Origin of the sequence: Halogeometricum pallidum JCM 14848, from assembly GCF_000337095.1 — an archaeon.
GTDB classification, from domain to species: Archaea; Halobacteriota; Halobacteria; order Halobacteriales; family Haloferacaceae; genus Halogeometricum; species Halogeometricum pallidum.
Genome location: NZ_AOIV01000044.1, coordinates 56,334 through 111,756 on the forward strand (window position 1 = coordinate 56,334; position 55,423 = coordinate 111,756).

At 68.8% G+C, this 55,423-nt stretch carries 56 protein-coding genes and 1 tRNA gene; 25 read left to right on the top strand and 32 right to left on the bottom strand.

What is annotated here, in order from left to right; genetic code table 11:
• Window positions 1-86: 86 nt before the first annotated feature.
• Entirely contained in the window at window positions 87-365 is a 279-nt protein-coding gene (locus tag C474_RS19410; RefSeq protein WP_008389855.1) for a UPF0058 family protein, read from the bottom strand.
• Window positions 366-423: 58 nt separating this feature from the next.
• Window positions 424-633 carry a ribbon-helix-helix domain-containing protein gene (locus C474_RS19415; RefSeq protein ID WP_008389858.1) on the bottom strand — a complete coding sequence of 70 codons (210 nt, stop codon included), beginning with the start codon at window positions 631-633 and terminating at the stop codon, window positions 424-426.
• Between the two features lie 203 nt (window positions 634-836).
• Here C474_RS19415 and C474_RS19420 point away from each other — a divergent pair, with 203 nt between their 5' ends.
• The 10 genes from C474_RS19420 (at window position 837) to C474_RS19460 (ending at window position 10,729) form a co-directional block, all read left to right on the top strand.
• The gene (locus tag C474_RS19420; RefSeq protein ID WP_008389860.1) at window positions 837-1,430 is read left to right on the top strand and encodes a sulfite oxidase-like oxidoreductase; all 594 of its coding nucleotides are present in this window, start codon (window positions 837-839) and stop codon (window positions 1,428-1,430) included.
• Between the two features lie 69 nt (window positions 1,431-1,499).
• On the top strand, window positions 1,500-2,846 hold the full coding sequence (locus C474_RS19425) for an isochorismate synthase (protein WP_008389861.1): 1,347 nt from the start codon (window positions 1,500-1,502) through the stop codon (window positions 2,844-2,846).
• Window positions 2,847-2,865: 19 nt separating this feature from the next.
• A complete protein-coding gene (gene menD, locus C474_RS19430; RefSeq protein ID WP_008389863.1) occupies window positions 2,866-4,623 on the top strand; it encodes a 2-succinyl-5-enolpyruvyl-6-hydroxy-3-cyclohexene-1-carboxylic-acid synthase in 1,758 nt (585 codons plus the stop codon).
• Between the two features lie 104 nt (window positions 4,624-4,727).
• Window positions 4,728-5,198 carry a hypothetical protein gene (locus C474_RS19435; protein WP_049917203.1) on the top strand — a complete coding sequence of 157 codons (471 nt, stop codon included), beginning with the start codon at window positions 4,728-4,730 and terminating at the stop codon, window positions 5,196-5,198.
• Between the two features lie 159 nt (window positions 5,199-5,357).
• The gene (locus C474_RS19440) at window positions 5,358-6,275 is read left to right on the top strand and encodes a 1,4-dihydroxy-2-naphthoyl-CoA synthase (RefSeq protein ID WP_008389868.1); all 918 of its coding nucleotides are present in this window, start codon (window positions 5,358-5,360) and stop codon (window positions 6,273-6,275) included.
• Window positions 6,276-6,772: 497 nt separating this feature from the next.
• Window positions 6,773-7,723 (top strand): 1,4-dihydroxy-2-naphthoate polyprenyltransferase, encoded by a 951-nt coding sequence (locus tag C474_RS19445; RefSeq protein WP_049917204.1) that lies wholly within the window; start codon window positions 6,773-6,775, stop codon window positions 7,721-7,723.
• On the top strand, window positions 7,723-8,775 hold the full coding sequence (locus C474_RS19450) for a mandelate racemase/muconate lactonizing enzyme family protein (RefSeq protein WP_008389871.1): 1,053 nt from the start codon (window positions 7,723-7,725) through the stop codon (window positions 8,773-8,775). The genes C474_RS19445 and C474_RS19450 overlap by 1 nt, the downstream gene beginning before the upstream one ends.
• Before the next feature lie 64 nt (window positions 8,776-8,839).
• Window positions 8,840-9,655, top strand: coding sequence for an enoyl-CoA hydratase/isomerase family protein (locus C474_RS19455; RefSeq protein ID WP_008389873.1), 816 nt, complete (start codon window positions 8,840-8,842; stop codon window positions 9,653-9,655).
• A gap of 61 nt (window positions 9,656-9,716) precedes the next feature.
• Window positions 9,717-9,887, top strand: a complete 171-nt coding sequence (locus C474_RS22445; RefSeq protein ID WP_160166852.1) for a hypothetical protein — start codon at window positions 9,717-9,719, stop codon at window positions 9,885-9,887.
• A gap of 119 nt (window positions 9,888-10,006) precedes the next feature.
• Window positions 10,007-10,729: a ThuA domain-containing protein gene (locus C474_RS19460; RefSeq protein ID WP_008389875.1), complete on the top strand. Its 723-nt coding sequence runs from the start codon at window positions 10,007-10,009 to the stop codon at window positions 10,727-10,729.
• Between the two features lie 15 nt (window positions 10,730-10,744).
• On the opposite strand, the gene C474_RS19465 is transcribed toward C474_RS19460, so the two are convergent.
• From C474_RS19465 to C474_RS19510, 10 genes are all read right to left on the bottom strand, one after another.
• A complete protein-coding gene (locus C474_RS19465; protein ID WP_008389876.1) occupies window positions 10,745-11,218 on the bottom strand; it encodes a nucleoside deaminase in 474 nt (157 codons plus the stop codon).
• Between the two features lie 315 nt (window positions 11,219-11,533).
• Window positions 11,534-12,412 (bottom strand): alpha-amylase family protein, encoded by an 879-nt coding sequence (locus C474_RS19470; protein ID WP_008389878.1) that lies wholly within the window; start codon window positions 12,410-12,412, stop codon window positions 11,534-11,536.
• A 317-nt stretch (window positions 12,413-12,729) separates the two neighbouring features.
• Complete coding sequence (pyrI, locus tag C474_RS19475) at window positions 12,730-13,194, bottom strand: aspartate carbamoyltransferase regulatory subunit (RefSeq protein ID WP_008389880.1); 465 nt, start codon at window positions 13,192-13,194, stop codon at window positions 12,730-12,732.
• A complete protein-coding gene (gene pyrB / locus C474_RS19480) occupies window positions 13,191-14,105 on the bottom strand; it encodes an aspartate carbamoyltransferase (protein ID WP_008389882.1) in 915 nt (304 codons plus the stop codon). The genes pyrI and pyrB overlap by 4 nt, the downstream gene beginning before the upstream one ends.
• Before the next feature lie 160 nt (window positions 14,106-14,265).
• Window positions 14,266-15,009: a DICT sensory domain-containing protein gene (locus C474_RS19485; RefSeq protein ID WP_008389883.1), complete on the bottom strand. Its 744-nt coding sequence runs from the start codon at window positions 15,007-15,009 to the stop codon at window positions 14,266-14,268.
• A 114-nt stretch (window positions 15,010-15,123) separates the two neighbouring features.
• Complete coding sequence (locus C474_RS19490) at window positions 15,124-16,380, bottom strand: Glu/Leu/Phe/Val family dehydrogenase (protein WP_008389884.1); 1,257 nt, start codon at window positions 16,378-16,380, stop codon at window positions 15,124-15,126.
• Between the two features lie 204 nt (window positions 16,381-16,584).
• Window positions 16,585-17,433, bottom strand: a complete 849-nt coding sequence (locus C474_RS19495; RefSeq protein WP_008389885.1) for an HpcH/HpaI aldolase/citrate lyase family protein — start codon at window positions 17,431-17,433, stop codon at window positions 16,585-16,587.
• A gap of 2 nt (window positions 17,434-17,435) precedes the next feature.
• Window positions 17,436-18,572 (bottom strand): YihY/virulence factor BrkB family protein, encoded by a 1,137-nt coding sequence (locus tag C474_RS19500; RefSeq protein WP_008389886.1) that lies wholly within the window; start codon window positions 18,570-18,572, stop codon window positions 17,436-17,438.
• A gap of 93 nt (window positions 18,573-18,665) precedes the next feature.
• A complete protein-coding gene (locus tag C474_RS22450) occupies window positions 18,666-20,312 on the bottom strand; it encodes a hypothetical protein (protein ID WP_008389887.1) in 1,647 nt (548 codons plus the stop codon).
• 61 nt (window positions 20,313-20,373) lie between these two features.
• Window positions 20,374-21,054 (bottom strand): hypothetical protein, encoded by a 681-nt coding sequence (locus C474_RS19510; RefSeq protein WP_008389888.1) that lies wholly within the window; start codon window positions 21,052-21,054, stop codon window positions 20,374-20,376.
• 115 nt (window positions 21,055-21,169) lie between these two features.
• Here C474_RS19510 and C474_RS19515 point away from each other — a divergent pair, with 115 nt between their 5' ends.
• The 4 genes from C474_RS19515 to C474_RS19530 are packed head-to-tail and all read left to right on the top strand — an operon-like array spanning window position 21,170 to window position 23,321.
• A complete protein-coding gene (locus tag C474_RS19515) occupies window positions 21,170-21,622 on the top strand; it encodes a MaoC family dehydratase (RefSeq protein WP_008389889.1) in 453 nt (150 codons plus the stop codon).
• A 5-nt stretch (window positions 21,623-21,627) separates the two neighbouring features.
• Window positions 21,628-22,065, top strand: coding sequence for a DoxX family membrane protein (locus C474_RS19520; RefSeq protein WP_008389890.1), 438 nt, complete (start codon window positions 21,628-21,630; stop codon window positions 22,063-22,065).
• 45 nt (window positions 22,066-22,110) lie between these two features.
• On the top strand, window positions 22,111-22,773 hold the full coding sequence (locus tag C474_RS19525) for a PH domain-containing protein (RefSeq protein ID WP_008389892.1): 663 nt from the start codon (window positions 22,111-22,113) through the stop codon (window positions 22,771-22,773).
• Window positions 22,770-23,321, top strand: a complete 552-nt coding sequence (locus C474_RS19530; RefSeq protein WP_008389894.1) for a PH domain-containing protein — start codon at window positions 22,770-22,772, stop codon at window positions 23,319-23,321. The genes C474_RS19525 and C474_RS19530 overlap by 4 nt, the downstream gene beginning before the upstream one ends.
• 34 nt (window positions 23,322-23,355) lie before the next feature.
• Here C474_RS19530 and C474_RS19535 read toward each other — a convergent pair whose 3' ends face one another.
• The 4 genes from C474_RS19535 to C474_RS19550 form a co-directional block, all read right to left on the bottom strand.
• A complete protein-coding gene (locus tag C474_RS19535) occupies window positions 23,356-23,709 on the bottom strand; it encodes a DUF5658 family protein (protein WP_049917205.1) in 354 nt (117 codons plus the stop codon).
• 129 nt (window positions 23,710-23,838) lie between these two features.
• A complete protein-coding gene (locus C474_RS19540) occupies window positions 23,839-25,641 on the bottom strand; it encodes an acyl-CoA carboxylase subunit beta (RefSeq protein WP_008389898.1) in 1,803 nt (600 codons plus the stop codon).
• Between the two features lie 96 nt (window positions 25,642-25,737).
• Entirely contained in the window at window positions 25,738-26,637 is a 900-nt protein-coding gene (locus tag C474_RS19545) for a class 1 fructose-bisphosphatase (protein WP_008389900.1), read from the bottom strand.
• 273 nt (window positions 26,638-26,910) lie between these two features.
• Window positions 26,911-27,996 (bottom strand): DUF7409 domain-containing protein, encoded by a 1,086-nt coding sequence (locus tag C474_RS19550; RefSeq protein WP_008389902.1) that lies wholly within the window; start codon window positions 27,994-27,996, stop codon window positions 26,911-26,913.
• A gap of 142 nt (window positions 27,997-28,138) precedes the next feature.
• Here C474_RS19550 and C474_RS19555 point away from each other — a divergent pair, with 142 nt between their 5' ends.
• Window positions 28,139-29,005 (top strand): 3-hydroxyacyl-CoA dehydrogenase family protein, encoded by an 867-nt coding sequence (locus C474_RS19555; protein ID WP_008389903.1) that lies wholly within the window; start codon window positions 28,139-28,141, stop codon window positions 29,003-29,005.
• 5 nt (window positions 29,006-29,010) lie between these two features.
• On the opposite strand, the gene C474_RS22755 is transcribed toward C474_RS19555, so the two are convergent.
• Together C474_RS22755 and C474_RS19560 are read right to left on the bottom strand one after the other, a co-directional pair.
• Window positions 29,011-29,163 carry a hypothetical protein gene (locus C474_RS22755; RefSeq protein WP_008389905.1) on the bottom strand — a complete coding sequence of 51 codons (153 nt, stop codon included), beginning with the start codon at window positions 29,161-29,163 and terminating at the stop codon, window positions 29,011-29,013.
• A gap of 53 nt (window positions 29,164-29,216) precedes the next feature.
• Window positions 29,217-29,429, bottom strand: a complete 213-nt coding sequence (locus C474_RS19560; protein ID WP_008389907.1) for a hypothetical protein — start codon at window positions 29,427-29,429, stop codon at window positions 29,217-29,219.
• 106 nt (window positions 29,430-29,535) lie between these two features.
• On the opposite strand from C474_RS19560, the gene C474_RS19565 reads away from it, so the two are divergent.
• From C474_RS19565 to C474_RS19575, 3 genes are read left to right on the top strand one after another with little or no spacing between them, the layout of a single operon-like run.
• Window positions 29,536-30,534: an ABC transporter ATP-binding protein gene (locus tag C474_RS19565; RefSeq protein WP_008389909.1), complete on the top strand. Its 999-nt coding sequence runs from the start codon at window positions 29,536-29,538 to the stop codon at window positions 30,532-30,534.
• The gene (locus C474_RS19570; RefSeq protein WP_008389910.1) at window positions 30,531-32,441 is read left to right on the top strand and encodes an ABC transporter permease; all 1,911 of its coding nucleotides are present in this window, start codon (window positions 30,531-30,533) and stop codon (window positions 32,439-32,441) included. The genes C474_RS19565 and C474_RS19570 overlap by 4 nt, the downstream gene beginning before the upstream one ends.
• Window positions 32,434-33,495, top strand: a complete 1,062-nt coding sequence (locus C474_RS19575; RefSeq protein ID WP_008389912.1) for an ABC transporter permease — start codon at window positions 32,434-32,436, stop codon at window positions 33,493-33,495. The genes C474_RS19570 and C474_RS19575 overlap by 8 nt, the downstream gene beginning before the upstream one ends.
• A 48-nt stretch (window positions 33,496-33,543) precedes the next feature.
• On the opposite strand, the gene C474_RS19580 is transcribed toward C474_RS19575, so the two are convergent.
• Window positions 33,544-35,229, bottom strand: a complete 1,686-nt coding sequence (locus C474_RS19580) for a Coenzyme F420 hydrogenase/dehydrogenase, beta subunit C-terminal domain (protein ID WP_008389914.1) — start codon at window positions 35,227-35,229, stop codon at window positions 33,544-33,546.
• Window positions 35,219-36,925 (bottom strand): nitrite/sulfite reductase, encoded by a 1,707-nt coding sequence (locus C474_RS19585; RefSeq protein ID WP_008389915.1) that lies wholly within the window; start codon window positions 36,923-36,925, stop codon window positions 35,219-35,221. Before C474_RS19585 ends, C474_RS19580 begins: the two co-directional genes overlap by 11 nt.
• Before the next feature lie 347 nt (window positions 36,926-37,272).
• Here C474_RS19585 and C474_RS19590 point away from each other — a divergent pair, with 347 nt between their 5' ends.
• Both C474_RS19590 and C474_RS19595 read left to right on the top strand, forming a co-directional pair.
• A complete protein-coding gene (locus C474_RS19590) occupies window positions 37,273-37,644 on the top strand; it encodes a DUF5798 family protein (RefSeq protein WP_008389917.1) in 372 nt (123 codons plus the stop codon).
• A gap of 114 nt (window positions 37,645-37,758) precedes the next feature.
• Window positions 37,759-38,739: a PLP-dependent cysteine synthase family protein gene (locus C474_RS19595; protein WP_008389919.1), complete on the top strand. Its 981-nt coding sequence runs from the start codon at window positions 37,759-37,761 to the stop codon at window positions 38,737-38,739.
• A 6-nt stretch (window positions 38,740-38,745) separates the two neighbouring features.
• On the opposite strand, the gene C474_RS19600 is transcribed toward C474_RS19595, so the two are convergent.
• The 3 genes from C474_RS19600 to C474_RS19610 all read right to left on the bottom strand — a co-directional run bounded on the left by C474_RS19600 (window position 38,746) and on the right by C474_RS19610 (window position 40,998).
• Complete coding sequence (locus C474_RS19600) at window positions 38,746-39,168, bottom strand: CoA-binding protein (RefSeq protein ID WP_008389923.1); 423 nt, start codon at window positions 39,166-39,168, stop codon at window positions 38,746-38,748.
• Window positions 39,169-39,237: 69 nt separating this feature from the next.
• Window positions 39,238-39,849 (bottom strand): RAD55 family ATPase, encoded by a 612-nt coding sequence (locus C474_RS19605; protein WP_008389924.1) that lies wholly within the window; start codon window positions 39,847-39,849, stop codon window positions 39,238-39,240.
• A gap of 201 nt (window positions 39,850-40,050) precedes the next feature.
• Window positions 40,051-40,998 (bottom strand): geranylgeranylglycerol-phosphate geranylgeranyltransferase, encoded by a 948-nt coding sequence (locus tag C474_RS19610; RefSeq protein ID WP_008389925.1) that lies wholly within the window; start codon window positions 40,996-40,998, stop codon window positions 40,051-40,053.
• Window positions 40,999-41,102: 104 nt separating this feature from the next.
• On the opposite strand from C474_RS19610, the gene C474_RS19615 reads away from it, so the two are divergent.
• Window positions 41,103-41,177 (top strand) — tRNA-Arg (locus C474_RS19615).
• Window positions 41,178-41,404: 227 nt separating this feature from the next.
• Here C474_RS19615 and C474_RS19620 read toward each other — a convergent pair.
• Together C474_RS19620 and C474_RS19625 are read right to left on the bottom strand one after the other, a co-directional pair.
• Window positions 41,405-41,740, bottom strand: a complete 336-nt coding sequence (locus C474_RS19620; RefSeq protein ID WP_008389926.1) for a hypothetical protein — start codon at window positions 41,738-41,740, stop codon at window positions 41,405-41,407.
• A complete protein-coding gene (locus tag C474_RS19625; protein ID WP_008389927.1) occupies window positions 41,737-42,741 on the bottom strand; it encodes an SDR family oxidoreductase in 1,005 nt (334 codons plus the stop codon). Before C474_RS19625 ends, C474_RS19620 begins: the two co-directional genes overlap by 4 nt.
• A 253-nt stretch (window positions 42,742-42,994) precedes the next feature.
• Here C474_RS19625 and C474_RS19630 point away from each other — a divergent pair, with 253 nt between their 5' ends.
• A complete protein-coding gene (locus tag C474_RS19630) occupies window positions 42,995-44,863 on the top strand; it encodes a glycoside hydrolase family 15 protein (protein WP_008389928.1) in 1,869 nt (622 codons plus the stop codon).
• Between the two features lie 34 nt (window positions 44,864-44,897).
• Here the strand turns inward: C474_RS19630 and C474_RS19635 are convergent, their stop codons facing one another.
• From C474_RS19635 to C474_RS19660, 6 genes are all read right to left on the bottom strand, one after another.
• On the bottom strand, window positions 44,898-45,884 hold the full coding sequence (locus C474_RS19635) for a bile acid:sodium symporter family protein (RefSeq protein WP_008389929.1): 987 nt from the start codon (window positions 45,882-45,884) through the stop codon (window positions 44,898-44,900).
• A 79-nt stretch (window positions 45,885-45,963) separates the two neighbouring features.
• A complete protein-coding gene (locus C474_RS19640; protein WP_008389930.1) occupies window positions 45,964-46,935 on the bottom strand; it encodes a phosphotransferase family protein in 972 nt (323 codons plus the stop codon).
• Entirely contained in the window at window positions 46,932-47,612 is a 681-nt protein-coding gene (locus tag C474_RS23230) for an HAD family hydrolase (protein WP_049917211.1), read from the bottom strand. The genes C474_RS19640 and C474_RS23230 overlap by 4 nt, the downstream gene beginning before the upstream one ends.
• A gap of 1,149 nt (window positions 47,613-48,761) precedes the next feature.
• Window positions 48,762-49,511, bottom strand: a complete 750-nt coding sequence (locus tag C474_RS19650; RefSeq protein ID WP_008389932.1) for an SAM hydrolase/SAM-dependent halogenase family protein — start codon at window positions 49,509-49,511, stop codon at window positions 48,762-48,764.
• 75 nt (window positions 49,512-49,586) lie between these two features.
• Window positions 49,587-50,639: an ABC transporter ATP-binding protein gene (locus tag C474_RS19655; protein WP_008389934.1), complete on the bottom strand. Its 1,053-nt coding sequence runs from the start codon at window positions 50,637-50,639 to the stop codon at window positions 49,587-49,589.
• 135 nt (window positions 50,640-50,774) lie between these two features.
• Window positions 50,775-51,635: a YihY/virulence factor BrkB family protein gene (locus C474_RS19660; protein ID WP_008389937.1), complete on the bottom strand. Its 861-nt coding sequence runs from the start codon at window positions 51,633-51,635 to the stop codon at window positions 50,775-50,777.
• Window positions 51,636-51,746: 111 nt separating this feature from the next.
• Between C474_RS19660 and C474_RS19665 the strand changes: the two genes are divergently transcribed.
• The 3 genes from C474_RS19665 (at window position 51,747) to C474_RS19675 (ending at window position 54,652) form a co-directional block, all read left to right on the top strand.
• A complete protein-coding gene (locus C474_RS19665; protein ID WP_008389939.1) occupies window positions 51,747-51,965 on the top strand; it encodes a DUF1328 domain-containing protein in 219 nt (72 codons plus the stop codon).
• Between the two features lie 132 nt (window positions 51,966-52,097).
• Entirely contained in the window at window positions 52,098-52,553 is a 456-nt protein-coding gene (locus C474_RS19670) for a DUF6789 family protein (RefSeq protein WP_008389941.1), read from the top strand.
• A gap of 125 nt (window positions 52,554-52,678) precedes the next feature.
• Complete coding sequence (locus C474_RS19675; RefSeq protein ID WP_008389943.1) at window positions 52,679-54,652, top strand: cbb3-type cytochrome c oxidase subunit I; 1,974 nt, start codon at window positions 52,679-52,681, stop codon at window positions 54,650-54,652.
• Between the two features lie 160 nt (window positions 54,653-54,812).
• Here C474_RS19675 and C474_RS19680 read toward each other — a convergent pair whose 3' ends face one another.
• The gene (locus C474_RS19680; RefSeq protein WP_008389944.1) at window positions 54,813-55,229 is read right to left on the bottom strand and encodes a hypothetical protein; all 417 of its coding nucleotides are present in this window, start codon (window positions 55,227-55,229) and stop codon (window positions 54,813-54,815) included.
• Between the last annotated feature and the right edge of the window lie 194 nt (window positions 55,230-55,423).

Below are 55,423 nucleotides of genomic sequence, written 5' to 3' on the forward strand. Positions count from 1 at the left end.
GCGGGAGCGCTCCCGGCGACGGCGCGGCGGCTACGCGGTGCTCTCGGTGACGGCGAGCCGACCGCGACACGTCAAAAAATCCGGACTCAGAGCTTCGATTCGGCGTCGTCGGCGAGTTCCTTCATCCGCTTGCCGACTCGTCCGGCGTTGGAGAACTCGTCCTCGCTCATCGCCGCCGCGAGGGCGTTGCCGAGGACGAAGACGGCGTGTTTGTGTTCGCTCTTGGATTTGTGGACGTGCGAGGGCTCTACGGCGAGCTGGTCGTACGGGTCGAACAACCCGTCAGCCACGTTCTCGCGAGCGGCGAAGTGGTTCTTGATGATCACCATCTGCTCGTGAAGTTCGAGAAGCTCGTCCTTGTGCATGGTCTCGGGTACGTGAGAGGTCGATTTAAGAGTTATTGGGTTTCGATGACACGCGGGGTCAGAAGACGTACTCGTCCTCGTGTCCCATCATCCCGTCGTCTTCGAGGTGGTCGTCTTCGTCCATCGGACCGCTCGTCTTGAACGCGCGGATGCCGGTGGAGAGGAGTTCCTCGATGGCCTCCTCCCGGCTCATGAACTCACCCTGTTCGACGAGTTGTGCAATCTGCATCTCGAGGTGTTCGGGTACGCTGATGTTGACTTTCGGCATCTGAACGCCCGGGGGTTTGAAGGCGGCTTATTTAACTCCTGCGCCCGGCTTTTCCTCGAACGCCAACATCTGTACCGACTTTCGTGGGAATACGTTCTTTCGCTCCCAAACGAAGTTTGCGACTCGACACGAGCGTTCGACGCCGTCACCGCCTCCCCCGCCGGAGTCGTCACCGTTAGGTGCGCCGCGGCGAACGCTTGGATATGAGTCAGGACGTTACGGGCCTCTACGAGGAGTTCGGCGGCGACAGACTCCCGCCGGGGCAGCGCGAGACCGCCCGTTTTCCGGTACTGTCGAAGAGCGGCACGCCGTCGTGGGACCGCGATGACTGGACGTTCGAGGTGTGGGGCGCCGTGGAAGAGGAACTCTCCCTCTCCTACGAGGGGTTCCGCGACCTCCCCTCTGAGACGCAGATACAGGATTTCCACTGCGTCACCGGGTGGTCGAAGTTCGACTGCGAGTTCACGGGCGTCACGTTCCCGACGCTGGCAGAGGCGGCGGGCGTCCGCGACGATGCGGAGCACGTCATGTTCCACGCCCTCGACGGCTACACGACGAACCTCCCTCTCGAAGACTGCGCGCGCGAGGAGGTCATGTTCGTCTACGACTACGACGGCGAACCCCTCCCCGCAGACCACGGCGGCCCCCTCCGCGTCGTCACCCCGCACAAGTACGCCTACAAGGGCGCCAAGTGGGTCTCCGGCGTCGAGTTCCTCACCGAGGCCGAACGCGGCTACTGGGAGAAGCGGGGCTACTCGAACACGGCGAATCCGTGGAACGAAGAGCGGTACAGCTAACCGCGGCGAAAACAGCGCGCCGCGCCGGGATAGTCAGGTAAAAGACTGTGGCCTCCTCAGTTTCAGGAAATGGCATCGCTGCGGACTGACGAGGCGGAGACGCACCTCGTCAGCAGGTCGGTCCGCGTGTCGGCACCGTCGTTTCGCGCCGTCCTCGACGCCGCCGAGGCGCCGCGGACCGTCTGGTCGGCGCCGGACGAGGCGACGGTAGTCGGCGAGGGCGCCGCCGCGACGGTGACCGCCGACGGGCCCAATCGGTTCGACCGCGTGCGCGAGGCCGCGGAGGAACTGTTCTCCTCGGGCGACGTGCACGCCGGCACCGAGGCGGCCCGCCCCCGCCTGTTCGGCGGGTTCGCGTTCCACGCCGACAGCGCCGGCGGGCCGCCGTGGGAGGAGTTCCCCGGCGCCCGCTTCGTCTTCCCGCGCGTGCAGGTGACGTACACCGACGACGGCGCGTGGCTCACGGTCAACGCCGTCGGCCCGGACGCCGACGTCGGGGCCGTCGAGAAACGCCTCGACCGCGAACGCGAGCGAATCGCGTCGCTCCCGGACGCCGGCCCCGTCGCCGGTCCGCCGGGCGTCGTCGGTAGGCGGCGAACCACGGCCAGAGACGACTGGAACGCGAGCGTCGAGGCCGCCGTCGACCGCATCCGCGCGGGCGACCTGGTGAAGGTGGTCCTCGCGCAGGCGCTCGAAGTCGACCTGGAGACGCCGCTGTCGGTTCCGGACGTGCTGGAGCGACTCGGCGACGCCTACCCCGAGTGCTACCGCTTTCTCGTCGAACCGAACCCGGGAGCGGACCGCCCGCAGGCGTCGTTCTTCGGCGCGACGCCGGAGCGACTCGTCAGCCTCCGCGGCCGGACCGTCGAGACGGACGCGCTGGCCGGCACGACCGGCCGCGGGGAGACGCCCGCCGAGGACGAGTGGCTGGCGCAGGAGCTGTTGAACGACGAGAAGAACGTCCACGAGCACGAACTCGTCGCCCAGACGGTCCGCGAGCAACTCGCCCCGTTCGCTTCGTCGGTGAACGCCCCCGACCGGCGGGTTAAACGCCTCGCGACCGTCCAGCACCTCTGGACGCCCGTGACGGCGACGCTGTCGACGAACGAGCACGTCCTCTCGCTCGTGGAGGCGCTGCACCCGACGCCCGCCGTCGGCGGCCTGCCGCCCGAGAAGGCGCTCGAAACCATCCGCGACACCGAACCGTTCGACCGGGGGTGGTACGCCTCTCCGGTCGGCTGGATAGACGCCGCCGGCTACGGCACGTTCGCCGTCGCCCTGCGCTCGGCCGTCGCCCGCGGCGACGTGGCGACGCTGTTCGCCGGCGTCGGCGTCGTGGAGGACTCCGACCCCGACCGGGAGTGGGACGAAGTGCAACTGAAGTACCGCGCCCTCCTCGACGAACTGGAACGCTGACTCTCGACTGTACACTATCATGACCGCACCCAACCGAAACGTCCTCTGGGCGCACGCCTTGGTCGACGAACTCGCCGCCGCGGGCGTCGACGCCGTCTGCATCACGCCCGGGAGCCGTTCGACCCCCCTGACCGAAGCGTTCGACGACCACGACGACGTCCACGTCTTCTCGCACCTCGACGAGCGTTCCTCGGCGTTCTTCGCTCTCGGGCGCGCGCGCCGCACGGGCGACGTGACGCCGCTCGTCTGCACGTCCGGCACCGCCGCGGCGAACTTCCACCCCGCCGTCATCGAGGCGTCGCAGTCGCGGGTGCCGCTGCTCGTCCTCACGGCCGACCGCCCGCCGGAGATACGCGACTCCGGCGCGAACCAGACCATCGATCAGGAGAAGCTGTACGGCGACGCCGTCCGCTGGTACAAGGACGTCGCCGAACCCGAGGCGACGCCCCGGAAACTCCGCTCGCTCCGGACGACGGCGGCCAGAGCGCTCGCGAAGGCGACGGGGACGCCCGCCGGACCGGTCCACCTCAACCTCCCGTTCAGAAAGCCGCTGGAACCCGTCGAGGTCGAGGGCGACGTGCCCGGTGACCTGCCCGAACTCGCCGAATCCGGGCGCGACGAGGCGTTCGTAACGACGACCGAGGGCGTCCCCGAACTCGACGACGACACGCTCCGCGACGTCGCGGACCGCCTCTCGGAACCCCGCGGCCTCGTCGTCGCCGGCCCCGCGGACGCGCCGGGCGTCGAACGCGAGGCGCTTGCGGCGTTCGCCCACGCCACCGGATTCCCGATACTTGCGGACCCGCTCTCGGGCGTCCGCTTCGGCGGGCACGTCCGCGTCGCGCCCGTCGTCGGCGGCTACGATGGCTTCCTCGACCCCTCGGTGACCGAGTCGTGGCCCGACCCGGACGTGGTGCTCCGCGTCGGCGCCTCGCCCACCTCGAAACCGCTCCGCAAGTACCTCGGCCGCGTCGACGCCGAGCAGTTGGTCGTCGACCCCGCCGCGGGGTGGCGCGAGGCGGAGTTCACCGCCACCGACCTCGTCGTCGCCGACCCCTCGCGCCTCATGGGTCGGCTCTCCCGACTGCTCGCCGGTCCCGGCTCCCCGGAGTGGCGGCGCCGCTGGGAGGACGCCGACGCGACGCACGAGTCCGTCGCCGCCGGCGCCGCGGAGTCGGAGGCGTTCGAGGGGCGCGTCCTCGCGGACGTCTTCGAACTCGCGCCGGACCCCGCCACGGTGTTCGTCTCGAACTCGATGCCCGTCCGCGACGCCGACCGCTTCGCCGCGCCGAGCACCAAGAGCCTCACCGTCCTCGGCAACCGCGGCGCCTCCGGCATCGACGGCATCGTCTCGACGGCGCTCGGCGCCGGGTCGGCGACGACGGACGAGTTGACGCTCGTCACCGGCGACATCGCCTACTACCACGACATGAACGGCCTCCTGGCGATCGGGCGCTCCGACGTCGACGCGACCATCGTCCTCGTCAACAACGACGGCGGCGGCATCTTCCACATGCTGCCCATCGAGGCGTTCGACCCGCCGTTCACCTCGCAGTTCAAGACGCCGCACGGCCTCGATTTCGAACCGAGCGCCGACCTCTACGGCCTCTCGTTCGCCCGCGTCGACGCCGACGACCGGGAGGGCTTCCGCGAGGCGTACGAGACGGCGACGCGGAGCGACGGGTCGCACGTGATAGCGGTGACCGTCGACGCCGAGGAGAGCCACGGGGTCCGCGAAGAGATACGCCAGCGAGTCGTCGACGGACTGCGCGGATAGGGCGAGTGGACGACGGCGCCAACACCGGTGTCGACACCGGTCGGCGGATCGCTCGATTCCGAGACGACGGTGCGCTTTTGACCCCCCACGCCCACCTACGGGATATGTCACGAGGCGCCACCGACCCCGAGACGGAGGCGAGACAGGTCCGCGCCCGCGAGGAGAACGACGAACTCGGCCGGTGGCTGGAGAACCTGTTCGACGGCACCGCCGAGGCGACGGTGCTCGGACTCCCGGCCCTCGTCGGCGTCCTCTTCTCCGGGGGCCTTCTCACGCCCTCGGCGGCGCTGGGGGCGGCCGTCACCCTCTCGTTCGGCGTCGCCGCCTTCCGGAACGGGAGCCTCGCGTTCGGCCCCGGGTGGCCGCCGTTCTCGCTGTTCTACGCCGCCGTCCGCACCGTGTGGTACAACCTCGCCTACGTCGCCGCCGTCTACGGCGTCATCGGCTCCGGCCTGTTCGAGTCGACGCCGTCCGGTCTCGCCCTCGCCATCGTCGCCGGCGGCGCCGTCGGCGCCGTCGCCGTCCTGACGTTCCCGTTCGTCGCGAACGGCGTCGAGTCGGCGCGTCGGCTCTGAGTCTCACGACGCCGCGAGCGACCGCAGTGCGCGAGCGGACCGAGAAGCGACCGACGGGAGCGATGAGGCTTCTGGTCCAGCTTTTGCCGAGGGCAGCCTCCGGCAGTCCGTAGCGCGAAAGGTGGGAATCTTTTTGCGCGCACCGGCCCCCTCGTCGGTATGGTCTCTGATATCTTCGACGCCGACCGCTGGGAACCGGTCGACGGCTCCTCGGAGTTCGACGACATCACCTACCACGAAGCGGCGGACGTTCCCGCCGTCCGCATCGCCTTCGACCGACCGGAGAAGCGCAACGCGTTCCGCCCGGGCACCGTCGACGAACTGTACGCGGCCCTCGACCACGCCCGCAAGCGGGCCGATATCGGGTGCGTCCTCCTCACCGGCAACGGCCCCTCCGAGAAGGACGGCGGGTGGGCGTTCTGCGCCGGCGGCGACCAGTCGGTCCGCGGCGGGTCCGGCTACGAGTACCGCGACGACGACGAGGCCGACGAGGGCGAGGACGAACTCGTCCGCGAGGCGAAGGCCGGCCGCCTGCACGTCCTCGAAGTCCAGCGTCTCATCCGGTTCATGCCGAAACCCGTCGTCGCCGTCGTCCCCGGGTGGGCCGTCGGCGGCGGCCACTCCCTGCACGTCGTCTGCGACCTGACGCTCGCCTCCGAGGAGCACGCGAAGTTCCTCCAGACGGACCCCGACGTGGCGTCCTTCGACGCCGGGTTCGGGTCGGCCTATCTCGCCAAGCAGGTCGGCCAGAAGAAGGCCCGCGAGGTGTTCTTCCGGGGGAAGACCTACTCCGCGGAGGAGGCCGTCGACATGGGCATGGCGAACGAGGCCATCCCGCACGACGACCTCGAAACCGTCGCCCTCGAGTGGGCCGAGGAGATGACGAACAAGTCGCCGATGGCGATGCGGATGCTGAAGTACGCCTTCAACATGACCGACGACGGCCTCGTGGGACAACAGGTGTTCGCGGGCGAGGCCACCCGGCTGGGCTACATGACCGAGGAGGCACAGGAGGGGCGGGACGCCTTCTTAGAGAAGCGCGACCCGGACTTCTCGGAGCATCCCTGGTTCTACTAACCGACCTTTTTGCAGATTCGGGTGCGCCTGCGGCGCACCACTCATCGCAAAAAGCTCGACCAAAAAGATGCCGCGACTCGCTCACTGCGTTCGCTCGTCGTGGTGGGGTGTGCTCGCCCTACTGCACTGCCATCTCTGACCCGCAGGGCCATTCGTCGGCTGTAGTCTGTCGTCAACTCTACGCTGTCGCTCAACGGTCAAATTTCGAGACTCGACGCCGCAGAACCAGTCGCTCTCGGTCGTTACGTGGTGGAAGGGTGTGCCGTCGCGGAGAGTGAGGCCGCGAGACTCACCTGGCGAACCACACCTGGGGTAACGGGTCCCATGAATAAGTAGTTTTTGGAGACTATCCTCTCTCGGAGCAACCCCATTTAATAAAGAACGTTGTTCGGATTGACAGGGCGCGTCCCCCCGCTCTTCACCCCCACTCGCCCCGGGCCGCCCGCGTCCGTCGGGAAACCGAACTTTGACGCCCGCGCCGCCCTCAGTTGAGAGAAATGAGTACGCAGGACATCTCGCGGACGAAGGCGTGGGTGATGGCCGCGCGCCCGCAGACGCTGCCCGCCGCCGCGGCGCCCATCCTCGTCGGCGTCGGTCTGGCGTTCCACGACGGCGTGTTCGCGGCGCTCCCGGCGCTCGCCGCCTTCCTCGGGTCGGCGCTCATCCAGGTCGGGACGAACTTCGCCAACGACTACTACGACGCCGCGCAGGGGGCCGACACCGAGAACCGGGAGGGGTTCACCCGCGTCACCGCGGGCGGCCTCATCGAACCCGCGGAGGTCAAGCGCGCGATGTATCTCACGTTCGCCGCCGCCGTCGCCCTCGGCACCTACCTCGTCTACGTCGGCGGCGTCCCCATCCTCGTCGTCGGCCTCGTCTCCGTCGCCTCCGGCATCGCCTACACCGGCGGGCCGTACCCCCTCGGCTACCACGGCCTCGGCGACGCGTTCGTCTTTCTGTTCTTCGGCGTCGTGGCCGTCACCGGCACGTACTACGTGCAGGCGGCCGCCGCCCTCGCGAACCCGCTGACCGTCGGCCTCCCGGCGAACACGGTCACCCTCGAGGCGTTCGTCGCCTCCCTCGCCGTCGCCGGCGTCTGCACGAACATCCTCGTCGTGAACAACGTCCGCGACAAAGAGGAGGACGCCACGACCGGAAAGCGGACGCTCGCCGTCCGCTTCGGCTACGGCTTCTCCCGCGCGGAGTACGCCGCCATGCTCGTCCTCGCGTACGCCGTCCCGCTCTGGTTCCTCGTGCGGGAGGGGTTCGGCGTCGCCGTCCTCCTCCCCCTGCTCACGCTCCCGTACGCGCTCTCGGTCGCGCGGACGGTGTTCACCGAGACGTCGGGCGCGGCGCTGAACCCGGCGCTCGAACGGACGGGGAAACTGCTGTTCGCGCACTCGCTGCTGTTCGGAATCGGCCTCTCGTTCGCGGAGTTCCCGCTCTGATGCGCCTCGAACAGTTCTCTCTTCGACTGACCGACCCGCTGGAGACCGCCAACGGCCCCATCGAGGCGCGCGAGGGGTTCCTCGTCCGCGTCAACGCCGAGAAGGACGATACCGACGACGACCGTGACGACCGCGACCGACCCGCGGCGGGACTGGGTGAAGCGACGCCGCTGCCGGGGTGGACCGAATCGATCGACGACTGCCGGGCCGCGCTCGACGGCGGGACTCCGGACGCGACGACGCCCGCCGCGAGGCACGGCGTCTCGCTCGCTCGCGCGGACGCCGACGCTCGCGCGGCGGACGAGCGACTCTGCGACCGCCTCGCGGCCGAGGGGCCGTTCGACTCCGACTCGGCGGCGGCCGACGCCGTCCCCGTGAACGCCACCGTCGGCGACGGGACGCCCGCGGAGACGGCGACGGCGACGCGCGACGCCGTCGAGGAGGGGTTCGACGCGGTGAAGATCAAGGTCGGCGCGCGGGACGCCGCCGAGGACGAGAGGCGCCTGCGCGCGGCCCGCGACGCCGCGCCGGACGCCGAACTCCGCGCGGACGCCAACGGCGCGTGGGACCGAGAGACGGCCGGAGCGATGCTCGATTCGGCCGCCGACCTCGGGTTCGCCTACGTCGAGCAACCGCTCCCCGCCGAGGACCTGTCGGGCCTCGCGTCCCTCCGCGGGCGCGGCGTCGGCGTCGGCGTCGACGAGTCGCTGGCGTCCCACTCGGCGCGCGAGGTGCTCGCGGCCGACGCTGCCGACGTGCTCGTTCTCAAACCGATGGCGCTGGGCGGCCCGGACCGGGCGCTGGCGTCGGCGCGGGCGGCCCGCGACGCCGGCGCGGACGCGGCGGTCACGACGACCCTCGACGGCGTCGTCGCCCGCCTCGGCGCCCTCCACGTCGCCGCCGCCGTCCCCGGCGTCCGGGCGTGCGGCCTCGCCACGGGGTCGCTGCTGGCGGAGGACCTCGCCCCCGACCCGGCGCCCGTCCGTGACGGCGCGATGGCGGTGCCGGACGGTCCGGGACTGGCGGGCGACTCGCTCGCCTCGCTGTACTGACCGCTGGCTCCGAACCCGTGCGGTCGACCGTGAGCTTTTGTGCGCCGCGCGCGTCCACCGTCGCATGGCGGAAGAAACTGACAACTCGGTGTCCGTGGTTCGGGAAGCGGGTGTGGTGACCGTGACGCTCGACAGGCCGGACGTGCGGAACGCGCTGACGGAGGACGTAACCGCCGGCCTCCGCGACGCGTTCGACTCGCTCGACGACGACACCCAGTGCGTCGTCCTCGAAGGCGCCGGCGGGGCGTTCTGCGCCGGCGGCGACATCAACGCGATGATGGAAGTGCGCGCGGGCGACCGGTCGATGGAGGAGACGGTCCGGCACATCATCGACGACACGGCCGGCGCGGTAAAATGCGTCCACGACTGCCAGTTCCCGACCGTCGCGAAGGTGGACGGACCGGCCATCGGCGCGGGCGGCGCACTCGCCCTCGCCTGCGACCTGCGCGTGTTCTCGCCGGAGGGACGAATCGGCTTCGGGTTCGAACAACTCGGTCTCGCCGTCGACTCGGGCGTCTCCTATCTCCTCCCCAGAGAGGTCGGAGCGGGCGTCGCCAAGGAACTCGTCTACACGGGGGAGGTGCTCGACGCCGAACGCGCCGCGGACCTCGGATTAGCGAACCGCGTGTTCGGTTCGGAGGACGAGGACGGGGAGGCGTTCGGGGACGCCTTCGACTCCTTCGTCGGCGAACTCGCCGCCGGACCGACGGCGGCCCTGCGGACCTCCAAACGCCTCCTCCGGCGCGGCTTCGAGGTATCGCTCGACACCGCTATCGAACACGAGGCGGCGGCGCAGGCGTCGCTGTTCGCCACCGACGACCACGAAGAGGGCGTCGACGCCTTCCTCGAACGCCGGGACCCCGAGTTCGACGAGCAGTAGACAAAATCAAATTTGATATTTTACGGGGGAGGCTTTTACCCCCCGACGTGATGTATCCGGTATGAGCATCCGAGAGTGGGCCGCGTTCGGCATCGACCTCGCACACATACTCCTCCTCAGCGTCGTTTACGTCGCCGGATTGACGGTGATGACCGCGAACGCCGGCGTCCGAAAGACGTATCTCGGGTTCCGGTCGTCCGCGAAGTTGCGGTCGAACGGACGCCCGAACTGAAGAAACGAGGGGAGGGACGGAATCGTTTCTGATACCCACACGGCAGTCGAAGGATCGGTTCGCGCGTGAGACTGACGCGGAGCGGTGACTACTTGGTCGGTCCGCGTGTCGGAGGCGCCGTGAGCGAGAACCTCTCCGTCACGGTCTGGAACGAGTACCGGCACGAACGCGACAGCGACGAGGTGGCCGAGGTGTACCCCGACGGCATCCACGCGGCCGTCGCCGAGGGCTTCGAAGAGCGCGGGTTCGAGACCCGGACGGCGACGCTCGACGACCCCGAGCACGGCCTCTCGGAGGGCGTATTGAAAGACACGGACGTGCTGACGTGGTGGGGACACCGCGCCCACGAGGAGGTGTCCGACCACGTCGTCGACCGGGTCGTCGAACGGGTCCGCGATGGAATGGGCCTCTTAGTCCTCCACTCGGGGCACTACTCCAAGCCGTTCAAGCGCCTCATGGGAACCTCCTGTGCGCTGAAGTGGCGCGAGGCGGACGAGAAAGAGCGCATCTGGGTCGTCGAACCGGGCCACCCCATCGCGTCCGGACTCCCCGAGCACATCGAGGTACCCGAGGCCGAGATGTACGGGGAGCGCTTCGACGTGCCCGCGCCGGACGAACTGGTCTTCACGAGTTGGTTCGAGGGCGGGGAGGTGTTCCGCTCCGGGTGCTGTTACAACCGCGGGTCGGGCAAGGTGTTCTACTTCCGCCCGGGCCACGAGACGTACCCCATCTACTACCGCGACGACATCCGCGACGTCCTCGCCAACGCCGCCGAGTGGGCCGCCCCCTCGGACGGTCCGGAGCCGTTCTTCGGCAACGCGGACCCGCTCGAAGACGTCTGAACGGGCGCGTCGGGTTCAGTCCCCGTCCCGAAACTCGCGGTGGACGGCGAGGCCCTCGGCTTCGAGGACGGGACCGACCACGTCGACGTCGCGCCCCCGTCGCTCGAACACCTCGCCGCACGGGACGCCCTCGCTCCCGCCGAACTCCTCGGCGGCGCGGGCCCCCGAGACGCTGTAGACGACGGCACCGAGGTTCGATATCGAGAGCCCGCCCGAACACATCGGGCAGGGCTCGGTACTCGTGTACAGCACCGCCCGTTCGCGCTCTTCGGGAGCGAGTTCGCGCGCCATCCGCCGGGCGACGGTGAGTTCCGGGTGGAGCGCCAGGTCGTCTTCCGTCCGTTCGCGGTTCGTCTCCTCCATCACGACGGCGTCGTCGACGACGAGCAGCGACCCGTACGGTCCGTCGCCGCGGGCGCCGGCCTCGCGCGCGAGGGCTATCGCCTCCTCGACGTAGCGCTCGTGGTCGAGCGAATCCAAGTCGGACATCGTCGGGGATTCGTCCCCGCGCGGCAAGAAGCGTCCCCATCGACGCCGCGCGACGGGGGGTTAGAGTGCGCGTCCGCGGCCGACCCTCACGGCGTCGGCGGGTAGTATAAATCGACCGCGCCCTACCGAACGACTATGGCAGACCCGACATCGGGGCAGCGGAGGTTCATGCTCGGCCTCTTCGTCGTCGCCTTCCTCGTGTTCGTCACCGGCTTCGTCGTCATCGCGTTCCTCTCGGGGGCAATCTGACGGCGTCGGGGCGGTCCCGCCGCCCTCCCCGTCGCCCGACGCTCAGTCCTCCCCGTCGCCCGACGCTCAGTCCTCCCCGTCGCCCGGTCGGTGGGTGACGCCCTCCTGCTGGTCGGCGCGCTTTCGTCGGAGGGCGGCGGCGGCGTTCGAGGCGTCGTACCCGAAGTAGACCTCGTCCGCGTAGGCCTCGGCCACCTCCGTCGCGTGGATGAGGTCGTCCATCTCCATCTCGGCGTCGACGGCGTACAACTCGATCGCGAACGGCACGTCGAGCGGTTCGAGGAGCGACCGGAAGCCCTTCGCGATGGTCTCCAACCAGTAGGTCGTCCCGTAGTGAACGTCGTACAGGGGGACGACGAACTCGTCGACGTGCTCGGCGAGCGCTTCGATATCGAGGCCGGCCCGCTCGTAGAGGTGGCCTGGGTAGGGGTCGGGGTACAGCGTGAGGTAGGTCCGCCCGGGGATTCGCTCGGCCGCCTCGGCGACGAACCCGGTGATGACCTCCGCGCGCCACGCGTACCAGTCGTCCTCGTCGCCGTCGGCGTCGTTCTCCGCGACCCACTCGGCGAACAGTCGCTCGCAGCGGTCGCAGTGACAGTACCCGTCGCGGGGAAAGCCCACGTCGTCCAACCGGACGTCCGGGTTCTCGGCGGCGCAGTCCGCGACGATTTCGAGCAGGCCCGCGCGGTAGTCCTCGTTCGTCGGGCAGATGTACGCCCAGTCGAAGAACCGCTGGTCGCGGGTGGCGAGATTTCCCTCGTCGTCGACGGGGACGAGTTCGGGGTTGTCGTCCGCGGCGGCCGTATCGCCGAAGCACGACACCATGTTCACCGCTTCGGGGAGGGGTTCGGCCGCCCGACCGGTGACGTCTTTGACCTCGTAGAACGCCCGGTCGAAGTCGGGCCACTCCACCTCGTCCGGGTTACGCGTGACGACGCCGTACATGACCGGACGTTACCGAGCGAGCGGCATGAGTCGTTCGCTCCTGGCGCCGTCGCTGGTCGGCCGGCGACCCGGAGAAACGAGGGTCGAATCGCGCACGCGGTGCCGACGCGGCACCGGACGGCGCGGCGACGGAGGTTACTCGTCGACTTCGACTTCGATGGGTTCGCTCCCGCCGGAGGCGAGAACGTAGACGACTGCGACCAATGCGAGCACCACGAGCAGTTTTGCTTTTCCGGACATACTCGGCAGTACGGAGGTTCGGTACAAATGCGTTCCCCTCGCCGTCGCGGGGTTCGGCGGCGGCTTCGGGCGGTGCCTCAGGAGACGTCGAGGTTCTCGGCCACCTCGCCCTCGCGGACGATATCGCCGCAGTAGCCGCAGCGGAGGCCGTCCGAGAGCACCTCGAACCGCGAGGCGACCGGTTCGTCGGCGTTCGTGATGCAGTTGCGGTTCGGACAGGAGACGACGCCGGTCACCTCCTCGGGTCGCTCGACGCGTTTCTTGTCGACCACTTCGTAGTCGCGGATGATGTTGATGGTCGCCTCCGGGGAGATGACCGACAGCACGTCCACCTCCGATTGGCTCAACTCTCTTCCCTCGACCTTCACGATGTCCTTACGGGCGAGTCGGTCCGAGGGGATGTTCATCCCGATGGAGACGCCCTCGCCGCCCGACCCGTCGATGCCGAGGATGGCGAGGACGTTCAGCGCCTGTCCGGCGGCGAGGTGGTCGATGACGGTGCCGTCGCGTATCTTCGAGACGCGGAGTTCCTTCTCGCTCATTCTCCTCCCTCCAGCAGCATGTCCAAGAGCGCCATCCTGACGGGGACGGCGTTGTGCGCCTGCTCGAAGTACTTCGCGTGCGGCGTCTCGTCCACCTCGGGGGCGATTTCGTCGACGCGGGGCAGGGGATGCATCACGGTCAGCGAGTCCTTGGCGTCGGCGAGGTCCTCGGGTCCGATCTGGTACTGGCCAGCGACCTTCCGGTACTCGTTCTCGTCGGGGAAGCGCTCGCGCTGGATGCGCGTCACGTACAGCACGTCGAGTTGGGGCAGGACCTCGGACAACTCGGTGTGCTCGCGGACCTGCGCGCCCGAGGCGTGCAGGTCGTAGCGGACGCTGCGGGGCAGACGCAGGCTCTCGGGGCTGATGAAGTGCTGGCGGCTCTCGAAGTTGGTCAGCATCTCGGCCAGCGAGTGGACCGTCCGGCCGTACTTCAGGTCGCCCATGACGCCGATGGTGAGGTCGTCGAGGCCCGCGTTCTCCCGGATGGTGTAGAGGTCGAGCAGCGTCTGCGTGGGGTGTTGGCCCGCCCCGTCGCCCGCGTTGATGACGGGTACGTCCACGAACTCGGAGGCCATCTTCGCCGCGCCTTCCAAGGGGTGTCTGAGGACGATGGCGTCCGCGTACCCCTCGACGACGCGGGCGGTGTCGGCTAAACTCTCGCCCTTCTTGACCGACGTGGAGTCGACGGGTCCCATGTCGACGGTTCTGCCGCCCAACCGCTTCATCGCGGTGTCGAAGCTCATCCGCGTGCGGGTGCTGGGTTCGAAGAAACACAGACCGAGCACCGACCCGGCGCGCCGTTGGCGCCACGCCTCCGGGTCGGCGTCGATATCCGCCGCGCGGTCGAGCACCGCCTCGACGTCGTCCCGCGACAGTTGCGACGCGGAGATGAGGTGGTCCTGACGCATCGTCGGATAGCGCGTATGGGACCGACTTGAATCGCTCGGCTTCGAATGACGGTAGAAAAACACACGAACGTGCATACCTGTCCCCTCGCCGAGGTCTGATAAGGGGCTCGGACGTCGCGAATCGCGGGAAGCGGTCAGAGTCGTCCGACGTGCCCCGTCCTCAGCACCCGGCGGCGGGGCGCTCGTCCGACCGTCCGTCGAGGTAGGTCTCTCCGAGGTGGTCGAAGACGTCGTCGACCGTCCCCGGATCGTACGTCCAGAAGCCGTAGAATCGGCGGGGTTCGCGCTCCTCGGCGAGGAGCGCGCACTTGGACTCCTCGTCGCCGCCGCCGTCGAAGGCGACGAACCAGGTGCTGCGAATCTCGTCGGCGCGTTCGGGGTGGACGTCGAACGTCTCCTCGTGGTCCGAGAGTTCGGCGTCCGGGACGGCGAAGGCGGCCACGTCGAGGCCGGGTTTCGTCCCCAACTGCTCGTACACCGGAAGCTGTCGCTCCAGAATCGAGTACCGCTGGAAGCCGGCGTACAGCGTTCCCTTCCCGGCGCGCCACGCGCGGTCCTCTATCTCCCGCGAGGCGGCGAGCATCTGCCTCCCGTCGTAGGAGGTAAACAGCGTCTCGTCCAACTCGTCCAGTATCAGCTTGTAGGGTTCGGAGTCGAACCCCGGCGTCCGCGACCGGCCGCCGTCGGGGACGATTTCGGCGAGCGAGGTGGCCGAGAGCACCCGTTCTCCCTCCGAGAGGACGACGTAGTCGGGTGGATCCGACTCCGTGGACGCCGTCGTCACGTTCACGTTACGGTCGGCGAACCGCTCGGCCACCGAATCGACCGTCGACTCGTCGGCGTTGTGGACCACGAGCGTCTTCTCGCTGTTCTCGACGTCGGCAATGAGTTCAGTAAGGGACATACTCGCAATTTAGAGTAACACCATATAATTCTTGCTCGAGAGGAACGTAAACAAATATCTCTGCAGAGAAATATCCGGCGTCAATCTCCGGATTATAAGCCGCCTACTGCCGGTTCAGGGCCAGTTCCCGTTGTCGGCGTAGGCGTCGACGACGCGGCGGATGGCGACGACGTAGGCGGCGGTTCGGAAGTTCGGCAGGTCGTGCGTCTCGTAGGCCTCGACGAGGGTGTCGAACGCTTCGGTGATGACGCGTTCGAGTTCGTCGTTGACGCGCTCTTCGGTCCAGGTGAATCGCTGTCGGTTCTGCACCCACTCGAAGTAGGAGACGGTGACGCCCCCGGCGTTCGCGAGGATGTCGGGGAAGACGGAGACGTCGCGTTCGGTGAGGACGTCGTCGGCGTCGGGCGTGAGGGGTCCGTTCGCCGCCTCGACTACCACGTCGGCCCGCACGTCCTCGGCGAGTTCGCCGTCGATGGCGTTCTCCAACGCCGCCGGGACGAGCAGGTCCACGTCGAGGGTGAGCAGGTCGTCGTTCGAGAACTCCTCTCCGGCCCCGTCGTAGCCCGAGACGCTCCCCGTCTCCCGCTTGAACTCCTTGACCGCCCGCGTGTCGAATCCGTTCTCGTTGTACACCGCACCGCTGGAGTCGGAGACGGCGACGACGTCGGCGCCGATGTCTTCGAGAAGCGTCGCCGCGATGGACCCCGCGTTGCCGTACCCCTGCACGGCGACGGTGGCGCCCTCCATCTCCATGTCGAGGTAGTCGAACGCCTCGCGGGCGGTGAGCATCGTCGACCGACCGGTGGCCTCGACGCGACCCTCGCTCCCCCCCGAGGAGATGGCCTTCCCGGTGACGACGCCCGGCGCCGTCGTGTGTTCGAGTTTCTCGTAGGTGTCCTTTATCCAGTTCATCTCCCGCTGACCCGTGTTCACGTCGGGCGCGGGGATGTCCTCGTCCGGGCCGATGATGGGCCGGAGTTCAGTGGCGAACGACCGCGTGACGCGTTCGAGTTCGGCCGCCGAGTACTCCTTCGGGTCGATGACGACGCCGCCCTTCCCGCCGCCGTAGGGGATGTCGACGACGGCGCACTTGTACACCATCCACCCCGAGAGCGCCTTCACCTCGTCGCGGGAGACGTTCGGGTGATAACGAATTCCGCCTTTGTACGGCCCCCGGTCGCCGTTGAACTGCGAGCGGAACGCTCGGAACCGTTCTCGCGACCCGTCGTCCAAATCCACCGAGAGGTTCAGTTCGAGCACCCGTTCGGGGTGTTTCAACCGCTCGATGACGTCCTCGTCGACGTCGAGGTGCGCCGCGGCGTCGTCTATCTGCTCCTGCAAACTCTCGAAGGGGTTCGCCTCCTCGTTCATACGTACCGCACTCACCGAGACGCTGTTAACTCTGGCGAAGCAAATGTCAACAGAACGCGAAACTGTCGTTTCGGGGGAGTTTCGGCCGACCGGAAACACCGCGCGGGCGGGCGAGTCAGGGTCAGACGCCCCAGCGTTCGTGCGCCACCTCGCGAGCAACGATGGCGACGGGCCGCCAGAGTGGTCGGGGGTGTGTCGGTGGCCTCAGCGTTCGCCGGCGCGTTCGAGGATTCGCTCCGCCTGGGCGACGAGGGGGGCGTCAATCATCTCGCCGTCGACGCGGAACACGCCCGCCTCCGACGCGTCGGCCTCCTCGCGGGCGCGGAGCACCTTCCGCGCCCACTCGACCCGTTCGGGCGACGGCGTAAACGATTCGTTGATGACGGGCACCTGCGCGGGGTGGATGGCCATCTTGCCGTCGTAGCCGAGGGTTCCCGCGAACGCCGTCTCCGCCCGCAACCCGTCCTCGTCTTCGAAGTCGGTGTAGACGGTATCGATGGCGTCGACGCCCTCGGCGGCGGCGGCGAGGACGACCCGTTCGCGGGCGTACAGCACTTCGGTTCCCTCGGCCGTCCGCGTCGCGCCCACGTCGGCGGCCAGGTCCTCCGCGCCGAAGACCAGCGCCGTCGTCGGGCCCGCGGCGGCGATGTCGGGCGCGTTCAACACGCCGCGCGCCGTCTCAACGAGGGCGAACACGGGCAGCGCTAGCCCCCGGGCGGCGAGTTCGTCGTCGAGGTCCCGGACGTCCTCCGGGAAGCCGGTTTTAGAGAGCATGACCGCGTCCAGACGGACGTCCGCGTCGCCGTCGGAACCTACGACCCCGTCCAAGTCGTCGGCCGCCGTCTCGGCGGCGACGCGGACGACGACTTCCGCGTCGGAGTCGAACGAGGGGTCCGACAGCACCTCGCGGACGGCGGCGCGCGCGTCGTCCTTCTTTGTCGGCGCGACGGCGTCTTCGAGGTCGAAGCAGACCACGTCCGCACCCGCGGTCGGCGCTTTGCGCATCAACTCCGGCCGGTCGCCGGGCGAGAAGAGGAGGCTTCGTCGTGCCATACTCACGCTAGGCGCGGCGGCGGCTTGAAACTGTACCGCCACTGTCCGGTCGCCCCGTCGTCGGACCGTCCGGGGCGACGGTAATCAGTCGTCCGCGGCGTCTCCACCGTCCTCGGCGGGGCGCCGCCACCGGAGGACGACCGTTCGCTCCACCTCGTCGCCGTCGGTCGCGGCGTACTCGGCGAGTTCGGCATCGGCGTCCGGTCGAGACCCCGACGCGCCGTCCCGCGGCCGACGCCGTCGCGGCCCGCGATACTCTCGCGGAGGGTCCGGAGATACCGCGCGAGTTCCTCCCCGTCCAGCGTCTCCCTCCGCTCCAACGTTCGGCCCTGTGACCGCCCGCCGTTCTCGTCCGCGACGCCCGGCGCGTGACCGCTGACCACGGCGTTGACGACCGCCCCCAACAGGAGAACGAGTCCGGAGAAGTACAGCCACGTCACGACGAGGACGATGCCTCCGAACATGTTCGCCGACCCGCCGCCCTTGAACACGAGGTAGACCTGAAAGAGCGACTGGAGGGCCGCCCACCCGACCGCCGAGAACGCGACTCCCGGAACCACCTGCCGCCAGTCGAGTTCGGTGTCGGGGAACACGTAGTACATCGGGAAGAACGCGAGGACGAGGCCGAACACCAACGCGAGGGGCGTGAGGAGTCCGATACCGGGAACCGTATCGGAGAGGGCGGCGAAGACGGCGCTGGCGCCGGCCGTCGCGAGGCCGACGAGGACGACGGCGCCGTCTTTCAGTTGGTCGCCGACGGTGTTCTCCGCCTCCGTCCCGTAGATCTCGGAGAACGCCGTGTCGAGACCGCGAAATATCTTCAGCGATCCCCACACCAGAACGACCAATCCGACGAACGACGCGCTCGCGGCCGCCGAGTTCCCCTCGAATATCCGGACGACGACGTCCGCGATGGGTCCGGGGAGCGACTGTCGAGCGACGTCAACGAGTCGGGCCTCCAGACCGCCGCCGAGGAGGCTGACGACGAGAAGCAACAGGAGCAACAGCGGCGCGAGCGAGGCGAACGCGTTGTACGCGATACCGGCGGCGATGAGCGTGACGTTCTGTTCGGAAAACTCCGAGAAGACCGCCTTGGCGGTCGCCGCCACGTCGGAGACGCTGAGCACGTCTCCCGTCACGGCGCCTCCCGTTAAGTTGCGTGTGGCCGCCCGTCGTCGGACCGTTCGAGGCTCAGTCCGGATAGGCTCCGACGAAAGCGGTGTGCTCCGGACTTACTCGCCGCTGCCGTCTCGGGACGGCGAACCGTCACCGTCGCCGGTGGAGTCGTCTCCACCGTCGCCGTCGCCCGTTCCGCCTCCGTCCGCCGCGTCCTCGGCGTCGCTCTCGACCGCCGGTTCGGCGGCCGACTCGACGAACGCCTCGCCGCCGACGCCGTCTTCCACCCCGCCGAGGACGTCTTCGGACGGTAACACGCTCCGCAGGTCGTCGTCGTCGAGCAACTCCTCGAGTTCGCCGTCGTCGGCGTCCAGACCGCTGTAGCCGTAGGCGAGGCCGAACCCGCCGCCCAGCAGCGCCCCGGTCGTCCGGTTTCCGACCTCGGAGGAGGCGTCGGCCGCGCGCGCGCCAATCTCGGCCCCGCGGAGTATCGCTTCGGGGTCGACGTTGGCGTACCAGTGGGCGTACTCGGCCGGGGGGTTCGTCCGGTCGAAGACGTGTTCGGCCGCGCCGAGGAGGTTGCCGGCGGCGGCCCCGCCGGGGCCGCCCTCCCGGTCCCACCGCCGGCCCCGCGTCCGCGCGCCGACGGCCATCTCCAACGGGTCGATGCGCGCGGCGGCCGAGTCGGGGTTGGCGCTGGCGTACGCGCCGGTGGCGGCGCCGCCGAGGGCGATGGCGCCGAGGCCCGCCGCCGTCGAGAACGGCAGGGAGGCGGCGAGGCTAAATCCGGCGATACCCGCGCCGATGGCCCACTTGCCGGCCTCCTTCGGGTCGCCTTCCCGGAACGCGCGCTTGAGATTCCGCCCGAGCGGTCGGGCGTCGAGTCGGGGCGCCCGCGCCGTCGGAAGCCGACCGACTAGCTCGTCGGCGGGCGTCCCGTCCTCGCCGCTCGCAGTCGTTCCGCCCTCGTTCTTCTCGTCGGCGCGACGCGACGGGGACGGCCCGACGAGCGTCGAATCCGAGAGGAGCGCGAACAGTTCCTCGGCGGAGTCGGCCTCCGCGACGAAGCGGTCGGCTCCCGACTCCCCGTCCCGGTCGGCGAACAGGTCGGCCGCCGCCCTGAGCGCCGTCTCGGCGTCCGTCGCGTCGGCGACGGCGGCGTCGAGGTCGCGGCGGAAGCCGACGGCCCGCGAGGCCGACGAGTGGACGCTGTGCGCCAGTTCGCGCATCCGGTCTGCGACCGCGTCGAGTTCGTCCGGGGCGGCGACGGAGAGCGTCGCCGTCGATCCGTCGGCCAGTTCGAGCGAGAGCGTGTCCGTCAGCCACGACGACCCCGTCTCGACGCCGACCACGTCGTCGAAGGAGAACGCCCCCACCTGGTCGCCGCGGTCGGACGGCGAGACGACGACCACCCGCCGGTCGCTCACGAGGGCGTGCCCCCGTTTTCTGAAGCCGGGGTTCACCGACCACGTCTCGTCGTCGGGGCCGTCGACGGCGAGTTCGTCCACGGTGAGGACGAACCGCGGTCGTTCGTCCTCGAACAGGTACGCGCCCAGCGGCCGGTCGTATCGGTCGTGCTTCGACCGGAGCGTCTCGAAGGTGACGCTCTCGTGGTCCGCCTTCGCGGCGACGTCGCTCAGGTGGCTCGTGAGCTCTGGGTGGCGGTCCGGAATTCCGACCGCATCGAGCGTCGCACGGCAGTTCAGGCAGAATCGCGTCTCGGGGACGACCGTCGAACAGCGCGAACAGCGGGTCGTACTCATGGGCGTACATAGGGGCCGGCCGAGGTAGTGTCTTGTCCCTATTTCTTTCCCCGTTCCGGGCTCACCGCCTCGAGGTGCGGGCCGCGAACGCCGCCGCGGCGAGCACCGCGACGGCGGCGGCGACCGGACCGAACCCGGGCACCGGCGAATCGGTCAGCGCCACCGCGTCGGCGCCGTCGGTCTCCGTCGTCGTCCCCGGTCCATCTGTCGACGCGGGCGTCGCGCCGGCGGTCCCGGAGACGGTGGCGGTAGCGTTCACCGTCGTGCGCTCGCCGGGGGCGTTGAGGCTCAGCGGGACGGTGTACTCGCCCGGCGCGGGCGTCGGTAGCCCCTCGACGACGACGACGAGTTGGTCGCCCGCGCGGAGGTCGCTCGTTCCATCGAAGACCACTTCGACGGTGCCGTCGCTGACGCTCACGCCCGCGATGTCGTCGCGGACCGAGACGTCGACTTCGGTTCCCGGTCGGTCGCTGCCTCGGTCGATACCGGCGACGACGACGGAGTCCGGCGGAACCGACGACGGGGTCGTCCCCGTCTCGCCGAGATGCATCTCGAAGGAGTCCAGCGGACCCGCGTCGCTCTCATCGATGGTTATCGTCGTCGCGTACGTCGCCGACCCGGCGTCCGATTCCGAGGGTCGGACGTCGAGTGTCGCGTTCGACGCGCCGGCGACCCCGCCGACGAACGCGCTCGAACCGAGCAGTGCGACGACCAGCAGGACGGAGGCGGATTTCGCGTTCATCTGTATCTGAGGCGGACGGCGACCGTCCGTTCGTCCATTCGTTAGGAAGACGACGAGAAGGGGTTTGCGGCTCCCGGACCGTCACGGTTTTTCGACAGAGACGAGATGGAGACGTATGACCGGACGCTACTACGAGGAGTTCGAGGTGGGCGAGACCATCGCTCACGAGAAGCGCCGGACCGTCTCCGAGTCCGACAACCAGCGTTTCTGCGACATGACGATGAACCAGCAGCCGTTGCATCTGGACGAGGAGTTCGCGGGCGAGACGCGGTTCGGCGGGCGACTCGTGAACGGACTGTACACGCTGTCGCTGGCCGTCGGGCTCTCGATTCCCGACACGACGGACGGCACCATCGTGGCGAACCTCTCCTACGACGACGTGGAGCACCCGAACCCCGTCTTCCACGGCGACACTATTCGCGCGCAGAGCACCGTCACGGACAAGCGGGAGACGTCCGACGGCGAACGCGGTATCGTCACGATGCACGTCGAGGCGTTCAACCAAGACGACGACCTGGTCTGTGAGTTCGACCGGACGGCGCTCTCGCTGAAACGCCCGGAGGAGTAGCCGCGGTGGACCGAGACGCCGCGACGCGGGACCGACTCCGGACGCTGGCCGCCCGCGCCCCGGACCCCGCCACGCTGGCGCGTCTGAGCCTCGGCGCGATGGTCCTCCTCGCGGGCGTCCACAAACTGCTCGACCCGGCGGCGTGGGCCGTCTACGTCACCGACTGGCTGGAGCCGTGGATTCTCGTCTCGCCCGTCGCGTTCATGCTCCTCAACGGGGTTTTGGAAGTCGGATTCGGCGCGGCCATCCTCGCGGACCGCTACACGGTGTTCGCCGCCGCCGTCGCCGCCGTCTCGCTCACCGCCACCTGCGGCTACCTCGCCGTCGCTCTCGTCCTCGACGGCGCCTTCGGCGACGTACTCGCCCGGGACGTGGGACTCGCCGGACTGGCGTGGGCCGTGCTGGTCGACGCCCTGCGGGCGGACTCGACGGGAGCGTCGTGACCCCCCGGCCCAACGGTTATCTCTCCGACTCTCGTCTCGCCGTCCATGGAACCCGAACTCGACTGGCTGACGCTGGATGACGACGAGGAGGTCGTCTGGTCGGACACGCCGCACCCCGCGAGTATCGTCCCCGCCCTCGCCGTCGGCCTCCCACTCTCACTCGTCCTCGTCGGCATCCCCATCGTCGCCTCGGCGTACCTCTCGCTGCGGAACACGCACTACGTGGTCACGACGAGCGGTCTCTACCGCAAGTCCGGCATCCTCTCGCGCGACGTGCAGAAGGTGGGGTTCGACAAGGTGCAAAACACCTCCTACAGTCAGGGTATCCTCGGCTCCTACGTCGGGTTCGGGAACGTCGACATCAGCACCGCCGGGGGGTCGGGCATCGAGATGCGGTTCGGCTCCGTCGAGAACCCCCGCGAGGTGGCCGAACTCGTCAACCGACGCGTGAAGCGGTCGACCGGGACCGGCGAGGAGGACACCGGCAAGGCGGCCGTCCTCGACGAGGTGGTGACCGAACTCCGGTCGATTCGGACGCTCCTCGAATCGGACCGCGCGACGGCGGACGCGGCGACGCGCGACGCGGAGACGGACGACGCGGGCACGGTGGACGAACTGTCGGCCGAAACGCCGAGCGACGATGCCGGGGCGGTCGACTCGGCCGGCGCGGACGAACGCACGGACGAGACCGCCTCGAACGGGCGATGAGCGCGGTCGAGTGGGTCACGCTCGACGCGGACGAGGCGGTCGAGTGGACCGGCGGGCCGGTGCTCGTCAGCGCCCTCCCGCAACTGGCAGTCGGTGTCGTCGTCGCCCTCGCGTCGCTCGCGGTTCCGCTCGCGTTCGGCCTTCCGTGGTACTCCGCAGTACCCGTGCTCATGCTCGCCGTCCTCGTCGCCGGGAGCGGTCTCTACCCCGTCTACGCGACCGAGTACGTCGTCACCGACCGCGCGGTGTACGCAAAGCGCGGCCGGCGCGCCCGGCGGGTGACGACGCTCGAACTCGACCGCGTACAGGACGTGTCCTACCGGCGGTCCGCGGTCGGCGGCGCGCTCGGATACGGGACTGTCACCGTCGAGATCGCCGGGGGCGGCGACCTGTCGCTGTCGGCCGTCGGCGACGCGCGACGGGCCGCGGACCTCGTGGGCCGCCTCGCCCGCCGCGCCGACGACCCGATTCCGGGCACCGTCGAGCAGTGGCGCGCCGTCCGCGACGAACTGCGCGGAATTCGCGCGGCGCTGGAGACGCGGCGCTGAGCGCCCGTCTCTCGAATCGGAGGGTGCGGGCGACTCAGCCGAAGATGAGGACGGAGTTCGAGACCGAGGCCACCGCCCACGGCATCGCCACGGCGAGCGGGATGAGCGGTCGGCCGCCGGGCGGGGCGTACCGCGTGAAGACGGCGGCGACGCCCACGACGGCGGTCTTGAGGGCGATCATCGCCGGGAGCGGGCCGACGGCGAGCATCGTCGCGCGGGCGATGGGGTTCGCCTCCTCGAACCCGAGGCTGAGACCGTAGGCGGTGAGCGCGACGTCGAGGACGTACGTGACGGCGACGGCGGTCCAGAGGGTCCGCTCCCGTCGGGCGAGCGCGTCGAGGGCGTCGGAGAAGAGCATCGCCGACCTCGTCGCGTTGGGTGCTGCCATGCCACCGTTCACGCGGACAACACTTCTCAGTAGTCGTCACATACCGGAAGAGAGTCTGGATAATTTGTACGTTACCGCCCGATAAACGTTCGCCTACGGCCCGGCGGCCGGGGTGAAACGGTCGCCGCCTCAGAGGACGGTGCCGTGTTTCTTCTCGGGGAGGGACTTCTCCACGTCGGCGTAGAAGGCGAACCGGCCGGCGAGTTCGGCGCGGAGGTCCGAGGGAGGGACTATCTCGTCGATGACGACTTCGCTCGCCATCCGGTGGGCGTCGATGTCGCGGCGGTACTCCTCGCGGAGTTCGTCCTCCCGCCGCCTCCGCTCTTCGGGGTCGTCGATGTCGTTCAGTTTGTTCGCGTAGACGGCGTTGATAGCCGCCTCCGGTCCCATGATTCCGATCTCGCCGGAGGGGAGCGCGAGGACGCTCTCGGGGTCGTAGGCTGGACCGCCCATCGCGTAGATGCCCGCGCCGTACGCCTTGCGGACGACGACGGTCTGTTTCGGCACCGTCGCCGACGAGGTGGCGTAGATGAACTTCTTGCCCTTCTCTAAGATGGCGTCTTTTTCCACCTGTGACCCGGCCATGAACCCCGGCGTGTCGCAGAGATAGAGGAGGGGAACCTCGTAGGCGTCGCAGGTCCAGATGAACTCCGCGGCCTTCTCGGCGGCGTCGGGGAAGATGGCGCCCGACCGCTGGGCGGGTTGGTTGGCGACGACGCCGACGGGCCGGCCGTCGATGCGGGCGAACGCGGTGACGATCTCCGTCCCGTAGTCGGGCTTGAGTTCGAAGACCGACTCGGCGTCGACGACCCTGTCTAAGAGGTCGTGGACGTCGTACGGGCGGTTCGGCGCCTCCGGGATGAGTTCGTCGATGCCGTCGGGGGAGTACTTCGGGGGGAGCGTCTCCGATTTCGGGGGCTTCTCGCCGGCCTTGTCGGGGAGGTACGTCACCAACTCCGCGACGAGTTCGCGGGCGTGGGTCTCGTCGCGGGCGACGAGGTCGGCGCTGCCGGACTCCTCGGCGTGCATCCGCGCGCCGCCGAGGTCCTGCATGTCTATCTTCTCGCCCGTCACCATCTCGACCATGCGCGGAGAGGCGATGGCCATCGCGGACATCCCCTCGACCATGACGGTGAAATCCGCGAAGACGGGAGTGTAGGCCGCGCCGGCGATGCACGGGCCGTAGAGGACGCAGATCTGCGGAACTCGGCCGGAGAGCATCGAGTGGTTGTAGTAGTACTTCCCGATTCCTTCCCTGTTCGCGAAGAAGCCGGTCTGCTGGTCGATTCTGCCGCCCGAGGAGTCCATCAGGTAGAGCACCGGCTTGCCGCTCTTGAGGGCTCGCTGCTGCATCCGGAGGAACTTCTCGACGCCGTGGCGGGCCATCGACCCCGCCTTCACGGTGAAGTCGTTCGCCATGAAGTGCAGGTCCCGCCCCTCGAACGTCGCGGCGCCCGTGATGAGGCCGTCGGCCGGGAGGCGGTTCCCGTCGTCGGCGTCCTCCACCTCGGGACTGTCGGGGTGCCAGCCGTCGAAGTGGGCGAACTTGCCGTCTTCGAACGTGATACCGTCACCCCCCTCGTCGGCCCCGTTCTTGTCCGCTCCCCCGCGCGCGGACTCGCCCGTCTCCCCGAACCAGAGTTCGAGTCGGTCGCGGACGAACAGTTTCCCCTGGTCGCCGAGGCGCGCGCGGTACTTCTCGGGGCCGCCTTCGAGGATGTCGCGAATCTCCGCGCGCAGTCGCTCCTCCCGTTCGGTCGGCCCTAACTCGTCGTCCAACGGGTACTCCGCGGTCGGTGCGTCGGCCGTCGCCGCGGGCGCGTCCGCCCCGCCGGCGTACACCTCGACCGCCGACCCGAGGTGCTGTGCGAGGGCGCTCGCAATGGCGGACGCCTCCTCGTCGGAGGCGTCGGCGCCGATTCGGACCTTCATACCCCGGACTGCGCGGGGGAGTTCAAAATCGTTTTCTATGTAAGATACGGCGGACCGCGGGCCGTCCCCGGCGCAAAGCCGTCGGAGCGCCGCCGGTCAGTCGTCGAACGCCGCTTCCAGGTCGTCGACGAACTCCTCGTTGCCGACGTACACCGGCGTCCGCGCGTGCAGTCCGTCCTTCTCGACGTCCATGAGCGACCGCTCGCCGTCGGAGGACCGCCCGCCGGCCGTCTCCACGATGTAACCGACGGGATACCCCTCGAACTGGACGCGGAGTTTCCCCTCCGGGGCGTCCGCGAGGGTCGGATAGGCGAAGATGCCGCCGTACGTCATCACCTGGTTCACGTCGCCGATCATCGACCCGCCGTAGCGGAGTTTCATGCTCGGGTCGGACTCCACCTCCTCGGCGTAGTCGGCGAAGTCGTCCACCCAGTCGGGTACCCGCCCGCCGAAGCCGTACACCGTCGGGTCGTCCGGGAGCGACACGTCCTCGCGTATCGTCTCGTAGTCGCCCTCCTGGTCGATCACGTACTCGGAGACGGTATCGTCGCGCGCGACGACCATCGTCGTCGTCGCGCCGTACAGGACGTAGGCCGCCGCGACCATGTCCGTGCCCGCGGCCGGGAGGGGGGCGTCGTAGACGGCGACGATGGTGCCCATCGTGTTGTTGGGCTTCAGGTTCGAGGAGCCGTCGAGCGGGTCGATACAGACCGAGAGGCCGCCGGTACCCGTGTCGATAACCTCCTCGCGTTCCTCGCTAGCGTACTCGCCGACGCCCCGCAGGTCGCCGAGGCGGTCGCGGAGCATGTCGTCGGCGAAGATATCCGCCTCCAGCGGAGTCTCGCCGGAGGGGTTGTCCGTCTCCGCGTACACCCGACGGCCGGGCAGACCGGCGCGAATCTCCGGGGCCGCGGCGGCGACTACGTCGATGATCCGCGTGATAGTCGTCGCGTTCGATACCGCTTCCGTCGGGGTGGTGTCTTCCTGGGTGGCCATCGGTTAGAACGCACCTCCGCGAGTCGAGGCGAAGCGTGCAGGTGGGGGTCGCGGTGCGGACCGGTCGCCCGGGGGGTTTCTCGACAGACCCCCCGGACGCAGCACCGGCTTTCATCACTTCTGGTTCCGGTCACCACGTATATAAAAATAGCGCAGAGGAGATTCAGTAGCGGATTCCTAATTCGCGTGTCAGAAGCGGGAAAGAACGACTCTAATGGTATCTGAGGTTTCGGATAATAATTAACTCGAAGAGTAAATAGTTCTCCGGTCCGCTCAGTCGAAGTGGGCTCGGGCCGCCTCGCACCACCGTCGAATCCGTCGCTCGCCGAGTTCGAGGGCGTCAGCGACGCTCGCGGGGTCCGCGGTGGCGAGTCGGCGGACGGAGCGGATGCCGGCGTCCGCGAGTCGCGCCGCGTGGTCGTCGCCGACGGCGTCGAGGGCCGTCACGGGCGTCGGCGCACTCTGCTCGCGCCACGCCGCCTCGGCGTCGTCGGAGAACCACTCGGTCCCGTCGTCCCGCGCCGCCGCCTCGGATTCGGTCGCCCGCTCGCGCCACGCGGCTTCCTCGTCCGTCTCGTCCCCTCGCCCTCCGTCGGGCGTCGACTTCGCCCGCCACGCGGCCTCCTCGTCGCGCGTCGGCCCGTCCGACGCGGTTTCTTCGGCCGCCGCGCGCCACTCCGCCTCCGCGTCGGCCGTCGACCCGGTTCCCTCCTCGGCCGTCGTCGACGCCGGCGTCCCGTCGCCGTCCCCCTCGACTCCGTCGGCCCGCGTCTGCCACGCCGACTCGGCGGCCGACGCCTCGTCCGCCGCCCATTCCGAGGACGCGGCGACCCACGCGCGTTCGTCGTCGTCGAGTCCGCGCACCTGCGAGGACCGGCGCGACAGGTCGCCGTCCTCGGCGTCGAACGACCACGACAGCGAGTGCTCGCGCCGGATTTTCGCGGCCACGCCCGGATGGACGCCGTGCGCGGTCAGGTCGCGGTAGGAGACGCGCTTGCGGGCCACGTCCGCCGCGTCTATCGGGGAGTCGCGGAGGGCCGCGGCGGTCTTCGGGCCGACGAAGCGCAGTTCCTCCAACGCCTCGGGGAACGTCTCCTCGAACTCCTCCTCGTCGACGACGGTCCACGGGAGGGGGACCTCCCCGTCGCCGTCGGTCGGTGCCGCCGCGCTCCACGACTCGGGGTCCCCCTCCGCTATCGTCCCCTCGCCCCCCTCGTCGACGGCGTCGGCATCTTCCTCCGGGCCGTCGATTTCCGCATCCTCGGCGGCGTCACCCGTCCCCATCGTTCGGTCCTCGACGCCGTCGCTCCCACCGGCGGCGTCGTCACCCTCGCGTCCGCTGTCGGCACCTTGATTCACGCTTTCACCCGTTGACCCCTACCTTCACGTTCTGCAACTTGAGGGTTTCCGTCCATGTATGAGAAGAAACATGTCCTCCCGATAACGACGGATATTGCCGACGGTTCGTCACGTTTAGCATCCGTGACGTCGACGGAGGTTCATGGACGTTCGTGATTTATCAGAGGTAGAAACGGTCGGCGTCGTCGGCGCCGGGACGATGGGCAACGGCATCGCGCAGGTGGCGGCGACGTCGGGGTACGACGTGGTGATGCGCGACATCGCCGAGGAGTACGTCGAACGCGGCCTCGACAGCATCGAGGACTCCCTGTCTCGGTTCGTGCGCAAGGAGAAACTCTCGCAGTCGGAGGCCGACGACGCCCTCGACCGGGTGCGCGGCACGACCGAGTTACCCGACCTCGCGGCGGCGGACCTCGTGGTCGAGGCGGCCGTCGAGGACATGGACCTCAAACGCGACATCTTCGCCGACCTGGACGGCGTCGTCGACGAGGACGTGGTGCTGGCCACGAACACGAGCACGCTCTCTATCACCGCCATCGCCGCCGCGACGAACCGCCCGGAGGCGGTGGTCGGCGTCCACTTCATGAACCCGGTCCCGGTGATGAAGGGCGTCGAAGTCGTCGTCGGAGAGAAGACCGACCCCGCCGTCGTCGAACTCGCGCACGGGTTCTCTGAGGCCCTCGGCAAGGAGACCTGGGAGTCCGACGACAAACCCGGCTTCGTCACCAACCGCATCCTGATGCCGTGGCTGAACGAGGGCATCCGCGCCTACGACGAGGGCGTCGCCTCGAAGGAGGACATCGACCGCGGGATGACGCTCGGGACGAACGTCCCCATGGGACCGCTGACGCTGGCGGACCACATCGGCCTCGACGTCTGCCTGGACGCCTCGCGAACCCTCCACGAAGAACTGGGCGACCGGTACAAGCCGGCGTACCTCCTCAAGCGCAAGGTGGAAGCGGGCGACCTCGGAAAGAAGACGGGAACGGGGTTCTACGAGTACGACTGACCCGCCTACCACGTGCAGTTCGGACAGCGATCCTCGCCCAACTCGTCGGGGTCGGCCTCTCGTTCGTCGGCGGTCGTCAGCACGGACGACTCCCCGCAGGCTAGGATGTCCGTTCGATGCCACCGTCCCTTCTCGTCGCGTACGACAGTAGTTGTCATACGTTCGAACGACGGTCGCACACCCACCAAAGCGTGTCGCCGCGAGGGCGACGCTACGCTCTTCGACGGAGCGCCGCCGCGACGACGACGCCGATGAGGAAGAACAGCGCCCCCAACCCGACGAATCCGAGCGCGAACGCCCGGACGACCGGGAGGGCGTCGCCGCCGGCGACGAACGCGAGGCCGGCGGCGAACCAGAACAGGACGGCGACGAACCCGCCGACGAACAGGGCGGTCTGCGAGTCGAGGTAGTCGTCTGCGGGCACGGTCGGACGGTTTCGCGCGGACCCTCATTACTGCGCCGACGCTCCGAGTATCAACGCTGAGTATCTGCGCGAACGATTTATCCGGGGGTCCTCCCTCTCCCCGGTCATGATACGAGTCGCGGGGCTCAGGAAGACGTACGGGGGATTCCCCGCCGTCGTGGGGAGCGACTTCGAGGTGGACGAGGGGGAGATATTCGGCGTCGTGGGGCCGAACGGCGCGGGAAAGACGACGACGCTGAAGATGCTCGCCGGACTGGTCGAACCGACCGAGGGGACCGTCGAGGTGGGCGAGTACGCGGCGGACGACGCGGAGATGCGCCGTCACCTCGGCTTTCTGCCCGAGGAGTCGCCGCTCTACGAGGACATGACTGCGCGGTCGTATCTCCGCTTCTTCGCGGACCTGTACGACGTTCCCCGGGCGGAGGCGACGCGCCGGACCGAGGACACCCTCGACCGACTCGAACTGGAGCACAGAGACCGGCGACTGGGCGATATGTCGAAGGGGATGAAGCGGAAGGTGGCCATCGCTCGGTCGCTGGTCAACGACCCCGACCTGCTCGTCTACGACGAACCGGCGTCGGGGCTGGACCCGTTGACGACGAACTACGTCCTGGAGTTCACGCGCGAGTTGGCCGAACGCGGCAAGACCGTCGTGTTCAGCGCGCACAACCTCTATCACGTCGAGAGCGTCTGCGACCGCGTCGTCATCATGAACCGCGGGGAGATAATCGCCCGCGGCACGGTGCCCGAGATACGCGAGGAGCACGGCGAGACGACCTACCGCGTGTTCACCACGGTGCACGTCGAAGGCTTGGAAGCGACCGACGACGGTCGCTACCTGCGCGTCGTCGACGACATGGGGGCGGTCGAGGCCGCCCGCGCCGAGGCCGAGGCCGCGGGCGGCGAGGTGACCGACATCCGAACGGCGGAGCCGAGTCTGGAGGACATCTTCCTCGACCTCGCCGGCCGACCGCCCGCGGCGCGCGAGGACGGCCGGGGACGCGCGGACCCCGCCGCGGCCGCGCGGGCCGACGGCGGACGGACGGACGAACGACGGGGCGAGAGAACGGACGGAGACGAGGGTGGAGACGGGGGCGAGCGGTGAGTCGGTCGCTCGCAGAGCGACTCAGCGCGGTCCGCCGCATCGCCCGTTGGGAGGTCTCCCGTTCGGCGGCGACGGTCGACCGCCGGACGCTCGGGTTCGTCCTCGTCGCTCTCGTCCTCGCCGGCGGCGTCGCCAGCGCCGGCGTCGTGACGGGCGGCGTCGCCCTCGACCGGAACATCTACCGCGTCGGCGTCGACGCCGATAGCCCGTACTACGGCCCCGTCGCGGCGTCGTCGGCGCTCGACCCGCGACCGGCCGACGTGAGTCGGATGGACGAGGTCGACCTGTTCGTCGGTCAAGGGTATATCGCCGCCGACGACTCACAGAAGAGTCGCGCCGCGCTCGCGGAACTGAACGACGCCATCCGGCGGTACAACACGCGGACGATGCTGGCCGAGGAGAACGCGACGGCGGCGTTCCCCGTCGTCGTCTCCCTGGAGTACGCCTCCCGGGAGTCGTCGCTTCCGGCGGGGACGGCGTCGACCTCCGACGGAACCGCTGACGGCGCAGACGGCGTCGCGTCCGGCGGGTCGGGGGAGGACGGCACCGCCGGCGACGGAAGCGCGTCGGGTTCGACGGACGGCAGCGTATCCGCCGGCTCGACCGCCGGTTCGACGGACGGCGGCGCGTCCGCGGGGACCACCGGCTCAGATGGGTCGCTCTCGGTGCCGAACCTCGGAGGCGTCAATCCGTTCGCCTCGGGGTCCACCGGGTCGCCGGTCGACATCCGGCCGCCGTTCCCGTTCGCCTCCTTAGTCCTCGCGTTCGCGTTCCTCGTGCCGATGAACTTCGTCGTGCAGGCCTACGGCGGGACGATGCTGAACGAGCGAATCAACCGCCGCGGGGAACTGCTCCTCGTCGCGCCCGTCTCGCCGGGGGACATCGTCCTCGGGAAGACGCTCCCCTACCTCCTCGCCCTCGTCGGCCTCACGACGGCCATCGCCCTCGCAGTCGGCGGCGGCCTCGTCTCTGTGGCGGCCGTCCTGCCAATCGGCCTCGTCTTCCTCGGGGCGACGTTCGTCGGCGCGATGTTCGCGCGGTCGTTCAAGGAACTCACGTTCGTCACCGTCGCGGTGTCGGTGTTTCTCACCTCCTACACGTTCGTCCCGGCCATCTTCACGCAGGTGACGCCCGTCGCGCTCATCTCGCCGCTCACGCTCGTCGTCCGCGATCTGGGAACCCAATCAGTGAGCCTCGGGGAGTATCTGTTCTCGACGGGACCGTTCTTCCTCTGCGGCGTCGCCCTATTCGCCCTCGGCGCGGGCGTCTACCGCGAGGAGGACATGTTCACTCAGCGGTCGGTCCCGCTGAAGTTCCTCGACGCCCTCGACGCGCGCGTCTCCCGGCCGCGGGACGCGGCCGTCGTCTCCGCCCTGTCGATTCCGTTCGTCTTCGCCGCTGAACTGCTGGCCGTCGCCGTGCTGTTCGTCCTGCCCGTCGCGCTCACCGTTCCGACGATGCTGCTCTTGGTGGCGCTCGTCGAGGAGGCGGCCAAGAGCCTCCACGTCTTCGCGGCGTTCGAGAAGTCGCGCTTCGAGCGGACGCTCCCGACGGCGCTCCGCCTCGGCGCGCTCTCCGGACTGGGATTTTTCGTCGGCGAGAAGTTCACCGCCGTCGCACAGCTCATCGGTCTGCAGCGATTGGAACTCGGCCGGACCCTCCTCGCCCCCGCGGGCGTCGACGCCGGCGCCCTCGGCGGCGCGGGCGCGGGGGCGGTTTCGGGCGGCGCCGCGGGCCTCCTCCTCGCCGTCGCACTGCTGTTCGCTCCGCTCGCCCTCCATGCCGTCACCGCCGGCATCTCCGCCGTCGGCGCCTCGCGAGGCAAGCGGCCCTACGCCGCGGCGTTTCTCGTCGCGGTGGCGGTTCACGCCGCCTACAACTACACGGTGGTGAGTTTCCTTGGGTAGCGACGCCCGAGTCACCGTCGCCCGGCGCGAACTCGCCTCGCTGGGCGAGGAGAAGACAATCGTACTCGCGCTGGTGTTACAGCTGTTCATCGCGGCGTTCTCGTCGTTCCTCGTCGTCGGCCTCGTCTCGCTGTACGACCCCGGCGAGATGGGGGGCTACGAGGTGGACGTGGCGATAGCGGGCGGTGCGACGGACGAACTCGTCCGCGCCGCCGACGAGGTGACGGGCGTGGACTCCCACGTCTACCCGGACGCCGCGGCCGCGACGGACGCCTTCGAGCGTCCCTCCGAGACCGGAGTCGACGCGGTGTTGATCGGCGAGGTTCGCGACGGCAGGGTGCACGTGTCGGCGACGGTGCCGGACGGGAACGTCCAGACCACCGTCGTCGTCGTGCAGTTGCGCGACGTGCTCCGGAACCTCGAACGCGCAGAGCGGACCGACCGCGCGGCGTGGCTGAGCGCGCTCCCGGTCGACCTGCCGCCGGAGACGCAGTCCAGTCCGTACTACGGCTTCACCTACACCGTACTGGTGCCCCTGCTGCTGTTCCTTCCGGTGTTCATCAGCGGGTCGCTCACGGTGGACTCGATCGCCGAGGAACGGGAGCGGGGCACCCTCGAACTGCTCCGGGTCGCCCCCGTCACCCTGCGCGAAATCGTGGACGGCAAACTGCTCGCCGCGGCGGCGCTGGCGCCCGCACAGGCGGCGCTGTGGGTCGTGCTGCTGGGGGTCAACGGAACGCGCGTGGCGAACCCGCTCGCGCTCCTCGCCCTCGTGGCGGCGCTGTCGGTGCTGGTCTGCTCGCTGGGGGCCGTCGTCGCCCTGCTCTCGCCGGAGCGACGCTCGGCGCAGTTCCTCTACTCCGTCGGCGTGCTGTTCGTCTTCGGCGGCACGGCGCTGTTCCCGAACAACCCGGTGAACACGGCCGCGCGCCTCGCAATCGGGAGCGCGGACGCCTCGGCGGCCGTCGTCGTCGCCGCCTACGCTCTCGTCGGCCTCGGCGTCTACGTCGCCCTCCGCCGCCTCGTCGGCGAGGTGGACGCGAACGCGCTCTGACCAACCGCCGGTCGCATCGTGCGCCGCCTACGTGCCGGCCGCGCCGCCTCAGTGGTCCGACTCGTGGGCGCGCAGGGTCGTCCCGTAGTTCTCCGCGTGCTCTTCGTACTCGATGAACCGCGGCGCGTCCGGGTCGAACGGACGCTGCAGCGCCTCGAACGCCCGCTTTTTGTCCCACGACTGCAGGCCGCCGACGGCCGATTTGTCTTCTAAGTCGTGGTAGTCGAGGTCCGGTTCCGTCAGTTCCCACGCCTCCATCCCCCGCTCCGTTCGGACGATGACGCTTGAGTACTCGTCGCTCGACCCGACGGAACCGACTGTCAGGTCCGCGCAGTAGCCCGTGAAGTCCGCGCACTCGTCGCAGCCCTTCAGCGCCGCGCCGTGGAACGCCTCGACGTCCTCCTCGAGAATCATCCGGCCGTCGTGGTCGTACGCCATCAACTTCCCGTCGAGGACGTCCAACTTGCCGATATCCTCGGGCGGTAGGTCCCGCTTTTCCGCCAACTGCTCGCCGATGAGCCGGTGGTAGTTGAAGTTCTTCGTGCACATCAGCGCGATGGTGTAGTCTATCGCGCGGACGCCGTCCTCCTGACTCGCGTAGTCCCACCCGAAGTCCTGTAGCGCGCGGATGCCCTCTATCTCGCAGGGCGTCCCGACGAGGGCCAAAGAGAGGTCCTCGGGCGACTTGTCGGGGAGTTTCTCCTCCCACTGTTCGACGCCGAGATTTCCGAGCGCCATCGTCTGATTGTAGAAGCTCCCGGCGCTCTCGATTAGCTCCGCGGGCGTCGTCGCGAGGAACGACTCCGCCTTCCACGGCTCCTCGTCGGACTCGGTGGCGACCAAGGCGCCGTCTATCTCGCCGGCTTCGAGCAGGTGTATCAGCACGGAGGTGACGACGCCGCCGTCCTGTGCGTTCCCGCGCCACTCCTCCTCGACGCGCGCGGAGAACTCCGTGATGGGGTCGCCGGCCCCCTTCACGTTGTCCTCGCCGCCGGTTATCTTCCACTGGCGCTCGTACCGTAGGCCGCCGCGCGGGCAGAAGTCCCAGCAGAGCGAACAGCCGGTGCACATCTTCACCAACTCCGGCAGGCCGTCGTCGCCGATGCCGATGGAGTCCGAGGGGCAGGAGGCGACGCAGGTGCCGCATTGGATGCACCGCCCCTCGTCGATGACCGCCGCGTCGAGTTCCATGAACCACGTCTTTCCGTCCGGTTCCTCGACGTCGCTCATCTCTCGCCGGATGGAGTAGCCGGGCGTGTCCAACTCGACGCCGTCGGGCACCTGTACCCGCCTGTCGGGGGCGTCGTCGTACACGTCCTGGCTCTTGCCCGCCGCGGGTTCGGTGAAGTTCAGGTCCGTGAGGTTCCCGTCGGCGTCGACGTTCTCGGGGCGGGTGCCGCCGTCGGACTGCGGTTCCGACGGGGTCCGCGCGCGGCTTTCGGCCGCGGTCCGCGTCCCGCCGTCGGAGCGGGCGCCGCCGGAGTCGCAGGCGCACCCGCCGCCGCATCCGCACGCCGAACCCGTGTCGTTCGGCGCGTCGTCTCCCCCACCCTCTGCGGGTGGTTCGTTCGGGCGCCCCCGGCGGTACTTGATGAGTCGCAGGTCGTCGCGGCTCCCCGCCGTTCGTCCGGATTTTCCGTCTCCGCCGCTCACCGGCGGTACGGTCGCTTCGTCGTCGTCGCCGCCCGTCTCGGGCACGTGCGGGAGTCGCCGCTCGTTTCCGTCAGTCCCCATGCGCGACACCTCCCGAGACGTTGGCATCTGCACCCCGCATCACGGTGCGCAGGCGGTCGTTGTCGACGCGGCGGGTCCACTCGTAGAATCGCTCGCCGTCGTCGCGTTCGTCGGCGAACGCCGCGAACAACTGTTCGAGCGCGGGAATCACCGCGCGGGCGGGGACGGCTCCCTCCACCCAGTCGAGAAAGTCGTTGTCCGCCCCCAAGGAACCGCCGAGGCCGACGTCCATCCCCTCGACGACCGCATCGCCCTCGTCGTTCGTCGTCTCCTCGGGGTCGTCCACCGCCACCGTCTCGCCGCGGAAGCCGATGTCGGCTATCTGCGGTTGGGCGCACGACGCCGAACACCCGGACATGTGCATCCGGACGACGTCGAGGTCCGCGGGCGTCTCGATTCGCCGGTCGAGCGCCTTCGCCCAGCGGTACACCCGATTTTTGGTCTCGATGATGCCGTAGTTGCAGAACTCCGACCCGGTGCAACCGACCGCGCCGCGGGCGAACGGCCCGGGGTCGTGTTCGTACTTCCGGGCGAACGGCTCGTTCAGGAGGTCCGAGAGGTTCTCCTTCGGGACGTGCGTGACGAGGAAGTTTTGGTCGGTGGCGAGGCGGACGGTGCTCTCGTCGGTGCCGTACTCCCGCGCGGCGCGGGCGGCCGCGACGAACTCGTCGCCGCCCATCCGACCCGCTATCACGTTGAACCCGACGTAGTGGAGTCCATCGGTCTTCTGTTCGCGCACGCCGACGTGGTCGCCCGCGTAACCGCGCGTGAGGTCGGTCCCGCGCGACGGCAGGTCGGCGTCGCACCGGTCGCGGACGGCCGCCTCGAACGCCTCCGGACCCATCTGCTCGACGAGATAGCGCATCCGGCAGACGCCGCGGTTGTTCCGGTCGCCGAGTTCCTTGAACGTCTGCGCGACGGCGCGGCAGAACTCGACGGCGTCCTCGGGGCGGACGAAGACGTCGAGGTTCGAGGCCATGCGCGGGCCGTCCGAGAGGCCGCCGCCGACGCGGACGTGGAAGCCGTAGACGTCCCGCCCGTCCGCCTCCCTGCGCGCCGGAACGAGGCCGACGTCGTTTATCTGCGACTGCGCACAGTCCTCCCGGCAGCCCGTGATGGTCATCTTGAACTTCCGCGGGAGGTTCGCGTACTCCCGGTTGCCGGTGAAGTACTCCGAGACGGCGTCGACGACGGGTTGGGCGTCGAAGCACTCGTGGTCGGTCAGTCCGGCGGCGGGACAGCCGAGGACGTTGCGCGCGCCGTCGCCGCAGCCCTGAATCGTCGTCAGACCCACCTCCTCGTATCTGTCCCATATCTCCGGGACGTCCTCGACCCGTATCCAGTGCATCTGCACGTCCTGTCTGGTCGTGATATCGAGGTAGGCGTCGCCCCATATCTCGTTTTGCTCCTCGCCGCCGTGTTCGTCGGGGGCGACGGCGAACTCGTCGGCCACCTCACCGATGACCTGGGCTTGGTCGGGCGTGAGGCGACCGCCGGGAACCTTCGTCCGGAGCATGAAGTAGCCCTCCTGTCGACCATGGGCGTACATCCCGGCCCACTTCAGGCGTTCCCATTCGCCGTCGCCGGCGCGTCGCTCTATCTCCTCGAACGTGAGGCCCTCCGCGGCGTACTCGCGGACGTCGTCGACGACGTCGAGGGGGTGTTTCTCCTGCTTCCATCGTTCTACGGTATTCATGATAGCCTCCCGAGCGAGAGTATAACATGGTTATCAGTGGCACACAAGGAACCGCCCGTCGCTGCCAGTCCTGCCTCTGCTCCGAACTAGCGGGAGTCTAGCGGGTCCACCTACGACGCGATTCGGCCGAGAACGCTCGCGAGAGAACGCCCGGCGCCGACCGGGATATTACGAAATATGCGTGTCATTTTCTGTCCAAGAAAGCGGAAATAAACTCCGGTAGGTTGGCGATTCGCAAGACGCGTCGCGCGGCATCGAGGAGGGGTAAGGCCGTCACGCCCCGATGCCCGTCCCCGGGAGTCGCCGAAAGCGGAACGCACACAAGCCCGGAGCGCACACCCCAGTGCATGGGAATCGGAGGGACGGCGAAGAAACTCCAGAAAGTGGCCGAGATGGCCGAGGACGTGTACGCTCGACTGAACGAACTGCGCGACCAACTCGCGGAGATGCGCAAGACGACGCAGGCGACGAAGGCGCGCGTCGACCAACTCGAAGTCGAGAACGCCGAGCAGCGCGCGTTGCTGGAGGCGCTCGCGGAACGAGAGGGAATCGACGTCGAGAGCGTCACCGCCAACGCGCACATCGCCGAGGCGGAGACGGCCGGGTCGGACGCCGCGAGCGACGACCTGACCGGCGAGGCGGCGACGGACGTCGGGACGGACGAGGAGGTACCCGTCGACGAGGACGACAACACGGCCGGTACGAGCGGTTCGAACTGACGCCGACGGACGCGCGGACCACTTCTCGCGGCGACGCGACGAAACTCACCCGACAGCGCAGCGACCGACGGCCGGATGGGAACTTTGAGGTGCTGGGGCAACATTTGCCAGCGCATGACAACGCACCGGGAACCGCTCGCCTCGGTCCTCGACGCCGTCGGCGAGACGCCCCTCGTCCGCGTTCACGCCTCCCCCGACGAGGTGCCCGTCTACGCCAAACTGGAGTCGTTCAATCCGGGCGCGAGCGTCAAGGACCGCATCGGGAAGTACATGCTCGAACGGATGCTCGAAGACGGGACGCTCCCGGAGGGCGGAACCATCGTCGAACCGACGGCCGGCAACACCGGCATCGGCTTCGCCGTCGCCGCCGGCCAACTGGGAGTCGAGGCGGTGTTCGTCGTCCCCGAACGGTTCAGCGTCGAGAAACAGCAACTCATGCGCGCTCTCGGCGCGACGGTGGTCAACACGCCCAGCGAGGACGGCATGGGCGGCGCCATCGACCGGGCGCACGCCATCGCCGCGGAGACGGACGGCGCCGTCGTCCCCCAGCAGTTCTCGAACCCGCTGAACGTGGAGGCGCACTACGCGACCACCGGCCCCGAGATGTACGACGCCCTCGACGGCGAGGTGGGCGCCGTCGTCGCCGGGTGCGGCACGGCCGGGACGCTGATGGGCATCGCCGAGTACGCCCTCGAACAGAACCCCGACACGCACGTCGTCGCCGTCGAACCCGAGGGGTCGCTGTACGCGACGCTGAAGGGCGACGACGAGGAGGAGGACGCGTACAAGACCGAAGGCATCGGGACGCACGACACCTCGACGAACGAACTGTTCGACCCCGAACTCGTCGACGAGGTGGTGCAGATAGCCGACCGCGACGCGCACGCGGAGGTCCAGCGACTCGCCCGCGAGGAGGGCCACCTCGTCGCCTCCTCCGCCGCCGCGGCGAGTCTCGCCGCGTGCGACGTGGCCGAGCGAATCCGCGACGGCGAGGTGGACGCTCCCCACGATTCGGTCGCCACCGTCTTCCCCGATTCCAGCGAGCGATACCTCTCGAAGGGTATCTACGGCGACTTCGAGTCGTGGGAGGGGTGACCGGTCTCAGCGGACGAGACGTCCGTGCTCGACCTTCATGCACTTGTCCTGCACGAACGCGAGACCCGCCTCGCGCGCCCGTTCGCCCGCCTCGTCGTCAGTGATGCCGAGTTGGAGCCACACCGACCGCACGTCGCCGACGGACTCGTGCCGTTCTATCGCCGCATCGACGATATCGCCCGCCTCCTCGCTGGGTCGGAACACGTCCACCAGGTCGACGTCGGCGTCCTCGGGCACGTCCGCCAGCGAGTCGTACGCCGTCTCGCCGAGAATCTCGTCGGCGAACGGGTTGATCGGAATCACGCGGTAGCCGTGTCGCTGGAGATACGCCGGTATCTCGTGGGCCGCTTTTCCCTCGGTCGTCGAACAGCCGACGACGGCGACGGTGTCGGCGTCGAGCATCTCTCTGAGGTCGTCGTCGCTCACCATGCGCGGAGACAGGCGGCCCACGGGCAAAAAGCGTCGGCGCGAGTGCGGAGTCGACGCCCGAGAGGTCGGTCAGTCCGAGGCGAGTCGGATCTCGGGGTCGTCGTTCTCGTAGGTCGTGACGATGCCGTCGAACAACTGCTTGAGCGTGTTCATCGTCTGGTCGTCGTGCGCGCTGGCGTCGATGGCGAACAGGCCGAGGCCGTCGACGCTCTGGATGCGCCCGGTGAAGACGTGGAGGAAGCGAAACACCGTCTGGAGGTCCGCGTACATCAGCAGCGTCGACAGCGAGTGGAGCATGATGCGGTTCTGCTCGATGTTGCGGTCCTGGTAGAACGCCTGCAGGAACTCGGAGAGTTTGATACCGATTCCGGTCATGTCCACCGGCGAAGAGGTGTATTTGATCCGGTCGTCGTCGCGGATGTCGTTGACGCCCTGCTGGCGCGTCACGCAGTCGACGACGGCTACGGGTTTTCCGTCGTAGGGAGTGCGTTTCTCGAAGTCCGAGAGAATGCGCTTGGCGCCGTCTTTCGTGGTGACGATGATGGCGCCGTCGCCGCCGTCGGCGCCCTGCGCGAGGATATCCAGCGCGAGCGAGCGCTTCCCCGTGAGCGGCGGTCCGCTGATGAGAAGGTTTGTCCCCGGGGAGACGTCGGCGTCCAGCGCCGGTGAGAGGTCATACATGCGGGTGCCTCTGTGCCGGCCGACCGACCGGTAGATACTCGCTCCCAAGGGATGTGACCTCGCCGATAGCCATTAGACGATGTAACATATCGTGAATCGATATTATTCTTTTTGATTCGATGACCGTCCGGTTCGAGTGAGATGTCCCTGTGCTGTCGAATGAGGTGGCGAATCGTTCGTTCTTCTCATCTCGTGATAATATTAGATTGGACCGGCTGGCATAAATACTCGCCCCGCGATGAACGCCGCCGTGGCGAGCAGCATCCCGCGCTTGAGACGTCGTTGTGCGACCGAGGGGTCCGCGAACGACCGGACGCACGCGGCCAACATCAGGAGGTCCGCGGGAACGACCAAGGCGAGGTAGGCGATACCGAACCCGCTCTCCAGATACGGGAAGGCGCTCGCCGCCGTCGCGACGACCATCGCTACGAGGCCGACGCCGAGGGCGACGCGTTCGCCGACGACGATGGGGAGCGTTCGCAGTCCCTCCTCTCTGTCGCCCGCGACGTCCTCCACGTCCTTGACGACTTCGCGGGTGAACGTCGCCAACGCGGCGAGGCCGAACAGCACGAGGACGCTCCGGTCGAACGGGTCGCCCACCGCGGCGGCGCCGAACAGGAACGTCGACCCCGTGAGGTAGCCGACGACGACGTTCCCCACCCCGGGCAGTCCCTTGAAGTACTCCGTGTACGCGACGAGGGCTAAGAGGTTCACCACTGCGATGCCGAGGGCTTCGAGGGGGAGCAACGCCGCGCAGACGACGGCGCCGAGGAACAGGGCGACACTGAACGCCAGGGCGCCGCGCGAACTCACCGCACCGCGCGGGATGGGCCGGTCCGGTCGGTTGATGGCGTCTATCTCCCGGTCGAAGTAGTCGTTCACCGCGTTCCCGGCGCCCGTGGCGAACACCGTCGCGAGAACCGCCGCGGCGACGCGGAACGGCGAGGCGAACACGCCCGCCGCGACGAACGACCCGGTGAACGTGAGGACGCCCGCCGAGACGGTGTTGCCGGGGCGCGTGAGTTCCAGCAGACCCCGGGCCGTCCCGGTCGACTCCGCGGATGCCTCGCCGGCCGGACCGTTTCCGGACGCCGCCGCGTCGCCGTCGCCGGGCCCCTCGGCGGACTCGGACTCCCCGGCGGGTGGCATACGCGGAACGTGCCCGTCCCGCGATGATAAATGACGCGGAGTCGGCGGGTTCGGCGAACGGAATCCGTGGGTTTAAATTACACCGCGCCGGTACGAATGAGTGAGGGCGCTTAGCTCAGTCTGGACAGAGTGCTTGGCTTCGGACCAAGTTGCCACGGGTTCAAATCCTGTAGCGCCCATCCACCTTTTTGCTTCGTGGGGTTTCCTCGCGAGCCTTCGGCTCGCTGCGGGAACCGCTCCTCGCAAAAATCTGGACCAAAAAGTCCCGCGAGACTCGGCCTTCGGCCTCGCTCGCGGTCTCAAGGCTTCCAGTCAGCAGGACCTTCGGCGGATATCGCCCTCTACTGCTTCCCGACGACGCTCCGCAGCGTCGAAACTCCACCGACAAAACGACCGTCGATAATCTTCAGTCATTCAACGCCGACCGCACGTCCACCGCAGCGAACGCCACCTCCACTACGAAGTCGACGACGTACACGCGCCGTTTCGACCCGTCGAGCGCGACGAACGGCAACAGGCTGGCGGCGTGAATCAAGTCCGTCCCGGCGCCGGCGCCCTTCGCCAGCGAGCACTCGGCGTCCCGGAGCACGAACGCTTGGAGCAGGTGTCGAACGCCCAGCAGCCGTCGAAGGACGGAGAAGACCCTCCCCGTCTCGCCGCCGGCGACGCCTTCGACCAGCGAGTCGGGGGCCAAGAGGAGCACCGCGCCGTACGCGGCCCGGACTAACGCGGCGCGTCTCATTCGTCGTCACCGACGTAGAGTTTTGCCGCGAGGAGCGCGAGGACGCCGAGGACCGCACCGATAGCCTCGCGGTGCTTCGTGAGTTGGAGTTGGAGGCTCCCCGCCTCGGCCTCGTCGTCGAACGAACCGTGCGTGCCTCGGTCGCCCGATTTCGGCTCGAACAGGTAGTCCTCGTAGTCGTCGGGGACGTCCTCGTCGCGGAACTGGCCGCTGTAGCCCTGCTTGGCGAGCAGGCGGTCCGCGAGCCACGGCGCTATCTTGTTCCCCCAGATGGTCTTGACCGTCGAGCGTCCCACGTACACCTCGCGCCGCTCGTGGTGGGCCGCCCAGTGGATGCTGTCGGCGGCGACTTCGGGTTGGAAGACGGGCGCGACCGGTCGGGGGAGTTTGTCGACGTGGAGTCGCACCTGGTCGAACTGCGGCGTGTTGACGCCCGGGAGGTGGACCGTCGTCACGTGCACGTCGCTGTCGTTGTGGAGCAGTTCGGTGCGGATGGAGTCGGTCATCCCGCGGATGGCGAACTTCGACCCGCAGTAGGCCGACTGCAGCGGGATACCCCGGTACGCCAGCGCCGACCCGACCTGGACGAGGGTGCCGCTGTCGCGCGGCACCATCCGGTTCAGGGCGACGTGCGACCCGTTGACGAAGCCGAGGTAGTTCACGTCGGTCGCTCGCTCGAACTCCTCGGGTTCGACCTCGGTGAACTCGCCGAACACCGTGGCCATCGCCGCGTTGACCCAAGTGTCGATGGGGCCGAACTCCTCTTCGACCTCTTCTGCGGCCGCCTCGACCTCGTCGTACTCGCTGACGTCGGTCGGGATGGTCAGCGCCTTCCCGCCGCGTTCTTCGACTTCCTCCTTCGCGTTTTCGAGACGCTCCTCGTTCCGCGCGAGCAACGCTACCCGGGCACCGTCCTCGGCGAACTCGTGAGCGGTCGCCCGCCCGATGCCGGAGGAGGACCCCGTGATGACGACCACTTCCGAGCGGTCAGTCGAACTCATCGACCTCTCCCTCCCGCGACGTTCGGTGCGTGTCGTCTCATCGTCTCTCTTCGGCGTTCTCTCGGGAATTACTTCTTTCGTGTGGCCGGTCAGAGATCGGGTTCGGGAGTGGGCGCGAGCGCGGACGGCGAACGTGACACGGGGTACTGCGGTACGGTGCGGGTTGTGAGCGGCCACCACCGTTAGAATCCCTCGTAACCCACGCACGGGTAGAACGGTCCGCCGGCGAACCGGCGGGGGACCACCCAGAACGATGAGTGAGTACACACCGCTCGAGGAGTACGGAGCTATCGGTAACTTAGAGACGACGGCCCTCGTCGGCGCCGACGGAGCCATCGACTGGTGCTGCCTCCCGACGGTGTCCTCTCCGGGCGTGTTCGCCCGCCTCCTCGACCCCGGCGGCGGACACTTCTCGATACGGCCGACGGGCGAGTACGAGAGCGAACAGGCCTATCTCGATGAGACGGCGGTCCTGCAGACGACGTTCGAGACGGACTCCGGGACGGTGACCGTCACCGACTTCATGCCGTTCGTGGGCGAGAGTGACCCCTCGAACCCGAAGGTACAGGGAATCTACCGACGGGTCGCCTGCACCGAGGGGGAGGTCGAACTCGACGTGGTCTTCGAACCCCGGTTCGACTTCGTCCGGGCGGACACGCACGTCGAATCGACTGACAACGGCGCCGTCGCCAGCGGGGACGAGACGCGGCTGTTCCTCGTCAGTCCCACGGACCTCGACGTGAACGAGGCGGGGACGAACGCGACGGCGACGGTCGACCTCTCGGCGGACGAGGACCGCTGGTACGTCCTCCAGTACGGGATGGAGGTGCCGACCGACGACGACCGCTGCGAGTCGCTGTTAGAACAGACCGCCTCCTACTGGCAGGGGTGGACGCACGACTGCGGCGGGGACTGTCCGCTCGAAGGGTACGCCCACGACCTCGTTACGCGCTCTGCCATCGTGCTCAAACTGCTCACCTTCCGCGACACCGGCGCCATCGCCGCCGCGCCCACCGCGTCGCTGCCGGAAGTCATCGGCGGCGTGCGCAACTGGGACTACCGCTACTCGTGGATACGCGACGGCGCGTTCACCACCCGCGCGCTCGTCAACCTCGGTCACGAACGCGAGACCCGCGAGTACATCGAGGACTTCCTCCAGGTCAGCCGCGAGCGCGACCCCGAGGAGATACGGCCGCTCTACAGCCTCGACCACGGCGACTTGGAGGAGGAGACGCTCGACTACTTCGAGGGGTACCGCGGCTCCACCCCCGTCCGCATCGGCAACCAGGCCAGCGGGCAGACGCAACTCGACGTGTACGGCGAACTCATCCTCGCGGTGTACCACCTCGCGGAAGCGCGACACGAACTCGACGACGACGACTGGGAGGCAATCAAGGGCATCGTCGACCACGTCTGCGAGGCGTGGGACCGAACGGACGCCGGCATCTGGGAGCTTCGAGACAACCAGCGGCACTTCGTCCACTCGAAGGTGATGTGCTGGATCGCGCTCGACCGGGCGCTCGAAATCGCGGCGGACGAGGAGTTCGACGCCCCGGTCGAGCGGTGGTCGGAGGCGCGCGACGAGATAAAGCAGGCGGTCATCGAGAAGGGGTACGACGAGGAGCGGGGGAGCTTCACCCAGTCGTTCCGAAACGAGCAACTCGACGCCTCCGTCCTGATGCTCCCCCTCTCGGGGATGCTCCCGTTCGACGACGAGCGGGTCCAATCGACCATCGACACGGTCTGGTCGGAACTCGGCCGCGGGGACGGGCTGGTCTGCCGGTACGAGGAGGACCCCCTCCCCGGCGAGGAGGGAGCCTTCGTCGCCTGCTCGTACTGGCTCGTCAGTTGCCTCGCGCTCTCCGACCGACTGGAGGAGGCGTGGGAGGTGTTCGAGGCGGCGAACGACCACGTCTCGCCGCTCGGACTCCTCTCCGAGGAGGTCGACCCCGACTCCGGCGACCTGCTCGGGAACTTCCCGCAGGGGTTCAGCCACCTCGGCGTCATCAACGCCGCGCTCTACCTGAAGGCGGCCGAGGAGGGCGAGGAGATGGAGGACCCCCTCGGCATCCAGTCGTTCGGCGATTCCGACGCCGGTCGGGGCTCCATCTCGAAGTCCTGAGGGCGTCGCCGCGGGGACGACTCCTCCGTTCCGCTCAGTCGGCCGTCGACGCCGACCCGTCGCCCGACTCGGGGTTCTCGTCCATCCTCGAGAACAGCGTCGCCAGCGCCGGCCCCGAGACGTTGTGCCAGACGCTGAACAACGCCGGAATCAGAGCGGCGCTCGGACTGAAGTGTGCCGTCGCCAGCGCGACGGCTAGCCCGCTGTTCTGCAAACCGACCTCGAACGCGCACGTCCGGGCGCGGTCTTCCGGCATCCCGCTGGCGCACCCGATACCGTAGCCCGACCCGAGGCCGAGGCCGTTGTGGAGGACGACGGCGAGGAAGACGACGAGACCCGTCGAGAGGATGGTCGTTACGTTCAGTCCGACGACGGCGGCGATGATGGCGACGATGGCGACGACGCTGACCGCCGGGAAGATGGAGACGCCCGCCCGGGCGACGGCCGGCGCGTACCGGTCGAGGACGTATCGGAGGAGCAATCCGCCGACGACGGGCAGGAGAACCACCTGCACGATGGAGGTGGCAATCTCCGCGAACGTCACCGAGATGGACTCGCCCGCGAGCAGGACGATCCACGCCGGCATCACCACCGGCGCGGCGACGGTCGTCACCGAGGTGATCGTCACCGACAGCGCCACGTCGCCGCGTCCGAGGTAGGTCATCACGTTCGAGGCGGTGCCGCCCGGCGCCGCGCCGACGAGAATCAGCCCGACGCCTATCTCCGGCGGCAACCCGAGGAGCGCGACGAGGACGTACGCGAAAAGCGGCATCAACAGCCACTGGCTCGCCGCACCGACGAACACGTCGCGCGGGCGGTCGACGACCCGGCGGAAGTCTGCGGGCGTCAACGTCAGCCCCATCCCCAACATGATCACTCCCAGAAGCGGCGTGATGTAGGGGGCGATAGGCGTGAACGCCCCCGGCGAGTACAGCGCCAGCGGTGCCACCGCCACCACCCAGAGGACGAAGTACTTGCTCGTGAAGTCGCCGATTCGTTCCAGCGTCGTCTGTAGGCTCATCCGTCGGTCACCGGGGGAGCCGTTCCGGGGGCCGACGCATCAAGACTCGGCTTGCTGAAAATACGTCTCTGAATCCGGCTCAGTCCTCGGCGGACGACAGCCACTCGCGCATCCGCTCGCGGTGGAACTCGACGGCCGCCTCCCCTTCCAGTTCGGGGTACCGCGGTCGCGTCACGACGCCGTGCGAGTCCACCGCCGAGCGGACCACCGCCGCGAGTCGGTAGACGGGGGGAACCTCCGGATACGGACGCACCGAGCGGTAGCCCTCACGGAACGCGGTTCGAAGCGGCGCGCCGTCGGCGACGTACCAGTCGGCGACGAGGTGTTCGACCTTGGCCGCTGCGAGGCCCGCCGCCGCCGACAGCGGCCCGCCCCAGTCGAGAACCGCGGCCACATCGTCGCCGTCGAAGACGGCGTTTCCGGGCCGGAGGTCCCACGGGTACAGCCGCGGCGTCGGGTTCCGGGAGAGGGAGGCGCCGTCGAGACCGGCGAGGAGTTCCTCGCGAACGTCGTCGAACGCCGCCGGGAGCGCGTCGATTCCCTCGCGGACGTGGGCGTCGAACCACGACGGCCACGACTCGGCGCCGTCGGCGCGCAAGGCGGCGCCCGCGTCCTCCCCGTCGCTCCCGCCGTCGACGCGGACGGCGCCGTAGCCCTCGAAGGCGAACGATTCGTGGAGCGCCGCGAGCGAGCGGCCGAACCGCCGGCTCAGCCGTCGTCGCGTCGCCGAGGAGACCCGCGAGAACCGCTCGTGCAGGTCGACGCCGTCGACCAGTGCCGCGACCGCGTACGGCCGTCCCGCCAGCGACCCGTCGGCGAGGATTCGCGGCGTCGGCACCGCGGTCCGTTCTCGGACCGCGCGGGCGAGTGCGAGTTCGGTCCGGAAGGCGTCGGCGTCCGCGGCGAACTGCACGACCGCACCTTCGCCGTCGGCGAACCGGACCAGCGTCGTCTCCTTCGTGTTGCCGCGCCGCGACGGCGTCGTCTCCGTGACGGTCCGGGCGGGGAACTCCCGGTCGAGCACCGCGGCTACGTCGTCGTCGTCGTTCACTCGACCGTCCCGTCCAGTACATCGGCGAGTTCCGCGAGCGACTCGACGACGTAGTCGGGGTCGTACGACCCGGGGTCGGCGTCGCCGTCGGGGTACCACGCGACGGGCAGGCCCGCCTCGCGCGCGCCGGCCACGTCGTACTTCAGCGAGTTCCCGACGTACAGCGTCGCGGACGCGTCGACGCCCAGCGCCTCGACCGCCCGGTCGAACGGGTCGGTGTGGGGCTTCCGTCGCTCCATGTCGCCGGCGTAGACGACCACCTCGAAGGCGTCCTCCAGACCCAGCGCCTCCAGTTTCACCGACTGGCGGTACTCGGGGCCGTTGGTCATCAAACCCACGCGGTGGCCGACGCCGGCGTCCGCAAGCGCCGCCTCGGCCCCGCCGAGGAGCGAGACGGCCCCGTAGTCGATGCCGTCGACGAACTCGCGGGCCACGGCGCTCACGTCGGCCTCCGCCCGACCGTGTTCAGCGGCGACCGTCCGGAAACCCTCGCGGTAGTACTCGAACTCGTCCGGCGTGGTCGGCGGGCCCTCGAGCACCGCCCACAGGTCGCTCGGGGCGCCGAACGGTTCCACCTCCGCCCGCTCGAACGCCCCGAAGTAGAGGTGTTCGACGTCCTGCTCGTTCTCGCACAGCGTTCCGTCGAGGTCGAACAGGACGGCGTCGAAGCGGCTCATAACTGACGTAGGGGTGTGGCGCGCAAAAGCGACTCGGCGTGACGGGTGCGCCGTCCGTCCGAGTCGCCCTCGGTCGAGCTCCGATATCGTCTCGAATATCCGCGCTCGGAACCGCGCTGCACGCTCCGCTGTCGCTGCCGGCCCGTGACGGTCCTGCACGTACAGCGACTGGAGGTAGTAGACGCCGTTCAACAGCCCGTAGTACGGCCGTCGGCGCTCGAATCCCGGCGAGAACGGACGGACCGACTCGTAACCGCGCCGGAACGCTCGTCGCGCGGCCGTCGTGTCCTCGTCACACGCCGCGAACGTTGGCGTAACCGTCCGCCAGTAGTCCCACTCGCCCGGTGCCGCCGTCGCGTGCTCGAAATCGACGACGCACGCGACCCGCCCGTCCTCGACGGCGACGTGTTCGGGCGTCCACCACCCGTGACAGCAGACGGGGTCGCCCGCGCCGTCGAAGGCGTCCGGACGGTCGCGGAGGAACTCGACCGCGGCGTCGGCGACGTCGGCGTGGCCGTACTCGGCGAGGACCGACCGGCGGTGGCGGACGTGGTCGACGGCCGCCGCGTGCCAGTCGTCCGCCGTCTCGACCCGCACTCCGCCGTCGGCCGCACGGAACGGGCCGCAGCCGTCGACCAGCGGTTCCGTCTCCGTGTGCAGCGTCGCCAATCCGCGACCGGCGGCCGCCGCCCACGCCTCGTCGGCCTCGTCCGACGAGTCGGGCGCCGGCGCGTCCGGGTGCCACGCGGTGACGTAGCAGTCGTCACCGACGCGAAGAGTCTCGGGCACCGGAACCGCCGTCTCCCTGCCGACGAGCGCGGTCACGCGCCCCTCGACGGCCGCGTTCCCGGTCGGTCCGGTATCACCCTTGTAGACGGCGCGACGGCTGTCGACGCTCGCCTCGTACACCTCGTGCGGCGGCACGCGACGGAGTTTCCGGACGATACGGTAGTCTTCGAACCGTTCTGTGAGTCTCTCATGCGCGTCTCGTCTCATGGTGTTCGCCGCGTGACGGGCGGCGGCCGGCCGGCGCGGCACCGAGAGCAGAGCGCAGTGCCGCGGCTACGGCCGTGAGAAGTCGCCTCGGCCGTCGACCGCCTCCGTGAAAAGCGTTCCCGTTCCGTCAACTGCGACCGCGCGTCGGTCGCCTCACGCGCGTTCGACTCTCACCGCGTCGCCGACGCCGAGGCCGAACGCCCCGTCGCCGCGGCCGCGGTTCACCGCCAGTTCCACGTTGCCGTGGCTGCCGACGGTGACGACGCGGCCGCCGGGGTCGACGGCGGCGTACGACCGGCCGACGGGGGCCACCTCCCCGTCGACGCGCGCCCGGTCGAGGCCGTCGAGGAACTCTCCGGGGACGTTCGTGACGACGTTGCCGAAACCGTCGACGACCAGTACCTCGCCCGTCGCCGTCCCCTCGCCCACCTCGGGGTCCGGGAACGAGAGGTCGACGTACTCGTCGGCCGGCGCGACTCGGTCGACGGCCGTGACCGCGGGTGCGTCGTGGACATCTGCCGCGGCAGGCGCGAACACGTCGCGCCCGTGGAACGTGTTGCTGGCCGTCCCCTCGTACTCGACTTCGTACACCGCGAACTCGTCGCCGGCGAGTTCGCGGACGGTCGGAATCACGACGCCGTTGTCCGGCGCGACGAAGGCGTGCCCGCCCGCCTCGACGACGAGGGCCGCGCGGTCGGTGCCGACGCCGGGGTCGACGACGACGAGGTGCGTCGCCGCCGGGAAGTACGGCAGCACCTCCCGGAGCCAGAAGGCCGTCGCGCGCACGTCCTGTCTCGGGAAGTCGTGGCCCACGTCGACGAGTCGGGCGTCGGTGCGTCCGAGCAGCACGCCTTTCATGGCCGCCGGGTACGGCGTCCCGAAGTCAGAAGCGAGCGTTATCATCGGTCGCGGCGTCTCGCGCGGGCTGTATGTCGCTGTCGCTTTCGGAGCACGTCTCGGAACGGGAAGACATTCTCCTCAGAAGAACGTCGCCGCCGCGGGGTCGAACTCGACGGCGAGGCGGTCGGCGTCGGGCACGTCCGACGTCCGGACGATCACCTGCCGCCCCGCCCACCGGCAGTACAGTCGGGTCACGTCGCCGAGGAATTCGGCCGTCTCCACGTCGACGGTCAGGCGGTTCCCCGGCGGAGCGGCGCCCGTCGGCGGACCCGCGACCGACAGCCGTTCCGGACGCACGCAGAAGCGGACCGTCTCGCCCGCCTCGGCGTCGGTGGGGGGCAACGCGAACTCGGCGTCCGCGACCCGGACGACCGTCGAACCGTCTCCGGATTCGAGCACCTCGCCCTCGAAGACGTTGTTGTCGCCGACGAAGGAGGCGACGAACGCCGTCTCCGGCCGCCGGTATATCGCCTGCGGCGTGCCGACCTGTTCGACCCGGCCGGCGTTCATCACGGCCACGCGGTCGGAGACGGCCAACGCCTCCTCCTGGTCGTGGGTGACGTACAGCGTCGTCACGTCCAGTTCCCGCTGAATCCCCTTGACGCTCCGGCGGAGTTGCTCGCGGAGGCGGGCGTCGAGGGCGCTCATCGGTTCGTCGAGGAGGAGGACGTGCGGTTCGGGCGCGAGGGCGCGGGCGAGGGCGACTCGCTGCTGTTGGCCGCCCGAGAGTTCGTCCGGGTCGCGGCCGCCCATCCCCGCTAAGTCGACCATCGCCAGCAGTTCCGCGACGCGTTCGTCCGCCGTCGTCCCCGGCGGCGGCCCGTCGAACTGCAGGCCGTAGGCGACGTTCTCGCGGACGCTCATGTGCGGGAACAGCGCGTAGTTCTGGAAGACGACGCCCACGTCGCGGTCCTCGGTCGGCATCCCGCGCACGTCCTCCCCGCCGAAGCGGACGGCGCCCGCGTCGGGCGACTCCAACCCGGCGACGAGACGGAGCGTCGTCGTCTTCCCGCACCCGGAGGGGCCGACCAGCGTGAAGAACTCCCCCTCGGCGACCGAGAGCGAGACGCCGTCCAGCGCAGTCGTCCCGGCGTACTCCCGGCGGACGCCGTCGAGTTCGAGGTCAACCACGCGGCGTCACCTCGCGGACGGCGCGGACGGCGGCCTCGCGGGGGGTGTGGGAAGCGACCGACATCGTCTCCTTCCAGTCACCAATCGGTGATATACCCGTCGAATCACCCGCTCGAAAACGCCCGGTCGGAGCGGTCAGGAGCGCGTCTCGGCGTCGTCGTCGTCGGAGAGCGCTTCGGGGGCGCTGGGAACGCTCGGGAGCCAGTCTAAGTCGGCGTCGACGCGCCCCGAGAGGACGGCGTTGACGACGACGCCCACGAGGATGGCCAGTCCGCCGAGGTACAGCCACGAGAGGAAGATGAGCGCGACGCCCGCGATGCCGTACAGTTGGACGCTCTCTGAGAGGCCGACGTACACGCGGAAGACGAACCCGGAGACGGTCCACGCCGCCGCGGCGACGAGGACGCCCGGGAGCGCCTCGCGGGGCGACTGGTCGACGCCCGGGAAGAAGTAGTACATCGGAAAGAAGCCGACGACCAGCGAGGCGAAGATGAGCAGTCCGCTCGCCACCGACCACCAGCCGCCGAGAACCAACGATAGCGCGACGGAGACGAACGAGACGACGATGAGCGCGATGGTCGTGCCGACGAAGACGAGTCCCGTGTCGCGGATGCGCCCCCAGAAGGAGGTGTGACGGCGCGTGCCGTACACCTCCGCGAACGTGTCCTGAATCGAGCGGAGGCTCTTCAGCGAACTCCACACCACGATGGCGACGGCCAGCGACAGCGCCCGGACGCGGGCGTCGGTTTCGGCGCCTATCATCTTCAGTACCCGCTGGAACTGGTTGGGGTCGACGCCCACGAGTTGGCCGAGCCCCTGCGAAATCGTGTCGACGCTGCCGAACGTGGCGATACCGACGACCAACAGAAACACCGTCGGAACGAACGCGTTGAACACGTAGTACGACAGACTGGCGGCGAGCGTCGTCACGTTCTTCTCGCGGCTGACCGCGACGACGGCTTTCGTCACCCGAACGACGGAATCGGCCCTGAACACTGGGCGACGTAGGCACCACGTCGGTATCAATCGTCGCAGCAGTCGGATCGAGAGACTTTCTCCCGAAAGGCTACAATGGTTATGTGTCGCGAGAGAGTCGTCGAACCTGCAATGACCGCACTCACAGCGTTCACGGCCGGTCTCACAGCCGCGTCAACCGCCCTTCCCCTGCAGTCGGGGGGGCTCCTAACGCTCGCCATCGCGTTCCTGGTGCTCGCCATCCTGGCGGGATTCGCCGGGTTCCGCGGGGTCGCCGGTCTCTCCATGAGCGCCGCGCGAATCCTCGTCGTGGTGTTCCTGGTGCTCGCCATCCTCACGTTCTTCCTGTGAGGACCGAGGGCCGAAGCGCGTGACGGCGCCCGACCGCGAGTCGCCGCGGACCGCCCTCACGGCGGGTCCGGCGACGCTTAGCCTCGGCTCTGCCCCGTCAGGCTTATTCGACAGTTCCGTGAATCGGAGAGCATGAACCGGCCACTCGCAGCCGTCGCCGGCGGATTCTCCGGCACCGCCGCTCTGACCGTTCTGCTCCTCCTCTTCGAGGTCGAGACGCGGTCGCAGATAGGGATGTTCGACGTCGTCGCGCGGTTCGTCGGCGTCCCCGGAAGCACGACCATCGGGTTCGCCCTCTTCGTCGCCGCCGGGACCTTGGCGTGGCCCCTCCTGTTCGTCGCCGTCGAGGACTCCGTCCCCGGCGCGGACCCCGCGATAAAGGGGATGGGCGTCGGCGTGCTCCTCTGGATTCCGTTCTTCCTCCTCGGGCGGGCCGAACTCTCGGGGGCCATCGTGTTCGCCTTCGCCGGTCTGACGCTCGTCGCCCACCTCGCCTACGGCTACATCACCGGCGCCGTCTACGCTCGACTCACGGGCCGGACCCCATCGGGCGGGACGTTCGACGACGGGTCAGAACTGCGAGGCTGACCGGAGCCGTCGTATCGGCCGACAATCGGTCGCAGGAGGACGGTTCCAAGATTCTGGGGACGGCCTCGCCACTTATGTACGGACCGTCCTAAGTCGCTCTCACGCGCCTCTCGCGCGAGTTGATAATGTCTCTGCCGCTCGTTCCGCTTCTCGCCGTCGCCAGTGTCCTCCTCGGAGGATGGGCGTGCTGGCGCCGCCGCGAGTCGACGGACCCCACCACGACCGAATCGCCCCGAAACCCCGCCTCGCTCCGGACGGACGGCGGCGAAGAACGGCCCGACGACGGGCACCCGCCCGACGACCGACAGGTCTCCGAGGAGCGTCGAACCGACGGCGGCGAACGCCGCGCCGACTCGGGCTCCGAGGGTCGGGTACCCGTGATCGGTACGCTGTACGGCCGCGAGCACAAGACCAGCAAACCGTACGGGCTGATGCGCTGGGTGACGAGCGTCGACCACAAGGACATCGGCATCCTCTATCTCCTGTTCGGCCTCGCGGCCGGCATGTGGGGGGCGACGGACGCGATGATGATCCGGACGGAACTGTTCACCCCCGGCACCGACGTCTGGAACGCCGAGACGTACAACGGTCTGTTCACGACGCACGGGCTGACGATGCTGTTCTTCTTCGTCACGCCGGTGTTCACCGGGCTGGCAAACTACTTCCTCCCGCTTCTCATCGACGCCGACGACATGGCGTTCCCGCGCATCAACGCCATCGCCTTCTGGCTCCTGCCGCCGTCGCTCGTCCTCGTCCGCGCCGGCCTCCTCACCGAGGTGTTGGCGAAGGTCATCGACGCCGTCGGGCCGCGCATCGAGTTCCTCTACGCGCTCGAACCGCCGACGATGGGGTGGACGCTGTACACGCCGCTGACGACCCAACTGGCCAACCCGCAGGTCGACCTGCTGCTGTTGGGGCTCCACCTCTCGGGACTGGCCACGATAATGGGCGGCGTGAACATCATCGTCACCATCTTCACCGAACGCGGACAGGGGGTCAGTTGGTCCACCCTCGACATCCTTACGTGGTCTCTCCTGACGACGAGCGGCCTCATCCTGTTCGCGTTTCCCGTCCTCGGGAGCGCCGTCCTCATGCTCCTGTTCGACCGCAACTTCGGGACGACGTTCTTCGCCGTCGAAGCCGGCGGCCCCATCCTCTGGCAGCATCTGTTCTGGTTCTTCGGCCACCCCGAGGTGTACATCCTCGTCCTCCCGGCGTTCGGGCTGACGAGCCAGATACTCCCGAAGTTCTCGGGGCGGAAGCTGTTCGGCTTCAAGTTCATCGTCTACTCGACGCTCGCCATCGGCGTGCTGTCGTTCGGCGTCTGGGCCCACCACATGTTCGCCACGGGGATGGACCCCCGACTCCGCGCCTCGTTCATGGTGGTCACGCTCGCCATCGCGGTGCCGAGCGCCGTCAAGACGTTCAACTGGATGGCGACCCTCTGGAACGGCAACGTCCGCTTGGAAGCGCCGATGCAGTTCCTCGTCGGCGGTATCGGCCTGTTCGTCGTCGGGGGCGTGACGGGCATCTTCCTCGCGTCCGTCCCGGTGGACATCGTCGTCCACGGCACCTACTACGTCGTGGCGCACTTCCACTTCATCGTCGTCGGCATCATCGCCTTCTCGATGTTCGCCGCGTCGTACTACTGGTACCCGCTCTTCACCGGGCGGATGTACAACAAGCGTCTCGGGACGGCCCACGCCGTCCTCAGCATCGTCGGGGTCAACGTGACGTTCATGCCTCTGTTCCTCATCGGCCTGATGGGACTGCCGCGCCGGTCGGCGTCTTACCCCGTCGAGTTCACGCTCCTCCAGCAGATAGCGACCGTCGGCGCGTTCGTGCTCGCCCTCAGCGTCGGTATCTGGCTGTTCAACATGGTGAACTCCTTCCGAACCGGACCCGTCGTCCGGACCCCGGACCCGTGGAACCTGAAGGAGTCCAACCAGTTCTCTCGCGAGTGGCAGTGGTTCGAGCGGCGGATGTCGGAGAACCTGTCGAACCCGGACCGGGCGCTCGCCGACGGCGGACGAGTCGACGACGGACCGGACGCCTCGGGCGGCGATGCCGACGCCGCGACCGGCGACGCCGAGAACTGAGACGAACTCCCTTCTCGCCGCGCCCGCTCTCTTTCGATACCCATCTTTCGGAACCACGGACGGAGCGGACGCTCCGCTCGGGGGGCCGAAAACGGAAGAGACGACTGCGGAACGGGGAATTCGTCGGGGCGCCGCGACGGACCGAGAGTCGGCTCCGGTTTCAGCTCTGGAACGGCTCCTCGTCGCGGTGGTTGTCCGGGTTGTTCGTCTCCCGGGCCTCCCGTTCTATCTGGTCGGTCTCGCGGTCGACGGCGTCCAAGTCGCGCCTGTCGCCGTCGGGGTGGACGTCGTCCTCGTCGCCTGCGTTCGGCACGCGGGAGCTGTCGACGAAGCGCTGTCGTCCCGCTTCGCCGTCGTCCACGACGAACGCCACCTCCGACGCCTCGTACATCGAGAAGAACGACTCCCAGTCGAGTTCTCGGCCCTCAACGTCCTCCTCGGAGGTGAACCGGAGCTCCAAGGACCCCTCGGGCGTCGCGGAGACGACCGGTCGGGACCCCGTCTTGTCGGCCCACGACCGCATCTCCTCGAGGTCGGAGAGGACTCGCTCCTCGTCTGCGTCGTTGTTTGCGTTCATCGCACTCCATACTCGCCGGGAACGCATACCCCTCTCACGCCTGCAAGTGCAGGGTTCGACCGGCTTCGGTCGAAGATAAACGAACGCGCAATCGCAAGCAGAAAGACGGGGTCACCACCGGACGAAATTCACCGCCGACGCTGCCGAACGCCGTTCGAGGGACCCGTCCCCGTCAGTTTCCGGATGAACGGCGT

What these genes read in the sequence shown, in the direction of transcription:
- C474_RS19410 (WP_008389855.1), bottom strand. Translation starts at nt 365, where the DNA reads ATGCACAAGGACGAGCTTCTCGAACTTCACGAGCAGATGGTGATCATC.
- C474_RS19415 (WP_008389858.1), bottom strand. Translation starts at nt 633, where the DNA reads ATGCCGAAAGTCAACATCAGCGTACCCGAACACCTCGAGATGCAGATT.
- C474_RS19420 (WP_008389860.1), top strand. Translation starts at nt 837, where the DNA reads ATGAGTCAGGACGTTACGGGCCTCTACGAGGAGTTCGGCGGCGACAGA.
- C474_RS19425 (WP_008389861.1), top strand. Translation starts at nt 1,500, where the DNA reads ATGGCATCGCTGCGGACTGACGAGGCGGAGACGCACCTCGTCAGCAGG.
- menD (WP_008389863.1), top strand. Translation starts at nt 2,866, where the DNA reads ATGACCGCACCCAACCGAAACGTCCTCTGGGCGCACGCCTTGGTCGAC.
- C474_RS19435 (WP_049917203.1), top strand. Translation starts at nt 4,728, where the DNA reads ATGTCACGAGGCGCCACCGACCCCGAGACGGAGGCGAGACAGGTCCGC.
- C474_RS19440 (WP_008389868.1), top strand. Translation starts at nt 5,358, where the DNA reads ATGGTCTCTGATATCTTCGACGCCGACCGCTGGGAACCGGTCGACGGC.
- C474_RS19445 (WP_049917204.1), top strand. Translation starts at nt 6,773, where the DNA reads ATGAGTACGCAGGACATCTCGCGGACGAAGGCGTGGGTGATGGCCGCG.
- C474_RS19450 (WP_008389871.1), top strand. Translation starts at nt 7,723, where the DNA reads ATGCGCCTCGAACAGTTCTCTCTTCGACTGACCGACCCGCTGGAGACC.
- C474_RS19455 (WP_008389873.1), top strand. Translation starts at nt 8,840, where the DNA reads ATGGCGGAAGAAACTGACAACTCGGTGTCCGTGGTTCGGGAAGCGGGT.
- C474_RS22445 (WP_160166852.1), top strand. Translation starts at nt 9,717, where the DNA reads ATGAGCATCCGAGAGTGGGCCGCGTTCGGCATCGACCTCGCACACATA.
- C474_RS19465 (WP_008389876.1), bottom strand. Translation starts at nt 11,218, where the DNA reads ATGTCCGACTTGGATTCGCTCGACCACGAGCGCTACGTCGAGGAGGCG.
- C474_RS19470 (WP_008389878.1), bottom strand. Translation starts at nt 12,412, where the DNA reads ATGTACGGCGTCGTCACGCGTAACCCGGACGAGGTGGAGTGGCCCGAC.
- pyrI (WP_008389880.1), bottom strand. Translation starts at nt 13,194, where the DNA reads ATGAGCGAGAAGGAACTCCGCGTCTCGAAGATACGCGACGGCACCGTC.
- pyrB (WP_008389882.1), bottom strand. Translation starts at nt 14,105, where the DNA reads ATGCGTCAGGACCACCTCATCTCCGCGTCGCAACTGTCGCGGGACGAC.
- C474_RS19485 (WP_008389883.1), bottom strand. Translation starts at nt 15,009, where the DNA reads ATGTCCCTTACTGAACTCATTGCCGACGTCGAGAACAGCGAGAAGACG.
- C474_RS19490 (WP_008389884.1), bottom strand. Translation starts at nt 16,380, where the DNA reads ATGAACGAGGAGGCGAACCCCTTCGAGAGTTTGCAGGAGCAGATAGAC.
- C474_RS19495 (WP_008389885.1), bottom strand. Translation starts at nt 17,433, where the DNA reads ATGGCACGACGAAGCCTCCTCTTCTCGCCCGGCGACCGGCCGGAGTTG.
- C474_RS22450 (WP_008389887.1), bottom strand. Translation starts at nt 20,312, where the DNA reads ATGAGTACGACCCGCTGTTCGCGCTGTTCGACGGTCGTCCCCGAGACG.
- C474_RS19510 (WP_008389888.1), bottom strand. Translation starts at nt 21,054, where the DNA reads ATGAACGCGAAATCCGCCTCCGTCCTGCTGGTCGTCGCACTGCTCGGT.
- C474_RS19515 (WP_008389889.1), top strand. Translation starts at nt 21,170, where the DNA reads ATGACCGGACGCTACTACGAGGAGTTCGAGGTGGGCGAGACCATCGCT.
- C474_RS19525 (WP_008389892.1), top strand. Translation starts at nt 22,111, where the DNA reads ATGGAACCCGAACTCGACTGGCTGACGCTGGATGACGACGAGGAGGTC.
- C474_RS19530 (WP_008389894.1), top strand. Translation starts at nt 22,770, where the DNA reads ATGAGCGCGGTCGAGTGGGTCACGCTCGACGCGGACGAGGCGGTCGAG.
- C474_RS19535 (WP_049917205.1), bottom strand. Translation starts at nt 23,709, where the DNA reads ATGGCAGCACCCAACGCGACGAGGTCGGCGATGCTCTTCTCCGACGCC.
- C474_RS19540 (WP_008389898.1), bottom strand. Translation starts at nt 25,641, where the DNA reads ATGAAGGTCCGAATCGGCGCCGACGCCTCCGACGAGGAGGCGTCCGCC.
- C474_RS19545 (WP_008389900.1), bottom strand. Translation starts at nt 26,637, where the DNA reads ATGGCCACCCAGGAAGACACCACCCCGACGGAAGCGGTATCGAACGCG.
- C474_RS19555 (WP_008389903.1), top strand. Translation starts at nt 28,139, where the DNA reads ATGGACGTTCGTGATTTATCAGAGGTAGAAACGGTCGGCGTCGTCGGC.
- C474_RS22755 (WP_008389905.1), bottom strand. Translation starts at nt 29,163, where the DNA reads ATGACAACTACTGTCGTACGCGACGAGAAGGGACGGTGGCATCGAACG.
- C474_RS19565 (WP_008389909.1), top strand. Translation starts at nt 29,536, where the DNA reads ATGATACGAGTCGCGGGGCTCAGGAAGACGTACGGGGGATTCCCCGCC.
- C474_RS19580 (WP_008389914.1), bottom strand. Translation starts at nt 35,229, where the DNA reads ATGGGGACTGACGGAAACGAGCGGCGACTCCCGCACGTGCCCGAGACG.
- C474_RS19585 (WP_008389915.1), bottom strand. Translation starts at nt 36,925, where the DNA reads ATGAATACCGTAGAACGATGGAAGCAGGAGAAACACCCCCTCGACGTC.
- C474_RS19590 (WP_008389917.1), top strand. Translation starts at nt 37,273, where the DNA reads ATGGGAATCGGAGGGACGGCGAAGAAACTCCAGAAAGTGGCCGAGATG.
- C474_RS19595 (WP_008389919.1), top strand. Translation starts at nt 37,759, where the DNA reads ATGACAACGCACCGGGAACCGCTCGCCTCGGTCCTCGACGCCGTCGGC.
- C474_RS19600 (WP_008389923.1), bottom strand. Translation starts at nt 39,168, where the DNA reads ATGGTGAGCGACGACGACCTCAGAGAGATGCTCGACGCCGACACCGTC.
- C474_RS19605 (WP_008389924.1), bottom strand. Translation starts at nt 39,849, where the DNA reads ATGTATGACCTCTCACCGGCGCTGGACGCCGACGTCTCCCCGGGGACA.
- C474_RS19610 (WP_008389925.1), bottom strand. Translation starts at nt 40,998, where the DNA reads ATGCCACCCGCCGGGGAGTCCGAGTCCGCCGAGGGGCCCGGCGACGGC.
- C474_RS19620 (WP_008389926.1), bottom strand. Translation starts at nt 41,740, where the DNA reads ATGAGACGCGCCGCGTTAGTCCGGGCCGCGTACGGCGCGGTGCTCCTC.
- C474_RS19625 (WP_008389927.1), bottom strand. Translation starts at nt 42,741, where the DNA reads ATGAGTTCGACTGACCGCTCGGAAGTGGTCGTCATCACGGGGTCCTCC.
- C474_RS19630 (WP_008389928.1), top strand. Translation starts at nt 42,995, where the DNA reads ATGAGTGAGTACACACCGCTCGAGGAGTACGGAGCTATCGGTAACTTA.
- C474_RS19635 (WP_008389929.1), bottom strand. Translation starts at nt 45,884, where the DNA reads ATGAGCCTACAGACGACGCTGGAACGAATCGGCGACTTCACGAGCAAG.
- C474_RS23230 (WP_049917211.1), bottom strand. Translation starts at nt 47,612, where the DNA reads ATGAGCCGCTTCGACGCCGTCCTGTTCGACCTCGACGGAACGCTGTGC.
- C474_RS19650 (WP_008389932.1), bottom strand. Translation starts at nt 49,511, where the DNA reads ATGATAACGCTCGCTTCTGACTTCGGGACGCCGTACCCGGCGGCCATG.
- C474_RS19665 (WP_008389939.1), top strand. Translation starts at nt 51,747, where the DNA reads ATGACCGCACTCACAGCGTTCACGGCCGGTCTCACAGCCGCGTCAACC.
- C474_RS19670 (WP_008389941.1), top strand. Translation starts at nt 52,098, where the DNA reads ATGAACCGGCCACTCGCAGCCGTCGCCGGCGGATTCTCCGGCACCGCC.
- C474_RS19675 (WP_008389943.1), top strand. Translation starts at nt 52,679, where the DNA reads ATGTCTCTGCCGCTCGTTCCGCTTCTCGCCGTCGCCAGTGTCCTCCTC.
- C474_RS19680 (WP_008389944.1), bottom strand. Translation starts at nt 55,229, where the DNA reads ATGAACGCAAACAACGACGCAGACGAGGAGCGAGTCCTCTCCGACCTC.